Genomic DNA, 56,138 nt, shown 5'->3' with positions numbered 1-56,138 from the left:
AGTTCGAAATGGACGTCGGCGAGCACGCGGTGGTAACGCGTCGAATATTCACGGGCCAGGTCGGCGAGCAACGGCCGGACCCGCGGATCTGACTGGGCGACCCAGACGGATTCGGGCATGACGACACCTGTTCGGGGAAAAGAACGAGGAGGAAAAGCGCCTGCCCAAAACGCGGGGGCGCTTTCCGTTGACGTCGTCGACTTTAGGAACCCGGGCCGAGCCGGGTCAACGAGCCGCCGTCCGGTTCCAGATCCTGGACGGCGGCTTTCAGAAAGCGGGCTTGGCGGCTACGACGAGGTCGCGCAGGATGGCTTGGTCCACCCGGTGGGCGAACTCTTCGTAGGGCCCGCCTTCGCGGACGTCGAGGCCGGCCTTCGCCAGGATCGCGACCAGCTCTTCGCGCGGCAGGACGATGGTGTTCCACGAGATGCCGAGCGCGCCGCCGGGCTTGAGGACGCGGGTCCACACCGGGATCGCCGCGGCCAGCAGGTCGCGCGGGCTGCGTTGCAGGCCCGCGTCGCGGTGGCTGCCGTGCTGGACGCCGTACGGGGCGTCCGTGACGATCACGTCGGCGGAGTTCGCGCGCAGGACCTCGTCCGTCGTCAGCGTGTCCGCGTTGAAGTAGGCGAGCTTGCGGGTGTCGCCCGCCTTGTAGTCCTCTTTGGTGAACGCGTACTCGATGTCGAGACGGCGGCCGAGGCGGGCCTTGTTGCGGCGCAGCACGCCCGACTCGGCGGTGTGCTTCACTCGCTTGTTCCGCAGCCACGTCTTGATGAACGCCTCGTACGCCTCGAAGTCCTTGGCGTCGACGTCCAGGCCGGTGGCGTGCAGGCCGTACATGATCGCGTGGTTGAGCGTGGTGCCGCGGCCGCACAGCGGGTCGAGCAGGTACCGCGGCCTGTCCGAGGCGGGGTCCGCGGTGGCCAGCAGCGTGATGTTCAGCAGCAGCTTCGTGAACGACTCGTTGGTCTTGCCCGCGTACTTCTGGATGGTCAGCAGGTCCGAGTCGGCCTTCGCGAGCGGCGTCACCTGCACCGGGCGCAGCACGTCGCCGGCCAGCTCGAACAGGGCGTACAACGACGACAGGTTCGACAGCAGCGCGAGGTCGCGTTCGCCGAGCGGCGCGGAGCTGGTGAAGCGGACGTAGCCGACGCCGCCGAGCTCGACGTCCTCGATCCCGGACAGCTCGGCCGCCAGGGCCGTGCCGAACACCGCCAGCTCGGCGCGCAGCAGCGCGGGGGAGGAGGCGGCGTAGACCCGGTTGGCGGACGGGTGGACCAGGATCACGTACTCGGACATCCCGCAGAGCGTAGCGTGACGCACCGTGACCTCCACTTTGGCGCAGGACATCGCGGCCGCGGCCGCACTGCTCGCGACGGCCACCGACGTGACGGTGCTCGGGCACGTCCGCCCCGACGCGGACGCGCTGGGCAGCGCGCTCGCCCTCGGCCGGGCCCTGCTCCAGCGCGGCGCCCGGGTGCGCGTCTCCTTCGGCGAGCCCGACGAGGCCCCCGAGACGCTCCGCTGGCTCGACGAGGACGGCCTGCTCACCCACCCGGACGACCTGCCCGCGACCGAGGCGTTGCTGGTCTGCGTCGACACGCCGGTGCCGCAGCGGCTGGGCCGGCTCGCCGGGCGCGTCGGGGCGGCCGGGCGGGTGCTGGTGATCGACCACCACGCGACCAACACGTTCTACGGCACCCACCACGTCGTCGACGAGAGCGCCGAGGCCAGCGCGATCCTGGTGTTCCGGGTCCTCGACGCGCTGGGCGTCGAGCCGGACGAGCCGATCGCGCGCGGGCTCTACGCCGGGATCGTCACCGACACCAGCGGGTTCCGCCGGGCGAGCCCGGAGACGCACCGGATGGCGGCGCGGCTGCTGGCGGCGGGCGTCGACCCCGAGGCCGTGGTGCGGCGGATCGTCGACGAGCGGCCGTTCGCCTGGCTGCCGATGCTGTCCTCGGTGCTGGCGGCCGCCGAGCTCGAGCCGGAAGCCGCGCAGGGCAAGGGTTTCGTGCACACGATCGTCGGCGTCGACGCCGCGGCCACCGTGCGGGCCGAGGAGGTCGAGTCGGTCATCGACGTCGTCCGCTCGGTGCGCGAGGCCGCCGTCGCGGCGGTGCTCAAGCAGGACCCGGCCGACCCGCGGCAGTGGCAGATCTCGTTGCGCTCCATCGGGATCGACGTCTCCGCGGTGGCCGCCGAGTTCGGCGGCGGCGGGCACCGGCAGGCCGCGGGGTGCACGATCGCGGGCCCCGCCGAGGACGTCCTGGCCGGCCTGCGCGCCGCGCTGGAGCGGGCGCCGCTGCTCTAGGGTCGCGATTCCCGCCGGCCGGAAACTGTCGGTGCCGGCGGTTAGAGTCCGGTTCGTGGTGAACGTGGCGGAGAACGAGCGGGTCCCGGCGAAGCGGGTCCTGGGGCTGGCCGTGCCGGCGCTGGGCGTGCTGGCCGCCGAGCCGTTGTACGTGCTGGTCGACACGGCGGTCGTCGGCCACCTCGACGCGCTGTCGCTGGCCGGGCTCGCGCTCGGCGGCGTCGTGCTGTCCCAGGTGTCGAGCCAGCTGACGTTCCTGTCCTACGGCACGACCTCGCGCACCGCCCGCCTGCACGGGGCCGGGCGCCGGGCCGACGCCGTCCGCGAAGGCGTCCAGGCGACGTGGCTGGCGCTGTTCGTCGGGCTCTTCGTGCTGGTCGCCGGGCAGCTGCTGGCCTGGCCGGTCGCACGGGCGCTGTCGGGCAGCGACGAGATCACGAGCGCGGCCGTGTCGTGGCTGCGGATCGCGTTGTTCGGGGCGCCGTTGATCCTGGTCACCATGGCCGGCAACGGCTGGATGCGCGGGGTGCAGGACGCCGTCCGGCCGCTGCGGTACGTGCTGGCGGGCAACGGGATCTCGGCCGTGCTGTGCCCGGTGCTCGTCTACGGGGCCGGGCTCGGCCTGGAGGGCTCGGCGATCGCGAACGTCGTCGCGCAGGTGATCTCCGCGTCGCTGTTCTTCGCGGCCCTGGTGCGCGAGAAGGTGGCTCTGCGGCCCGACTTCCGGGTGATGCGCGCCCAGCTGGGCCTCGGCCGCGACCTGGTGCTGCGCAGCCTCGGGTTCCAGCTGTGCTTCGTCTCGGCGGCGGCCGTCGCGGCCCGGACGTCGACCGAGGCGGTCGGCGCGCACCAGGTGGTGCTGCAGCTGTGGGTGTTCCTCTCGCTGGTCCTGGACTCGGTCGCGATCGCGGCGCAGTCCCTGGTCGGGGCCGCCCTCGGCGCGGGCTCGGCCCGGCAGGCGCGCGGCGTCGCCACGCAGATCACGCGCTACGGGCTGCTGATGGGGTGCGTCCTGGGCGTGCTGTTCGCGGCCCTGTCGTGGGTGCTGCCACGCGCGTTCACGGCCGACCCGGGTGTGCTGGCCGAGGTCCCGCACGCGTGGTGGTTCTTCGTGGCGCTGCAACCGATCGCGGGCGTGGTGTTCGCCCTGGACGGCGTGCTGCTGGGCGCGGGCGACGCGGCGTTCCTCCGCAACGCGACGCTCGGCAGCGCGGCCCTGGGCTTCCTCCCGCTGATCTGGGCGTCCCTCGGCTTCGGCTGGGGCCTCACCGGCATCTGGACCGGCCTCTCGCTCTTCATGGTCCTGCGCCTGGTGGCGGTGCTGGTCCGCTGGCGCTCGGGCACCTGGGCGGTGACCGGCGCGATCCGCCCCGCCTGACCTCGTTCCGCGTGATCGAGCGGCCGACTCGCGTGATCAGAGAGTCGACTCGCGTGATTGAAGGGTCGACACGCCGGGCGCAGGCGCCCCGTGACTTCAGCGACACCGCCGCCGCGCGCAGCCGTTCGCGAGGCCGATTCCGCTGAGGTCACCGGCCACGCGCAAAACATGAATCCGATTCGGGAAAGCCGGTGAACCGTGTGGTGAACGCCACCGGGGTAACGGCTATGTTTCCTCGTTGCTCAGGGGCTACAAGTAGTGGGGACGGCAGTGAGGGCGTCCCGTACCGAAAGCCCCTAGTCACTGGAGGTTCCCGTGCCGCCCGCCACCGGCCGCGCCACCGCCCGGTCCTGGCTCATCTGGTCCGCCGCCGTCACCGTCTACCTGCTCGCGGTGTTCCACCGCACCTCCTTCGGCGTCGCCGGGCTGCAGGCGGCCGAGCGCTTCGGCGTCGGCGCGGCCGCGCTCGGCACGTTCACCGTGCTGCAGGTCGGCGTCTACGCCGCGATGCAGATCCCGACCGGCGTCCTGGTCGACCGCTACGGCCCGCGCCGCGTGCTCACCGTCGCCGTGCTGATCCTCGGGACCGGCCAGATCCTGCTCGGCGTCGCGCACTCCTACGGCCTCGGCCTGCTCGCCCGCGGCGTGCTGGGCCTCGGCGACGCGCTCACCTTCGTCAGCGTGCTGCGCCTGGTCGCGGCCCACTTCCCGGGCCGCCAGTACGCGCTGCTGACGTCGTTCACCGCGGCCGTCGGCTACATCGGCAACCTCGCGGCCACCGTCCCGCTGTCCCTCGTCCTCGACAGCGCCGGCTGGACGCCCACCTTCCTCGCGGTCGGCGCGCTGACCGTGCTCTACACCCTGGTCGTGACGCTGCGGGTGCGCGACGTCCCGCCCGGCGTCGAGGTGCCGGTCCGCGAAGCCGTCCGCCCGCGCGAGCTCGGCCACCAGGTCGCCGAGGCGTGGCGGACGCCGGGGACCCGCCTGGGGTTCTGGGTGCACTTCAGCACGATGTTCGCGCCGAACGCGCTGACGCTGCTGTGGGGCGTGCCGTGGCTGGTGCAGGGCCAGGGGCAGTCGAAGGCCGCCGCGAGCGCGCTGCTCACGGTGTTCGTCTTCGGCTCGATGGCCGGCGGTCCGCTGCTCGGCGGCCTGATCGGCCGTCGCCCGGAGCTGCGGATGCCGCTGGTCGGCGGCTACATCGGCGGCGCCGCGGTGCTGTGGACGGTGCTGCTGAGCTGGCCCGGTCAGGTCCCGGTGGGGCTGCTGGTGCCCGCGTTCGCCTTCCTCGCCCTCGGCGGCCCGGCCTCGATGATCGGCTTCGCGCTGGCCCGCGACTACAACCCGCTCAGCCGCGTCGGCACGGCGACCGGCGTGGTCAACGTCGGCGGCTTCGTGGCGACGACGATCGCCGCGCTCGCGGTCGGCGTGCTGCTGCAGTGGACCGGCGGGAACTTCCGGTGGTCGCTGCTGGCGATCGTGGTGCTCCTGGCGATCGGGACGTCCCGGATGCTCGTGTGGTGGCGGCGCACCCGCACCCACCTGTTCCTCGCCGCGGCCCGCGGCGAGGAGGTCCCGGTCCGGATCACCCGCCGCCGCTGGGACGCGGCCCTACCGGAGACGCCGATCGTGGCCGCTTGATCGGCCCGGCGGCACCTCGGCCTGCATGAGGTGCCGGGCCACGGCGAACCCGCGCCGCTCGTAGGCCGGCACGGCGCGCTTCGACGAGTGCACCGTGACGCGCTCGAGCCCGAGATCCGCGGCCAGGCGCAGGATCGCGTTGATGAGCAGGCCGCCGAGACCGCCGTCGCGCGCCTCCGGCGAGATGTAGACGCTCTGCACGTCGCCGGCGGCCCGGGTGAACGCCGTCGGCGTCGGCACGCGCGCGGTGATCGCCAGGAACGCCATCCCGATCACCTGGTCCTCGCGCACCACGACCAGGCACCGGTGGCTGGTCGTGTGGTCCCGCGCCCAGGCGGCGAACTCCCGCACGAACCCGGCGCGCGCGGCGCCGGGCAGGCCGTCCCGCTCGGCGACCCACCGCCACCGCAGCCCGGCGACGGCTTCGAACTCGGCGGCCCTCGCGGGCCGGACTTCGATCTTCGCCACGCCCCTCATCCTGGCCCTGTGCCGCGCCGCCGCTCAAGCACCCGGCTGCCCTACCGGGGACGCCGATCGCGCCGCCCGAACGCACCCGATCGGCCGACGATCAGCGGCCGCTAGGGTTTGCCGCGTGTCGAGCCCCAAACCGCCCCGCCGTCCCGCCCCGCCGCCCGGTCTCCTGATCGTCGACAAGCCCGCCGGGATGACGTCGCACGACGTCGTCGCCCGCGCCCGCCGTTTCATGGGCACCCGCAAGGTCGGGCACGCCGGCACGCTCGACCCGATGGCGACCGGCGTGCTGGTGCTCGGCATCGAGCGCGCCACCAAGCTGCTCGGCCACCTGGCGCTCGACCGCAAGACCTACCTCGCGACGCTGTCGCTGGGCAGCAGCACCACGACCGACGACGCCGAGGGCGAGATCCTCACCACCGCGGAGACCGGCGGCGTCACCGACGCGGCGATCGCCGCCGGGATCGCGAAGCTCACCGGCCCCATCCAGCAGGTGCCCAGCGCGGTCAGCGCCGTCAAGATCGACGGCAAGCGCGCCTACGCCCGGGTCCGCGCGGGGGAGGACGTCGTCATCCCGCCGCGCCCGGTCACGATCTACCGCTTCGACGTCCTGGGCATCCGCCACGAGGACGACCACGTCGAGGTCGACGCCGTCGTCGAGTGCTCGTCGGGCACCTACGTCCGCGCGCTGGCCCGCGACTTGGGCGCCGACCTCGGCGTCGGCGGTCACCTGATGGCGCTGCGGCGCACCACGGTCGGCCCGTTCTCGCTCGCGAAGGCGCGCACGCTGGACCAGCTGGAAGAGGCGCCCGAGCTGAGCCTGGACCTCGACGCCGCCGTCGCCGCCGCCTTCCCGCGGCGCGACCTCGACGCCGCGACGGCCAAGGCGGTCCGCCACGGCCAGCGCATCCCGGCGGCCGGGGTCGAGGGCACCTACGGCCTGTTCGGCCCCGACGGCAAGGTGCTGGCGCTGGCCGCCGACGAAGAAGGCGTGTCCCGAGCAGTGGTCGTGTTGCTGCCCGCCTAGGGTGGTCCGAGAAGACGGGAGTGTGACGTGCTGCGGTGGCGTGGGCTGGGGGACCTTCCCGGCGGCTGGGGACGGTGCGTGGTCACCATCGGCGTGTTCGACGGCGTGCACCGCGGGCACCAGGAGCTGATCAACCGGACCGTGGCCGCGGCCGCGGAGCGCGACGTGCCGAGCGTGGTGCTGACGTTCGACCCGCACCCGTCGGAGGTGCTGCGCCCGGGGAGCCACCCGGCGCAGCTGACCACGTTGCGGCGCAAGGCGGAGCTCGTCGAGGGCCTCGGCGTCGACGTCTTCTGCGTGCTGCCGTTCACCTTGGAGCTGTCCCGGCTGCAGCCGGAGGAGTTCGTGCACGAGGTGCTGGTCGACCGGCTGCACGCGGCCGCGGTGATCGTCGGCGACAACTTCACCTTCGGGGCCAAGGCCGCCGGCACCGTCGGGCTGCTGCGCACCCTCGGCCGCCGCTTCGGCTTCGCCGCCTACGGCGCGGAGCTGCAGGGCAAGGAACTGTCCGAAGAGGACCAGTCGGCCATCACGTTCTCGAGCACGTACGTCCGCTCCTGCATCGACGCCGGGGACGTCGTGGCCGCCGCCGAGGCGCTCGGCCGCCCGCACCGGCTCGAAGGCATCGTCGTGCGCGGTGACGGCCGGGGCCACGAGCTCGGCTACCCGACGGCGAACCTGTCGACCCCGCGGTTCGCCGCCGTCCCGGCCGACGGCGTATACAGCGCCTGGTTCACCCGCTCGGCGGACCCGTCGCGCCGGCTGCGCGCCGCGGTCTCGGTGGGCACCAACCCGACGTTCTCCGGGCGCGAGCGGACCGTCGAGGCGTTCGTCCTCGACGTCGACGAGGACTTCTACGGCCAGCACGTCGCGATCGACTTCGGCACCCGGCTGCGCGACCAGGTGCGGTTCGCGGACTCGGCCGGGCTGGTCGCCCAGATCGACGAGGACGTCGTCGAGACCAGAAAGGCCCTCCCGGACGCGGGGTAGCGCCTCGACCGGGGCGAAAAGGGGGATTTCGCGTTCACGGACGTGATCGTGATGGCAAGATGCTCACGGACAGTGTGCGTGCAGACTGAGCGGGCGAAGAAGCGGTTTAGGGGAGCGGAACTGGTGGAGGACCACAAGATCGTCCAGCGGAACATCGCGCTGCAGCGCGAGTGGTACGGGGAGCCCCTGGGCGACCGCGTGCGCCGGCTCGTCGTCGCCTTCGACGTTTCGCAGGCGTTCCTGGCCGAGGTCCTCGGCATCAGCGCCCCCATGCTCAGCCAGGTGATGAGCGGGCGGCGCGCGAAGATCGGCAACCCGGTCGTGCTGGCCAGGATGATCATGCTCGAACGCAAGATCCTGGTCCCCGAGGTCGCCGCCGGCAACCGCGACGCGATGCTGGCCGCGATGGAGGACGTCCGCGACTCCCGGCCCACCGTCGGGCGCGACAACATCCCGGTGGTCAACGAGGACCAGGCCGTCCTGGCCTACCTGCGCGACCTGGCCGAGGACGAGGACCTGGGCGAGGCCGCCAAGCGGCTCGACGACGACTTCCCGGCGATCGCCGACCTGCTCCGCCGGGCCGGTCACGGCGGCTGATGCCGGCCCTGTTCAGCGCCCTGCTCCCGCCCGGCGACGTCGTCGACGCGGTCGCCGGGGCCCTGGGCGACCCGGCCGGCGGTCTGGCCTGGGAGCCGCCGGAGAGGTGGCACGTCACGCTCGCCTACTACGGCCGGGACGACGCCGGCACCCGGGGAGCGTGGCTCGCGGACCGGCTGGCCGGCCGCCGCGCCGTCGACGTCCGGCTGGAAAAGGCCGCGACGTTCCCCGGGGTGCTGTGGTTGACTGTCGCCGGATCGGAGCTGACGCCGCTCGCGCACGCCGCGGGCGCCGGCGCCGAGGCGAGGCCGTACCGGGCCCACCTGACGCTGGCGCGGTTCCCCCGGGAAGAACCCGGGCTCGCCGAGCGTTGGACGTCGCGGCTGGCCGGTTTCACGAGCCGGAACTGGCAGGCCACGCGCGTGGCGCTGATGACCAGCGAGCGCGAACCGGGCGGAACCCGCTACCGGGTGGCCCGCGAGTTCGAGCTGGATCGCGCCTGAAGGCCCTGCTCAGAGTGGCACGTGGCCAGAATGGTAACGTCGTGATCGGGTCCGGCTGCAGTCCGTGGCGGCCGTGACCGACTTCCCGGCGTTCATTCCGCGACCGGGGCCGCACGGCACTGATCATCTCGAGGAGTAACACAAGTGGCGCTGTCCACCGAAGAGAAGAAGTCGATCCTGGCCGAGTACGGCGTGCACGACTCGGACACGGGATCCCCCGAGGCCCAGGTCGCGCTGCTGACCAAGCGGATCGTCGGCCTCACCGAGCACCTCAAGGCTCACAAGCACGACCACCACTCGCGTCGCGGGCTCCTGCTGCTGGTCGGCCGTCGCCGCCGGCTGCTGAACTACGTGATGAAGGTGGACATCGAGCGTTACCGTGCGCTGATCCAGCGCCTCGGCCTGCGCCGATAGCTTGAACCCGAGGGGGAGTGGCCGCCGGTCGCTCCCCCTCGGTTCGAGAACACAGTTCGAGAGAAGAACGGCGCGAGCGCGCACGAGGAACCGTCCGCCGGTCCTCGGTAGTGGTTCCCGGGAAGAGTCCCGGGGACTTCGATCGAAGACCGGCATCACTCCTCGAGCGTCCCCGGCGAAACGGGTCCCAGGGTGGGAGACTCGCGTCGTACGAAGGAACTAAAGAGGAGAAACACCCTATGACCGACTCCACCGGAGTCACCGTGCACGAAGCAGAAGCCGTGATCGACAACGGCCGTTTCGGCACCCGCACCGTCCGCTTCGAGACGGGCCGCCTGGCCAAGCAGGCCGCCGGCGCCGTCGTCGCGTACCTCGACGAAGAGACCATGCTGCTCTCGGCGACGACCGCGTCGAAGCACCCGAAGGACCACTTCGACTTCTTCCCCCTCACGGTGGACGTCGAGGAGCGCATGTACGCGGCCGGCCGCATCCCCGGCGCGTTCTTCCGCCGCGAGGGCCGTCCCTCGACCGACGCGATCCTGACCTGCCGCCTGATCGACCGGCCGCTGCGCCCGTCGTTCACCGACGGTCTCCGCAACGAGATCCAGGTCGTCATCACCGTCCAGAGCCTGAACCCGGACGACCCGTACGACGTGCTGGCCATCAACGCCGCGTCGGCGTCGACCCAGATCGCCGGCCTGCCGTTCTCGGGCCCGGTCGGCGGCGTGCGCGTCGCCCTGATCGAGGACCAGTGGGTCGCGTTCCCGACCTGGTCGCAGCTCGCGAAGGCCACCTTCAACATGGTCGTCGCCGGCCGCATCGTCGGTGACGACGTCGCGATCATGATGGTCGAGGCCGAGGGCACCGAGAACACGCTCGACCTGATCGCCGACGGCGGCAAGGCGCCGGACGAGGTCTCGGTCGCGCAGGGCCTCGAAGCGTCCAAGCCGTTCATCAAGGTGCTGTGCGAAGCCCAGCAGAAGCTGGCCGACGTGGCCGCCAAGCCGACCGGCGAGTTCCCGGTCTTCCTGGCCTACGAGCAGGACGCCTTCGACGCCGTCGCCGCGATCGCGACCGACGACCTGGCGAACGCGCTGCAGATCGCCGGCAAGCAGGACCGCGACGCCGCGACCGACCAGGTCAAGGCCGCCGTGCTGGAGAAGGTCGGCATCAACGAGGGCGAAGCCTTCGAGGGCCGCGAGAAGGAGATCGGCGCCGCGTTCAAGGCGCTGTCCAAGAAGGTCATGCGCAAGCGCGTCCTCACGGACAAGATCCGCATGGACGGCCGCGGCCTGACCGACATCCGGTCGCTCTCGGCCGAGGTCGCCGTGATCCCGCGGGCCCACGGTTCGGCGCTGTTCGAGCGCGGGGAAACCCAGATCCTGGGCGTCACCACGCTGAACATGCTTCGCCTGGAGCAGCAGATCGACTCGCTGTCCCCGGAGACGCACAAGCGCTACATGCACCACTACAACTTCCCGCCGTTCTCCACCGGCGAGACCGGCCGCGTCGGTTCGCCGAAGCGGCGTGAGATCGGCCACGGCATGCTCGCCGAGCGCGCCCTGGTCCCGGTGCTGCCGAAGCGCGACGAGTTCCCGTACGCGATCCGCCAGGTCTCCGAGGCGCTGGGCTCCAACGGCTCGACCTCGATGGGCTCGGTCTGCGCGTCCACCATGGGCCTGTACAACGCCGGTGTGCCGCTGAAGGCGCCGGTCGCGGGCATCGCGATGGGCCTCATCTCCGACGAGGTCGACGGCGAGACCCGCTACGTCGCGCTGACCGACATCCTCGGGGCCGAGGACGCCATGGGCGACATGGACTTCAAGGTCGCCGGCACCAAGGACATCATCACCGCCCTGCAGCTGGACACCAAGCTCGACGGCATCCCCTCCGAGGTGCTCGCCGCCGCGCTGAAGCAGGCGAAGGACGCCCGTCTCACCATCCTGGAGGTCATCGCCGAGGCGATCGACGGCCCGGACGAGATGAGCCCGTACTCGCCGCGCGTCACCAGCGTGAAGATCCCGGTGGACAAGATCGGCGAGGTCATCGGCCCGAAGGGCAAGATGATCAACTCGATCACCGAGCAGACCGGTGCCGACATCTCCATCGAGGACGACGGCACGATCTACGTGGGCGCGGCCGACGGCCCGTCGGCGGAGGCGGCGATCGACCTGATCAACGCCATCGCCAACCCGCAGCTGCCCAAGGTCGGGGAGCGTTTCCTCGGCACCGTGGTGAAGACGGCCGCGTTCGGCGCGTTCGTCTCGCTGCTGCCGGGCAAGGACGGCCTGGTGCACATCTCCAAGCTGGGCAACGGCAAGCGGATCGCCAAGGTCGAGGACGTCGTCAACGTGGGCGACAAGCTCCGCGTCGAGATCGCCGACATCGACAACCGCGGCAAGATCAGCCTGATCGTCGTCCAGGAGGAGGAGGCCCCGGCCGCCACTCCCGCCGCCGACGCCGAGAAGGCCGACGCGTAACAAGACCCGGCTCCGTCCGGTTCAAGCAGTTCCGTCGAAGGCCTCCTCGCCGATTCCGGTGAGGAGGCCTTCACGGCATCGTGAGTAAGGAACCCATGGCACGGCAGGTTTCCGGGCACGAGCAGCCCGTCGGCACCACCCGCACGCTGGAGTCCACTCCGGACGGTGCGGTCGTCAAGCGCAGCGTTCTGCCCGGTGGCCTGCGCGTGATCACCGAGCACGTGCCGGCGTCCCGCTCGGCGACGGTCGGGCTGTGGGTCGGCATCGGCTCGCGCGACGAACCGGCCGCCGTCGCCGGGGCCGCGCACTACCTCGAACACCTGCTGTTCAAGGGAACCGCGCACCGCGACGCCAAGCAGATCGCCGAGGAGATCGACGCGGTCGGCGGCGAGTTCAACGCCTTCACCGCGAAGGAGCACACCTGCTACTACGCGCAGGTGCTCGACGCGGACCTGCCGCTCGCCGTGGACCTGGTCACCGACGTCGTGTTCGACGCGCTCTGCACCGACCGCGACATGGACATGGAACGCAGCGTCGTCCTCGAAGAGATCTCGATGCGCGACGACGACCCGGAAGACCTGCTGCACGAGACGTTCGTCAGCGCGATCCTCGGCGACCACGTGCTCGGCCGCCCGGTGCTCGGCACCGAGAAGTCGATCATCGAGATGTCTCCGGCGGCGTTGCGCGGGTTCTACAAGCGCCGCTACACGCTGCCGCGGATGGTGCTGGCGGTGGCCGGGAACATCGACCACAACCAGGTGCTCCGCCTGGTGCGCAAGGCTCTTCGCGACCGGTTGGCGGGCGACGCCACGCCGGTGGCGCCGCGCGAGGGCCGCGCGCGGATCAAGACCGTGCCGAAGCTGGCCCTGCACACCGACGACACCGAGCAGGCGCACGTCATGCTCGGCCTGCGGTCGCTGTCGCGCCACGACGAACGCCGCTTCGCGCTGTCGGTGCTCAACGCGGCGCTCGGCGGCGGCATGAGCTCGCGGCTGTTCCAGGAGATCCGCGAACAGCGTGGCCTGGCCTACCAGGTGTACTCGTCCGTCGCGAGCTACTCCGACACCGGTCACATGTCCGTGTACGCGGGCTGCCAGCCGGAGAAGCTCGGTGACGTCGCGGGCGTGATCCGCGAGGTGCTCGACAAGGTCGGCGTCGACGGCCTGACCGACGCCGAGGTGGCCCGCGCCAAGGGCCAGCTGCGCGGCGGGATCGTGCTGGGCCTGGAGGACACGTCGTCGCGGATGTCGCGGATCGGCAAGAACGAGCTCAACTACGCCCACTACCTGGGCGTCGACGACACGATCGCGCGCATCGACGCCGTCACCACCGACGAGGTGTGTGCGCTCGCTCGCACTTTGTTCGCACGGCCGGGCGGGGTCACGGCGGCGGCGGTCGTCGGGCCGTACGCTCACGCCGACGACCTGCCCGATGACTTGCACGAGGTGATCGCTTCATGACCATCAACGTCGGTGTGCTCGGCGCGCGCGGCCGGATGGGCGCGACGGTGGTGAAGGCCGTCGAAGGCGCCGAAGACATGAAGGTCGTCGCCGCTTTGGACGACGGCGACGACTTCGCGGCGCTGGCCGAGGCCCAGGTCGTCGTCGACTTCACCCACCCCGACGCCGTGATGGACAACCTGAAGTACCTGGTGGCGCACGACATCCACGCGGTCGTCGGCACCACCGGCTTCAGCGAGGAGCGCCTGTCCGAGCTTCGCGGGCTCTTGGCGCCGAAGCCGTCGCTGGGTGTGCTGATCGCGCCGAACTTCGCGCTGGGCGCGGTGCTGGCGATGCGCTTCGCGGCGCAGGCGGCGAAGTTCTACGCCTCGGCCGAGATCATCGAGCTGCACCACAACCGCAAGGCCGACGCGCCCTCGGGCACCGCCGCGCACACCGCCCGGATGATCGCCGCGGCGCGCGCGGAGGCCGGCGTGACGCCGGGCCCGGACGCGACGACGTCCGAACTGGACGGTGCCCGCGGCGCCACGGTCGAGGACGTCCGCGTCCACTCGGTCCGGCTGCCCGGGCTCGTCGCGCACGAGGAGATCCTGTTCGGCGGCGAGGGGGAGACCCTGACCATCCGCCACGACTCCCTGGACCGGACGTCGTTCATGCCGGGTGTGCTGCTCGGCGTGCGCACGGTGCTCACGCGCCCCGGCCTGACGGTCGGCCTGGAGAACGTGCTCGACCTGTGAAGGCGCGCAACGTCGCGCTGCTGATGACGGCGGCGCTGGTCGTTTACCTGGTCCTGCTCGCGGACCGGGCGTTCGCGCTGTTCGCGTCGGGCACCGGCCTGGGCATCGCGCTCGGGATCGGCGTGCTGCTGCTGCCGATCCTGGGCGTCTGGATCGTCGTGGTCACCTGGCGCAACGGCCTGCAGATCCAGCGGCTGTCCCGCCGGCTGGACAGCGAGGGCGAGCTCCCGGACGTCTCCGACCTGCCCCGCCGCCCGTCGGGCCGGGTCGACCGCGACGCGGCCGACGCCTGGTTCGACCAGCGCCGCGCCGAGGTCCAGGCGGACCAGGAGAACTGGCGCGCCTGGTACAAGCTCGCGTACGCCTACGACATCGCGGGCGACCGCCGCCGGGCCCGCGAGACGATGAAGAAGGCCCTGGAGCTGGAAGCCGCCGACCACTAAGCCGCCACTTTCGCCAGGAAAGCTGCGCCGCGCCGCCCGTGAGCCGTCACTTTCCCTAGGAAAGATGCGCCGCGCCGCCCGTGAGACGTCACTTTCCCTAGGAAAGATGCATCGCCTCACACGGACTTCACTCGCGGCCGGGCCGGCGTCAGTGGTGCATCCAGCCCGCGAACACCGCGGGTGCGGCGGCGATCAGGCTGAAGCGGATCCAGCGTCCGGTCAGGCCGGCCGTCAGGAACGTCGCCAGGCGCATCCGGACCAGCCCCGCCAGGACGCTCGTCGCCATGAACGGCGGCAGGCCGACCAGGGAGCTCACGCCGTACGTGCCGGCCATCCAGTGCGGGTGGCGGTGGCAGCGCTCGCGCAGCGCGTCGACCCGCGCGCGGATCTTCTTCGTCCGCAGCTCCCAGCGCACCTTGCGCGCCGTCATCGGGCGCTCGCGGTGCAGCCGGTCGTGCAGTGGTTTCGGCAGCTTGATGGTGCCGCGCGCGGCCAGGTAGTACAGCGTCTTCCCGGCGATCTGGCCCACCGCGACGGCCGCGCCGAGCCACAGCCAGTGCAGGCCCGGGTGGCTCGCGCACAGCCCGATCAGGAACACCTCGGCGTTGATCAGCGGCACGAGGGCCGAACCGAACGCGACGCCCAGCGTCAGCAGGATCCAGCTCATCGTGTCACCTCCTGATTTGCTCCCGGTCTTCCAAGTTATCAGTTCGAAATCTCCGCGCACTGGGGTTGGCCCTACTCTTCGGCCGGTGGTCCGCACCAGAAGATCACCTGCCGGACGGTTTCCGGCCACCTCCCGCTGGAACGCTGACGGCGTGGCCGCCGAACAACCTCGTACGCCCGCTGACCGATTCGGCGCCCGGTGCCGGACCGTCGTGCGGTTTCTCCCCTGGGGTCTGTCGCGGATCGTGGCGCCGACGTTTCTCGGCTTCTGCCTGATCAACGGCTTCACCTTCGGCCTCGACCTGGGCCTGCTGACCGTTTTCCACGGGCTGCTGGGCTGGCCGGTGTGGCTCGGCATCACGCTGGCGTACGGCTGCGCGTTCGCGGTGAGCTTCGTGCTGAACCGGACGTTCAACTTCCATTCCCACGCCGCCGTCGGAATGCAGCTCGTGCTTTACATCGGGGCGATCGCCGTCAATTACGCGGTGTTCCTGCTGGGTGTGGGCGCGGGACTGAGCGCGCTCGGCGTCGAATACCACCTCGCGCGGGTGCTGGCGGGCGCCGGCGAGGGCGTCTTCATGTACGCCGTGATGCGCTGGGTGCTCTTCCGGGACTCAGACGAGGGACAGCTCGAGGGTGCCGGTGAGCCGGACCTCGCGCAGCATGCGCTCGCCGGTGTCGAGGGTGCGGACCGTGCCGTCGGGGTTCCAGCCGGCCCGGCGGTAGAAGCCGAGCGAGGCGTGGTCTCCTTGACCGACCCAGGCGATGCCGCGCATGGCGCCGTCGGCCCGCAGCCCCGCCGCGGCGGTCCCGAGTAGCCGCCCGGCGTGCCCGCGCCGTCCCCAGCGCGGCTCGACGAGCAGGTTGGCGATCAGCCCGGTGACGTCGGCGTCCGCGGGCAGGGACCCGTCGGCGGCGGCGACCTCGACGTCCGGGGCCAGGCCGGCGACGCAGAACCCGACGGTGAACTCGCCTTCGGTGGCGACGTAGACCTGGCTGTTCGGGTAGTCGATGGCCTCGGTCCAGGTGCCGACCAGGTCGGTGCCGTCCAGCTCGGCCAGGGCCTGCTTGCCCAGGAGGTCTTCGTAGGCGGCGTGCCAGGTCTCGCGCTGGATGCGGGCGATCTCCGCGGCGTCGGACAGGTCGGCGGGGCGGACGGCGGCGTCGCTCATGGACCCGAATCTATCGGGTCGCCGAAAACTGTCGGTGGTGGCTGGCACGATGACGTCATCATGCAGACGATCAGTGTCGCGACGGCCCGGAAGACGTTCCTGGCCGCGCAGGGCTTCGCCGACCCGCGTCCCTCCGGTGTGCCGTCGCGGCGGCACCTGAAACGCGTGCTTTCGCGCGTCCAGCTGCTGCAGCTGGACTCGGTGAACGTCGCGGTCCGGGCGCACTACATGCCGGTGTTCTCGCGCCTGGGTTCCTACGACCCCGCGCTGCTGGACAGCGCGGCGTGGTCGCACTCGGCGAAGCAGCCGCGGCTGCTGGTGGAGACGTGGGCGCACGAGGCGAGCCTGCTGCCGGTCGAGGACTGGCCGCTGATCCGGTCGGGCGCGAAGCGGGACGGCTGGTGGAAGCACTACGGGCCGCTGATCGAGAAGTCGCCGGGCCTGGTCGACGAGATCCTGTCGGTGGTCAAGGAGCTGGGCCCGATCGGCGCGGGCGGCATCGAGGCCCGCGTCGAGGCGGACGCGCAGCGCCGCGGCCCGGGGTCGTGGTGGGAGCGCTCGGAGGTCAAGCGCGTCTGCGAGTACCTCTTCGGCGTCGGCCAGCTGACCACGGGCACGCGCCGGTCGTTCGAGCGGCTGTACGACCTGACGGAGCGGGTGGTCCCGCCGGAGATCCTGGCCATCTCGGTGTCGGCCGACGAAGGGGCGCGCGGCCTGATCGAGCGTTCCGCGCGCGCGTTGGGCGTCGCGACGGAGACGGACCTGCGCGACTACTACCGCCTGGGCCCGGCCCCGGCGCGCCAGGCGGTGGCGGAGCTGGTCGAGTCCGGCGTGCTGGAGCCGGTGGCGGTCCGGGGCTGGAAGGCCCCGGCGTACCGCCACTTCGAGGCGCGGACCCCCCGCGCGGTCACCGGCCGGGCGCTGCTGTGCCCGTTCGACCCGCTGATCTGGGAACGCGCCCGCACGGAGCGGCTGTTCGGGTTCCGCTACCGCATCGAGATCTACGTCCCGGAGCCGAAGCGGGTGTACGGGTACTACGTGTTCCCGTTCCTGCTGGACGGCGAGCTGGCAGCCAGGGTGGACCTGAAGTCCGACCGCGCGGCGGGTGTCTTGCGCGTCCAGGGCGCCTTCGCCGAGGAGAGCGCAGACCTGGCGCGGCTGCTCCCGGAGCTGGCGGCGGAACTGAGGCACATGGCGGAGTGGCTGGGCCTGTCGGGAGTGGCGGTGGGCGCACGAGGCGACCTGGCCCCGGCACTGACGAAGCTGGTGCGCTGAGGGCCGGCCGACCTGTCCCGGTCCGGCCGGGGCCGAACCCGTGCAGCGGCGCGGCTGGGGTGGCGAGCCCGGCCGCGGTCGGAGTAGGCGTCTTGCCGGGACCGTCGTCAGCCCAGCAGGGCGTTCACCGCGTGGCGAGCCCGCGCTCCCGCCTGGGGGACCTCGTGCAGCTGGCGGAACAGGTTCAGCGCCAGCATCACGCCCACCAGGTCGTGGAGCAGCTGGTCCGTGTCCGTCCCCGCGGGCAGCTCGCCCTCGGAGATCGCGAGCTGGATGTGCAGCCGGACGTCGCGGTGCCATAGTTCCGTGAGCCCTTTGATCGCGTCGCGTACCGGGCCGCCGCGGCCGTCGAACTCGGAGGCCGCCGCTGTGAAGAAGTCGCCGCCCGGCAGGATGTCCCGCTCCAGGTACGCGATCCATGCCTCGCACACCGACCGCAGCCGGGGCAGGCCCGGGGGTGCCGGCCGGGCGCGTTCGGGGACCTCGCGGGTGAACAGCGCCGCCGCCGCGTCGACGACCGCCAGCTGCAGGCCCTCCTTCGTGCCGAAGTGCCCGAGGACGCCGGCCTTGCTCATCCCCAGCTCGGTCGCGAGCCGGCCGATCGTCAGGCCATCGAGGCCTTCCGTCGAGGCCAGCGCGACGCCGTGCTCGATGATCCGCTCGCGGGTGTGACGCGTATCGACAGCCGATCTTCGCGGACTCATGAGATAGCACTTTAACTTACGACCGATCGGTTGCTATATTCGGCGGCGCAAGGGGAGGACCGAGCCGGCCGGGGAAGCGAGGGCGGCACCGCGCTGGTGCCGGGGACTTTCCCGCCGATCGGTGCGACGACGGCGCGCATCCCACCGCCTCGGCCACGGGATGCGCGCCGTCACTTCAAAAGGGGGAGACCGTGACCGACCTCGTCTGCCTGCACGCCGCCGCCAGCGGTCCGGGCACCTGGGCGGAGCTGACACCGCGGCTGGCCGAACTCGGCTACCGCGTGCACTGCCCGACGTTGCCGGGCCATCGCGGCGCCCCTCGGCGAAGCGCCTACCCGCTGACGGCCTTCCGCGACGCCGTCCTCGCCGAGCTGGACCGGCTGGCGCTGGAGCGGGTCGTGCTCGTCGGGCACTCGCTCGGCGCCTTCACCGCGAGCATGGTCGCCGCGTCCCAGCCGGACCGGGTCACGCGGCTGGTGCTCGAAGAGCCGCCGGTGCCGAGGCGAAACCTCCAGGACGCGCCGCCGGCCCGGCAGCAGCGTGCCGGGTTCGCGATGCGCGCGCTCGCTTTCCTGGGACGCGGCCGGTTCGACCCGCGGATGCTGCGCGACGTCGTCGCCGGGCTGCGTGAACCCCAAGAGGCGTGGTGGGCCGGGCTGCCGTCGATCACCGCCCCGGCGCTGATTCTCGCCGGCGGCGAGACGAGCCACCTCGACCAGTCGCGGTACGGGCTCCTGGCCCAAGCGCTGCCGGACGCCGTCGTCACGACCCTCGACGCCGGTCACCGCATCCACCGGCGGGCGCCGGAGAAGTGGCTCGCCGAGGTCGCGGGGTTCCTCGCCTAGTACCCGCGCGCCTGCGCCGATTCCGTCGCGAAGTCGTCCGCCAGCCGCGCGATCGTCGCGCGACCCTCCACAAGGGACACCCAGTCCCACGGCAGCACGTCGTCGCCGTGCCGTGCGCCGAGCAGGTTTCCGCAGATCGACCCCGTCGAATCACTGTCCCCGGAGTGCGTGACGGCCAGCCGGAGCCGGGCGCGGAACGTCGACTCCGGGTGCGCGTCCGGCACGCTCACCGGCGCCAGCGCCGCGTAGACGGCGATCGCCAGCGCCTCTTCGGCCACCCAGCCACCGCCGAGGGACTCCACCTTCTCCGGCGTCGCGTCGCCCGCGTCGGCCAGCTCCAGGGCCCGGCGCAACGCGGCCAGCGTCTCCTCGTGCGCCGGGTAGCGCGCGAGCAGCCGCATCGACCGCAGCACCGCCGCTTCCAGGGACTCGCCTTCGAGCAGGTACGCGATCATCGCCGCGAACGCGCCCGCCGCGTGGTAGCCGGTCGGGTGGCCGTGGGTGATCCGCGCGCAGTTCGCCGCGACGACGTAGGCGTGCCGCGCGCCGCCGGCGAACCCGAACGGCGCCGAGCGCATCACCGTGCCGCAGCCCTTCGAGTCCGGGTTCACCGGACCCGGCCGGCCGTCCGGCTCGGCGAACGCGTCCGGGGTGTAGGCCGCGCGAAGACCGGAGAGACACGCCGAACCCGGCGCCCGCCGCGCGTAGAGCCACGGCTCCAGCCGCAGCTGCCCGGCCCGGTGCCGCCGGTCTTCCGCGGGTGGCGGTGCCGGGTGCTCCTGCGTGTCGAGCCAGCGCAGGTACGCGTCGTGCACCAGCTGCGCCAGCGCGCCGCCGATGCCCTTCGCCTGCGCGCGGACCCAGCCGCGGTGGAAGCCTTCGAGGCTGAACAGCGTCATCTGCGTGTCGTCGGTGATCTCCGCGACGCCCTCGGCGTTCGCCACCAGGCCGACCGGCCGCCGGATCGCCGCGAGGGCCTGGAACTCGACCGGGTTGCCCAGCGCGTCGCCGATCGCGCCGCCCAGCAGGCACCCGCGCAGCCGCGCCCGGTACACCGCGCGCTCGGTCTCCACCGTCATGCCGCCATCCTGGCACCCGGACGTGAAGAACGGGCCGTTCCCGGTACCCCCACCGGGAACGGCCCGTCACCCCCTCATTCAGCCGGCCGCGCGCGTCACCACGGCGTTGCCGGAGCCCGTGCGGGCGCGGACCTTCAGCGTCACGCCGCCCGCGGGGGCGGCGCCGGCGACGTCCAGCTCACTGGAGACGCGGCCGCCGCTGGAGGTCAGGTCGACCTCGGCGGTCGTGCCGCCGCGGATGCCGATGCGGACCTCGCCGGACCCGGTGATCAGGTCGAGCGTGCCGGCGCCGGCGTCGGCCACCGAGAGGTCGCCGCTGCCGGTGCGGGCCATCACCTCGCCGGTCACCGCGCCCAGCCAGACGTCGCCCGTGCCGGTCGCCAGCGTCGCCGAGCCGGCCAGCGACGTCGCCTCGACGTTGCCGCTGCCGCTGCGCAGCTGCAGGCCGCCGAGCGTCGGGCCGAGCTTGATGGCGCCGCTGCCGGTGCGCACGGTCGCCGCGCCGTCGGCCCGGTCGAGCTTCACCTCGCCGGAGCCGGTCAGCACGTCGACGCGCCCGGCCGAGCCGGCGACGGTGACGTCCGCCGCGCCCGCCCGCACCTCGACGTGCGAACCCGCCGGCGCGTGCACGGTCACCGACAGCGCGACGTTGCGCAGCTGCCACGCCTTCGGCGCCTGGACGACCAGGCGGTTGCCCAGCTTCTCGATCCGGCTCTGCTTCACCGCTTCGGCGGGGGAGGCCGTCGGGTCGACGCCCAGCTGGTCGCCGAAGCGCTCGCCGACCCAGGACAGCAGGTTGTTGACGCCCTCCACCCACGGCTGCTGCTCGCCCTGGTCGTGCCGCAGCTCGACGCGGGCGCCGGACTCGCGGTCCAGCACCAGTTCCACGCGCCCGATCGTCACGGCGACGTCCAGCTCGAGCGGCCCGCCGGCCTCGAACTCCTGGACGCGCACCAAGCCGTCGGCCGTGGTCTCGTCGGTGCGGGCCTCTTCAGCAGAGGCCTGTTCGGTAGGAGTCTCGTCGGCCGGAACCTCCGAGGCGGGCGGTGTTTCGTTCGGTGTCGTCTGCTCTTCGCTCATGGTCGTTTCCCCTCAGCCCTCGACCCAGCCGTGCAGGCGGGAGCCGCTCTGGTCGCTCTTGGAGTGGTGCTTGCGCCCGCCGCCCAGCCCGCCCAGGCCGCTGCCGCCGAGCCCGCCGTGGCCCAGCGCGCCCTGGACCGCCTGGGAGACGAAGGTGTTCAGCGAGACGCCCTGCGCCTGCGCGGCCCGCTCGGCCTGGCCCTTGATCTGGTCGACCAGCCGCAGCGTGATGCGCGTGATGTCACCGGTGTCGATCGGTGGTGGTGGTGTGGTGTCACGTGGTGTCGCCCGGGGTGCCGGTTCCTCCGCGGCGCCGGTGACGACCACGCGGACGTCGCGGCCGTCGAGCCGGACGTCGACGACTTGGCCGGGTAGGCTGGCGGTGACCTCGGCGGCGAGGTCCGCGAGCGCGTTCATCAGCGTCAGGCGGACCGCCGGTTCGAGCGCGGCCGACAGCAGGGCGGCCGCACGCCGGGTGTGCTCATCCCCGGCGGAGGCCGTGTTCGCGAGGTCCTCGCGGAGGTTGGCGATGTACGGCGTCAGGTCCATGACACCACTATGACGTCAATTCTGACATCGGTCAAGGCGATCGCGGTGTCAAGGCTGGTGTCATGTGTCGCCCGGGAGTGGCCGCCCTCACGCGGTTAGGCTGCGCTGGAGTCGTGGAGCAGGGCCGGGAGAAGGAGTGCGGACGTGGCCGAAACCGTGTCACCCAAGGTGCAGCTGATCGCGAAGACGGAGTTCTTCCCGCCTGAGGACGTGCCGTGGTCGACCGACGCGGACGGCGGCCAGGCGCTCGCCGAGTTCGCCGGGCGCGCCTGCTACCAGTCGTGGAAGAAGCCGAACCCGGTCACCGCGACCAACGCCGGCTACATCGAGCACATCATCGACGTCGGCCACCTTTCGGTGCTGGAGCACGGTTCCGTCAGCTTCTACATCAGCGGCATCTCGCGATCGCTGACCCACGAGCTGATCCGCCACCGCCACTTCTCGTACTCGCAGCTCTCGCAGCGGTACGTGCCCGAGCGCAACGCGGCCTTCGTCGAGCCCGAGGTGATCGCGAACGACCCGGCGCTGCACGAGAAGTTCCTCGCCGCGGCCCAGGCGAGCGTCGACGCCTACACCGAGCTGCTCGCCGGGCTCGAGGAGAAGTTCGCCGACGTGCCGAGCGCGACCCTGCGCCGCAAGCAGGCCCGCCAGGCCGCGCGCGCCGTGCTGCCGAACGCGACCGAGACCCGCATCGTCGTCACCGGGAACTACCGCGCGTGGCGCCACTTCGTCGCGATGCGCGCCACCGAGCACGCCGACGTCGAGATCCGCGAGCTGGCCGTGGAGTGCCTGCGGCAGCTGCAGAAGGCCGCGGCGAACATCTTCGCGGACTTCACCATCTCGACCCTGCCCGACGGCACCGAGATCGCCACGAGCCCGAAGGTCCTCGAAGGCTGATGAAACGCCTCGCGATCGACGTCCGGCCCGGCGAGTACGCCGTCGTCCGGCTGCCCGCGGACGCCCCGGTGCCGGCGGAGCTGCTCGCTCCCGGCGAACCCGCGTTCGTCTCGGTGACCCGGACGCCCGAAGAACTGTCGGTGATCTGCCCGGCCGGGCGCGAACCGGCCGGCAGCTCGGCCGCGGAGGACGGCTGGCGGCTGCTGTCGGTCCGCGGCCCGCTCGAGTTCACCCTCACCGGCATCATCGCCGCGCTGGCCTCGGAGCTGGCCGCGGCCGGTGTCGCGCTGTTCTCGATGTCCACGTTCGACACCGACCACATCCTGGTCCGCGCGACCGAGCTCGACCACGCCGTCAAGGCGCTGCGCGAGTCCGGCCACGAGGTCGCCCACCCCTGACTCGTTGTCCGTGAAGGCCTCCTTACCGGCTCTTATGGCCGGTAAGGAGGCCTTCACGGCTTTTCGGGGTACCCGGGGGTGACCGAGGTGGGAGCGATCACCCTTGTCAGGCAAAGTTCGGCATGCCTAAACTTCGGTTTTGGGTCCCCGACATCCGGTTCGAGAGGCAGGCGCCATGGCTGTGACCGAGGCCGCCCGGCCGAAACTGGTGTCGCGCCTGCGCACGGGCTCGGCCCTGCTCGGCCCGGCGTTCGTCGCGGCGATCGCCTACGTCGACCCCGGGAACGTCGCGGCCAACATCAGCGCCGGCGCCCGCTACGGCTACCTGCTGGTCTGGGTGATCGTCGTCGCGAACCTGATGGCCGTGCTCGTCCAGTACCTGTCCGCGAAGCTCGGCCTGGTCAGCGGGATGTCCCTGCCGGAGGCCCTGCGCGCCCGGCTGTCCCGCCCGGCCCGGATCGGGTACTGGCTGCAGGCCGAGGTCGTCGCCGTCGCCACCGACCTGGCCGAGGTCGTCGGCGGCGCCATCGCCCTCAACCTGCTGTTCGACCTGCCGCTCGTCGTGGGCGGCCTGATCACCGGCGCGGTGTCGCTGACGCTGCTGGCCGTGCAGGACCGCGGCGGCCAGCGGACGTTCGAGCGCGTCGTCACCGGCCTGCTGCTGGTCATCGCGATCGGCTTCCTGGCCAGCCTGTTCGTCGAGCCGCCGTCGGCGTCGGGCACGCTCGGCGGGCTGGTCCCGCGCTTCGAGGGCTCCGGCAGCGTGCTGATCGCCGCCGCGATGCTCGGCGCGACGGTCATGCCGCACGCCGTCTACCTGCACTCCGGCCTGGTCCGCGACCGCCACGGCCGGGCGGACGCCGGCAACCGCCGCCGGCTGCTGCGCGCCACCCGCGCCGACGTCGGCCTGGCGATGCTCCTGGCCGGCGCGGTCAACCTCGGCATGCTGCTGCTCGCGGCCACGAACCTGCAGGGCCAGGAGGGCGTCGACAGCATCGAGGGCGCGCACGGCGCCGTCGCCCAGGCCCTCGGCCCCGGCATCGCGCTGATGTTCGCGATCGGCCTGCTCGCCTCCGGCCTCGCGTCGACGTCCGTCGGGGCGTACGCGGGCGCGATGATCATGCAGGGCCTGCTCCACAAGCGGGTTCCGCTGGTCCTGCGCCGCCTGGTCACGCTCACCCCGGCTATCGTGGTGCTCGCGCTCGGTGCCGACCCGAGCGCGGCGCTGGTCGTCTCGCAGGTGGTGCTGTCGTTCGGGATCCCGTTCGCACTGGTACCGCTGATCCGCCTGACGGCCGACCGCGAGCTGATGGGCGCGGACGCCAACCATCGCCTCACAACGGTGGCGGCGTCGCTGATCGCGGCGGTCATCATCGCGTTGAACCTGGTGTTGATCTACTTGACCTTCACCGGCTGACACCCCACGAGCAGGGAGGCCGCGACCATGGCCTGGATCTTCGCCCTCAACGCCGAATGCGGGGGGCGTGAGACCCACGCCCGGGATCTCGCGCGCCACTTCGAGGGCTGGCCTTCGCGCATCTTCACCGCCAACGGCGGCTGGTGGTGCGGAGTGGCACCCGAGGGGGTGGGCGAGCGCGGCGTCGAGTCCGACGAGGACGCGACGGCCGTCACCGCGGCCGGGCGCCGGCTCTACTGGCAGCTCCGGACCGCACCGCCGGTCTACCGCTACGCCCTCGCCGGTCCGAAGACCGACGAGCTGCGCAGCTACGACCAGCTCATGGCCCAGGACCTGACGCTCGTGCCCGGTCTCGTGGTCAGCGAGGACATCTGGTTCGCGGCCGGGCGGCGGTCCGACTTCAGCGACTTCGCCCCGGGCTACCGCTGGATCCCGTACCGCGGCGAAAGGTACGCCCCGGCTCGCTGAGTCACGAATTGCGCGGAACCCGAGGCGCTCCGCGGCGGTCCGACTAGCATCTGCGCGACCGCCGCCTGAAGGAGCACCGTGACCGACGAACAGACCCGTCCGTACCCGCCGCGGGCGCCCGCCACGCCTGGTCAGCGGGTTGTCGCGGGCCGTTACGTCCTGCTCGGCGAGCTCGGGCGGGGCGGCATGGGCGTCGTGTGGCGGGCCCAGGACCAGGTGATCGGCCGCCAGGTCGCGGTCAAGGAGCTGCGGCTGCCCGACGCCGAGTCCGCCGCCGTCTTCTCCGAGCGCGCGCTGCGCGAGGTGCGCACCGGCGGCCGGCTCAACGACCCGTCGATCGTCACGGTCTACGACGTCGTCACCGACGGCGGCACCACGTTCATCGTGATGGAGCTCGTCGAGGCGCCGTCGCTGGCCGACCTCGTGCGTCAGCGCGGCCCGATGCACGCGGCGCAGGCCGCGCAGCTGGGGGAGCGGGTGCTCACCGCGCTGCAGGCCGCGCACAAGGCCGGGATCGTGCACCGCGACGTCAAGCCGGCGAACATCCTGGTCGCGCCGGACGGCCGGGTGAAGCTGACGGACTTCGGCATCGCCCACGCCATCGACGACCCGCGCCTGACCACCAGCGGGATGATCGTCGGCTCGCCCGCGTTCATGGCGCCGGAGCGCGTCGAAGGCCGGGAAGCCATGCCCGAGTCCGACCTGTGGTCCCTCGGCGCGACGCTGTTCTACGCCGTCGAGGGCACGATGCCGTTCGAGCGGGCGACCACGGCGGCGACGCTGCACGCGATCATGACCGAGATCCCGTACCTGACCCGCGGCCACGGCCCGATCGCCGCGGTGATCCTCGGGCTGCTGGTCGCCAAGCCGGAGGCCCGGCTGACCACGGCCCAGGCCCAGAACCTGCTGGCCACGGCCCAGGGCGCGCGGCCGACCCCGCCGGGCGGCACCGCGATGCTGCAGGGCGGCCCGCCGACCCGGATGGCGCCGCAGCCGCCGAAGAAGAACCTGCGCGGGCTGGGGATCGCGCTCGCCGCGGTGCTCGTGGTGGCCGCCCTGATCGGCGGGTTCTTCGCCGGCAAGGCCTTCGAGAAGCCCGCCGTCGACCCGCAGAAGCAGCCGACGATGACCTACGGCATCGGCGGCCAGATCCGCGCGGCCATCGGCAGCTACTACCGGTGCTTCAACGCCCCGGTGCAGGACGGCGCGATCATCAGCGAGGACGACAACAAGTCCGAGTGCGACAAGAGCCACTCGCTGGAGGTCTACGAGATCGGCGGCCTGCTGTCGGTCGAGAACTGGAACACCGAGGACGTCGCGGTGGCCGCCTACCCCGGCCTGGAGGCGGTGAAGGCGAGCGCCGAAGCCGCCTGCGCGACGGCGTTCCGCTCCTCGATCGTGCCGGAGGCCAAGCGCACCGGCCTCACCTACCGCGCGCTCGTGCCCACCGCGGCCGAGTGGACGGGCACGCCGGTGAAGGGCGAGGAACCCAGCCGCGACTTCTACTGCGTCCTCACCAAGGCCGACGGCGGCCCGATCACCGCGCCGATCGTGACCAAGGTCAAGTAGAAGTTCCGCGACGAGCGGCCGGACCCCGGAAATCCTCCGCACTTTCCCGCACCCGACCAGGTCGGCGCGGTTTTGTCGGGGGGAGGAGGTACCGTCTGCAGCATGTCCAACCCACCTACCGCCGCCCCCGGTCGGCCGTTCGGGCGCGTGCTCACCGCGATGGCCACCCCCTTCGACGCCGACGGCGCGCTGGACCTGAAGCGGGCGCAGGAGCTGGCCGAGCACCTCGTGGAGCTGGGCAACGACGGCCTCGTCATCAACGGCACCACCGGCGAGAGCCCGACCACGACCGACGCGGAGAAGCAGGAGCTCGTCCGCGCCGTGGTCGAGGCCGTCGGCGACCGCGCGACCGTCGTGGCCGGCGCGGGCACCAACAACACCGCGCACAGCATCGAGCAGGCCAAGCTGGCCGAAGCGGCGGGCGCACACGGGCTGCTGGTCGTCACCCCGTACTACTCGCGCCCCAGCCAGGCCGGGCTGTACGCGCACTTCACCACCGTCGCCGACAGCACCGGCCTGCCGGTGATGCTCTACGACATCCCGCCGCGCTCGGTCGTCCCGATCGAGGTCGACACGCTGCTGCGGCTGGCCGAGCACCCGCGGATCGTCGCGGTCAAGGACGCCAAGGGCGACCTGATCGCCGGCTCCGAGGTCATCGCCAACACCCACCTCGCGTACTACTCGGGTGACGACGGGCTGAACCTGCCCTGGATCTCCGTCGGCGGCACCGGCGTGGTGAGTGTGATCGGTCACGTCGTCGCGGGCCGGATCCGCGCGATGATCGACGCCTACGAGAACGGCGACACCTCCACCGCGCGCACCAACCACCGCGGCATGCTGCCGGTGCTGCGCGCGATGTCGCGGGTCGGCGGGGTCGCGTTCGGCAAGGCCGCGCTGCGGCTGCGCGGCTTCGACATCGGCGAGCCGCGGCTCCCGATCGTGGCCGCCACCCCCGAGCAAACCGCCCTGATCGCCGCCGATCTGGCCCAGGGCGGCGTGCCGCTGGGCGACACGGCGGCCCAGGACTGGCATGGTGAGCGGGTGGCACAAGCAGACTCGAGGGCCGCCTACGTGGCGCCGACCTCGCACACCAGCGTTGGGACCCTGCCTCGGTGAGCTCACTTCCCCCAGGTCCAGGCCCCACCAACGCCCCGCCCGAACTGCCCGCCGGGGCCCTGCGCGTTGTCGCGCTGGGCGGTATCGGCGAGGTCGGGCGCAACATGACCGTCTTCGAGTTCGCCGGCCGGCTGCTCATCGTCGACTGCGGGGTGCTCTTCCCCGAGGACGACCAGCCCGGCGTCGACCTGATCCTGCCCGACTTCCGCGCGATCGAGGACCGCCTCGACGACATCGAGGGACTGGTGCTCACCCACGGGCACGAGGACCACATCGGTGCCGTCCCGTTCCTCCTGCGCCTGCGGCCGGACCTGCCGATCTACGGCTCAAGGTTCACCAACGCCCTGCTCGCGGCCAAGGCCAAGGAGCACCGGCAGCGGCCGAAGCTGATCGAGGTCCGCGAGGGGGAGCGCCGCGACGTCGGCGTGTTCAACCTCGAGTTCTTCGCGGTGAACCACTCGATCCCGGACGCGCTGGCCGTCGCCATCCGCACCCCGGCGGGCGTCGTCCTGCACACCGGTGACATCAAGCTCGACCAGCTCCCGCTCGACGGGCGGCTCACCGACCTGGCCGGCTTCTCCCGGCTCGGCGACGAGGGCGTCGACCTGTTCTGCGTCGACTCGACCAACGCCGAGGTCCCCGGGTTCGTGATGCCCGAGCGCGACATCGGCCCGGTCCTCGACGACGTCGTCCGCCGCGTCGGCCAGCGGGTCATCGTGGCCTGCTTCGCCAGCCACGTGCACCGCGTCCAGCAGGTGCTCGACGCCGCGCAGCGGCACGGCCGCCGGATCGCGTTCGTCGGCCGGTCGATGGTCCGCAACATGGGCATCGCCGCCGACCTGGGCCTGCTCAACGTGCCGGACGGCCTGCTGGTCGACCTCGACCAGGCGAGCAGCCTGCCGGAGAGCAAGGTCCTGTTCGTCTCCACCGGGTCCCAGGGCGAGCCGCTCTCGGCGTTGTCGCGGATGGCGCGCGGCGAGCACCGGCAGATCTCGATCCGCGCGGGCGACACCGTCGTGCTGGCCAGCTCGATGATCCCGGGCAACGAGACCGCGGTGTTCGGCGTGGTCAACGGCCTGACCCGGCTCGGCGCGAACGTCGTGCACCAGGGCAACGCCAAGGTGCACGTCTCCGGCCACGCGTCGGCGGGCGAGCTGCTGTACCTGTACAACGCGGTCCGGCCGAGCAACGTCATGCCGGTCCACGGCGAGTGGAAGCACCTGAAGGCCAACGCCGAGCTGGCGATCCGCACCGGCGTCGCGGCGGACAACGTGGTGATCGCCGAAGACGGCGTGGTCGTCGACCTGGTCGACGGCAAGGCCTCGCGCACCGGCCGCGTCGAGGTCGGGCACGTCTACGTCGACGGCCTCTCGGTCGGCGACGTCGGCGAGTCGACCCTGTCCGACCGGCTGGTGCTGGGTGAGGGCGGGTTCATCTCGATCAGCGTCGCGATCGAATCCGCCACCGGCCGCCCGGTCAGCGCCCCGACGGTGTCCGGCCGCGGCTTCTCCGACGACCCGAAGGCGCTCGCCGCCGTCGTGCCGCTGGTGGAGATGGAGCTGGCGCGCACGGAGGCCGAGGGCATCACCGACACCCACCGCATCGCCCAGGCGGTCCGCCGCGTGGTCGGCCGCTGGGTGGCCGACACCTACCGCCGCCGCCCGATGATCGTCCCGACGGTCATCCCGGTCTAGACCCTTCGAAAGTACGCAGAACGCCTTCGCCTCCTCCGGGAGTGCGAAGGCGTTCTGCGTTTCTTAGCCCGTCCGGACCACGTGCGGCCGGTGGACTGCGGTCTAGCCTTGAGTCTCACCCGCCTCGGGAAGAGAGGCCGCGCCGATGGGACGTCATTCGCCGGACGGGCGACGACGCCGCTTGCTCGTGCCCGCCCTGGCGACCGGGCTCGTGGTCGTCCTCGGTGCCGCGGCCTGGGTGACCGTCTCGGTGGTGCGATCCGCGCCGGCCTGCGAGCACTCGGCGAAGGTCCTGGTCACCGCGTCCCCGGACATCGCGCCCGCGCTGTCGCTGGTCGTCCAGGGCCTCGACCTCGGCTGCGACGCCATCGAGGTCCAGACCCGGGAGGCGACGCTGGCCGCCGAACGGCTCGCGATGTCCGACGGCACCCCGCGACCGCAGGTCTGGGTGCCCGACTCCACCCTCGCGCTGCGCCGCGCCCACCAGCTCGGCGCCGCCGACGTCCCCGAGACCGGCGCGTCGGTGGCCAGCTCGCCAGTGGTGCTGGCGGTCGCGGAAGCGGCGGCGAAGGGCCTCGGCTGGCCGTCGCGCACCTTGAGCTGGGCCGACGTCCTCGCGCCCGACGCGGCGGGGATCGTCACCGGCATGCCCGACCCGGCACGCGACGCCGTCGGTGCGGCGGCCCTGTTCGGAATCCGGGCCACCGTGCGGTCGAACCCCGACGCCGCGGCGGCCTACATCGCCCAGCTGCGGCGGTTCTCGACGAACACGCTCGGCGAGGGGAACGACCTCATCGCGCGGCTGCCGGGGTCGAGCGACGGCGCCGGCACGGGCTCGGTGACGGCGTTCCCGGTGTCGGAGAACTCCTTGCTGCGCCACAACGTCGAGGACGCGGCGTCACCGCTGGTCGCCGTCTACTCGGCCGCGGTGCCCACGCTGGACTACCCGTTCGCCGAGCTGGGCGGGATCGCGCCGGAGCAGCGCCCGATCGTCGACAAGCTGCGCGAGGCGATGCTCAACGGCTCGGGCGGCGACGCCATCGCGAAGACGGGCCTGCGCGCCGCGGGCGGCCAGGCGCTGCGCGGGCACGCGGACGACCCGCGCGTGTCACCGACGGGCTTCCGGACGCTCGGCATGCCGGACGCCGTCGACGTCGACTACCTGCTCAACCAGTGGGCCGGCATCAACCTGAGCGCGCGGGTGCAGGTGCTGCTCGACGTCTCCGGTTCGATGAACGCGCAGGTGCCGGGCACCGGGCTGAACCGGATGCAGCTGACCACCGAGGCCACGGCGAAGGCGTTGCACCTGTTCAAGCCGACGACCCAGCTGCGGATGCTGGAGTTCTCGACCCGCCTGGACGGCGACAAGGACTACCGCGAGATCCTCCCGATGGCACCGGTCGCCCAGCACCTGGCCAGCGGCGCGCTCGACAAGCTGAACCAGCTGAAGGCCACCGCCGACGGCGGGACGGGCCTCTACGACAGCGTGCTGGAGACCTACCGCACCGCGCGTCGCGAGTGGGAGCCCGGCCGGCTGAACCTGGTGATCGTCGTGACGGACGGCCGCAACGAGGACCCGAAGGGCATCAACCGCGCGGACCTGCTGACGGAGCTGGGAAAACTGCAGGACAAGCGACGCCCGATCCCGCTGATCGGCGTGGGCGTCGGCCCGGACGCGGACAAGACGGAGCTGGACGACCTCACGAAAGCCACGGGCGGCAGCGCGTTCGTGGCCACCGACCCGATGAAGATCACGGAAGTGTTCTTCGGAGCCTTGAGCCGCATAGCCGGCGGCGGCTGACCTTTCCCGTATCCCACGTGATCAGAGCCGTATTTCGCGTGATCGAGCCCGTATCTCGCGAGTTCCGCCTTCAATCACGCGAGTTCCGGCCTCAGTCACGCGAGTTCCGGCCTCAGTCACGCGAGTTCCGTTGGGAATCACGCGTGATCCGGTGGGAATCACGCGTGATGCCCGTCCACAGTGGACGCTGTCAGGCCGTGAGGATCTCCGAATTGCGTTGCACGACGTAGGCACCGGCCAGCAGGATCGCCGCGCCGAGCAGCTGCGGCCAGGCGAGCTCCTCGCCGAGCAGCAGCCACGCCGCGACCGTCGTGATCACCGGTTCGACCAGCCCGAGCACGCTCGCCACCGACGCCGGCAGGTGCCGCAGCGACGAGATGCCGAAGACGTAGGCGAGCACCGTCGCCACCAGGACCAGCAGGGTCAGCAGCAGCCACACGGGCGGGCGCCAGGCCCCGAACTCGACATCGACGTCGAGCAGGCGCACCGGCCACGTCCACGGCGGCGCGACGACGCAGACCGCGACCGCCCCGAGCACCATGCCCCAGGTGACCAGGCCCAGCGGGTCGATGTCGGCCACCGCGCGCTCGCCGAGCAGGAAGTACCCGGCCGAGCAGAGGGCCGCGCCGACGCCGGCGAGCAGGCCGGTGACGTCCAGCGTCACGCCCTGCCAGACCTGCGCGACCATCGCGAGCCCGGCCATCGCGAGGGCGATGCCGCCCCAGACGGCCCGCGGCAGCCGGTGGCGCCGCACGAACCGGACCCACAGCGCGATGAGCACCGGCGAGATGAATTCCAGCAGGATCGCGATGCCGACCGGGATCCGGCCGGCGGCGACGAAGTACAGCAGTTGCACGCCGGCCACGCCGAGCAGGCCGTACCCGAGCAGCACCGGGAGGTGCTCCCGGCGCACCTTCAGCTTCCGCGGCGCGAACAGCGCCACGCCGGCGAGCAGCACGACCCCGGCGAGCGTGATCCGCGCGGCGGCGACCTGTTCCGGGGTGACGCCGGCGGACATCGCCGACTTGCCCAGCGTGCCCGACGTGCTGAAGAACAGCGCGGCGAGCAGGACGAGCGTGGTCCCGCGGGCGCGGGAGGTGACCCGCGGCGGCGCGACGACGGGCAGTTCGGTGGTCACCCTCGCGACTCTAGGGGCCGCGGGCGTCACCACCAAAAGAGTTTTCCCGGTTACTCCGGCTGCTTGAGGCCGGTCGCGACGTGCGTCGTGATCGTGGCCAGCCGCCGCCCCTGGACGTGCAGCGCGCCGAGCGCCAGGTCGTCCGGCGACGCCGACTTGCGCGAGACGAACGAGCCGCCGTACGGGTTGCCGGACTCCTTCAGGTGCGGATCGGTGTAGCCGAGCGGCACGACGATCGCGCCCCAGTGGTAGAAGACGTTGTTGATCGCCAGCAGCGTCGACTCGAGGCCGCCGTGCGCGGTCGACGCCGTTGTGAACGACGTCGCGACCTTGTCCGCGAGCTTTCCCTGCGCCCACAAGCCACCCGTGCTGTCCAAATAGGACTTGAGCTGGGCGGCCGGGCCGCCGAAGCGGGTCGGGCTGCCCACCGCGAGGCCGTCGGCCCACAGGAGGTCGTCGAGCGTGGCGAGGTCGTGGTGCGGGCCGGAGCCGACCCAGGCCTGCCAGCGGGGGTTGGTGGCGATCGCGGCGGGCGGCACCGTCTCCGGCACGGTCCGCACCCGCACCTCGGCCCCGGTCTCCTTCGCCCCCGCGGCGAGGGACTCGGCGAGGGCGGCGGTGTTCCCGGTCGCGCTGTAGTAGACGACGAGTATCCGTGTGCTCACGTCCGCCGACTCTAGGGGCTGGTGGTCACGTGTCCCAGAATCCGGACTGCGGTTACCGGGTTACCGGGGCTTCCACGGACTGACGGTGTCGGTCGGCCGCGTCGGGTCGTGGAAGCGCGGCCGGTCGAGCTCGCCGGTGCGCAGCGGGACCAGGCCGTCGGTGATCGCCTGCATGATCTTCGCGTGCGCCCGCACGCCGGCGCCGGGGCGTTCCGGCTCGACGTCCGCCAGGTCGACCGGGTCGCCGAAGTGCACCCGGAACTTAGGCCGGCGCAGTGGCGCGCTGAGCCCGGAGCGGGCCAGCGGGAGCAGGTCGGCCGGGCCGTTGACGGTCTCGGTGCCCCAGTAGACGGCCTCGTGCGCGCCCCACTGGCTGATCGGGATCACCGGGACGCCCGCGGCCAGCGCCAGACGGGCGGCGCCGGTCTTGCCGCGCTCCGGCCACAGGCCCGGGTCGTGGCTGATCCGGCCTTCGGGGTAGACGATGATCGGCTCGCGGGTGGTCTTCATCGCCTCGACGGCCTCGGCGAACTGTCCGACGGCGGTGCCGGCGTGCTTGCGGTCCACGCGCAGGTGCCCGCTGACCCGCAGCGCCGGCCCGATGACGGGCGCGTCGAGGATGCCGCCGGCCAGCATGAAGCGCGGGTTGATCCCGATCCGCTTGCACGCGGCCATCAGGACGAAGGCATCGAACACGCCGATGTGGTTGGCGGCCATCAGCAACGGCCGCCCCCGAAGCTGCGCCGGAACCCGGCCGGACACGGTCAGCCGCCCGACGAGGTTCACCAGCCCGCGGTCGATGTTCAGCATGGTCCGCCAGATGGCCGGGGCACGGCGGGACGAGTCGTCGGTGCGCAGCGCGAACATGCGCAGAGCATGGCAGACGCCGGATTTCACCCGGATGGCTGCTCGGCTGGGTCACGAACGGGCCGCTGGTGACGTTCTTGACGCAGATCGACCGGTCGGTCGGGCCGGTCGGCCGGCCGGCCGGCCGGCCGGCCGGTCGGTCGGGCCGGGATCTGACGGGCGGTCGGGTGGGGGCGAGCGGCCCGTTGGTGACGGTCCGGGTGCGAACGGGCCGCTCGTGCGGGTGCCGGGCTCGTGGGTTGTGCGGCGCGAACGGCCTTTTCGCGACTCAGCCGGCCAGGCGGATGCGCGAATGGTCCGTTCGCGCAGTTCGGGGAGGTGCGTGCGGCACGAACGGCCCTTTCACACCGGTTGAGGTCGGAGGCGAGCGGCGCGAATGGCCCTTTCGTGCTGCCTCGCCCTTCCGAAGTGCGGCACGAGCGGTCCGTTCGCACCGCCGAGGCCCTGACCTGCGTCACCAACGGTCCATTCGTGACACGGGGCGCGTGTTGCGAGCGGCCCGTTCGCGACCAAGAGGTCACGAACGGGCCGCTCGTGACGGATGAGCGGCGGGTGTCGTCGCGACCGGCCCGTTCGAGCGCTGCCACCCCTGGCCAAGGGCGCGAAAGGGCCGTTCGCGGCGTCGCAGGCCGGCAGGTGTGGGCACGAAAGGGCCGTTTGCGCTGCTCAACCCCCGAAATCCGGCGCGACCGGGCCGTTCGTGCCGCCCAAACCTGGGAACGCGGCGCCGAAAGGGCCGTTCGCGCCGCTCAACCCCGGAAACCTGGCGAGAGAGGGCCGCTTGCGCCGCCCAACCCTGGAGACCCGACACGAAAGGGCCGCTCGCGCCGCCCCAACCCCGGAAACCCCGCCCCACCGGCCCGCCGGCGCCGCCACCGACCCCATCCCACTCACCCGAATGGCCCCACCGCGCCCGACCGTGAGGCAGAAGTTCACGATGCGCTGAGAGTGGCGCATGTGACGAAACGGCGTCGGCGGTTACCGTTGGAGCATGGCTGGGTCGGCGACGAGGAAGCGAAGTACGGGAAGCGGCGCGAAGGGAGCAGCGGCGCGCAAGCCCCGAACTCCGGCGAAGCCGAGTTCCGGCGCTACCCGGAGCACCCGGAGCACCCGGAAGCCGGCCGCTCGCAAGCCGGCTCCTCGGCGGAAGACTCCCGGTGTCTTCGGCAAGGGTGTCCGGGGGACCTGGAACCTGCTGGCCCGGGGCATCGGGACGCTGGCCCGCACCGTCGGGCGCACCCGTGAGCTCGAGGCCGAGCACCGCCGTGACGGGCTCGCGCTCGGGCTGATCGCGCTCGCCATCATCGCCGCCGTCGGCGTCTGGTGGCGGGCCGCCGGGCCGATCGGTGCGGGTGTGGAGATCGCGACCCGGACCGTGCTGGGCGCTGGGGCCGTGACACTGCCGCTGGTGCTCGTGGTCATCGCCGTCGCCCTGATGCGGTCCGAACCGCATCCGGAGACGCGGCCGCGGATGGTCGTCGGGACCATCATGGTCGTGCTGTCCGTGCTCGGGATGCTGCACATCTTCACCGCGCTCCCGGACACCAACGACGGCCGGATGTACGCCGGCGGCATCGTCGGGGCCTTCTCCGGCGGGCTGCTCACCATGGGCGTCACCACCTGGGTCGCCGTGCCGCTGCTGATCCTCGCCCTCGTCTTCGGCATCCTCGTGTTCACCGGCACGCCCGTGCGCGAGATCCCGCACCGCCTGCGCAACTGGGGCCTCGACGAAGAAGACCTCGCCGAGGCCGACGAGGGCTCCATCTTCGCGACCGACGAAGACGACCTCACCGAGGCCGACCCGAAGGCCGCGCGGCTGCGCAAGCCGTCCCGCCGCCGTCAGGCCGCCGACGCGAACCCCGAGCAGCTCGACATCGAGGCCGCCCTCGCCGAGATGCCGACGCCGATCAAGCCGCCGAAGGCGCTGCCCAAACCGCCGGCGGCGGAGGTGCCCGAAAAGAAGCCGAAGAAGGCCCCCGAGCCCGCGATGGCGGTCACCCGGACGGTGGAAGGCGACTACAAGCTGCCGCCGCCCGATCTGCTGAAGCTCGGCGACGCGCCGAAGTCCCGCAGCAAGGCCAACGACGCCATGATCGAGGCGATCACCGGTGTCCTGGAGCAGTTCAGCATCGACGCGCAGGTCACCGGCTTCACCCGCGGCCCGACGGTCACCCGGTACGAGGTCGAGCTCGGCCCGGGCGTCAAGGTCGAGAAGATCACCGCGCTCACCAAGAACATCGCTTATGCCGTGGCCACCGACAACGTCCGGCTGCTGGCGCCGATCCCCGGCAAGTCTGCGGTCGGCATCGAGGTGCCGAACTCCGACCGCGAGATGGTCCGCCTGGGTGACGTCCTGCGCGCGCCGACCACGGTCAAGGACAACCACCCGATGGTGATCGGCCTCGGCAAGGACATCGAGGGTCACTTCGTCACCGCGAACCTGACGAAGATGCCCCACCTGCTGGTCGCCGGCTCCACCGGTTCCGGCAAGTCGAGCTTCGTCAACTCGATGCTCGTCTCGCTGCTCGCGCGGGCGACGCCGGACGAGTGCCGGATGATCCTGATCGACCCGAAGATGGTCGAGCTGACGCCGTACGAGGGCATCCCGCACCTGATCACGCCCATCATCACCCAGCCGAAGAAGGCCGCCGCCGCGCTGGCCTGGCTGGTGGAGGAGATGGAGCAGCGCTACCAGGACATGCAGGTCAACAAGGTCCGCCACATCGACGACTACAACAAGAAGGTGAAGTCCGGCGAGATCACGGCGCCGCCCGGGTCCGAGCGCGAGTACCGGCCGTACCCGTACATCATGGCGATCGTCGACGAGCTCGCCGACCTGATGATGACCGCCCCGCGCGACGTCGAGGACGCCATCGTCCGGATCACGCAGAAGGCGCGCGCCGCCGGGATCCACCTGGTCCTGGCCACGCAGCGGCCGTCGGTCGACGTCGTCACCGGCCTGATCAAGACCAACGTGCCGTCGCGGCTCGCGTTCGCGACGTCGTCGCTGACGGACTCGCGGGTCATCCTCGACCAGCCGGGCGCGGAGAAGCTGATCGGCATGGGCGACGCGCTCTACCTGCCGATGGGCGCCGGCAAGCCGGTCCGCATCCAGGGCGCGTTCGTCGGCGACGAGGAGATCTCCGCGGTCGTCAACTACGCCAAGGAGCAGGCGCAGCCGGACTACCAGGACGGCGTCACCGCGCAGAAGGCCGGCGAGAAGAAGGAGATCGACGCCGACATCGGCGACGACCTCGACGTGCTGATCCAGGCGACCGAGCTGATCGTCACCTCGCAGTTCGGCTCGACGTCGATGCTGCAGCGCAAGCTGCGGGTCGGGTTCGCCAAGGCCGGCCGCCTGATGGACCTGCTGGAGAGCCGCGGCGTGGTCGGCCCGTCGGAGGGCTCGAAGGCCCGCGACGTGCTGATCAAGCCGGAGGAGCTGGAGTCGGTCCTGTTCATGATCCGCGGCGGCGACCCGGTACCGGCCGACCCGGACGACGAGTGATGCAACCCGCGGCCGGGCCCGTTCCGTCCTGAGCACGTGGACACACAGCGATTCGCAGCCGGACTGTTCGCTTTCGCCGTCGTCGCGGTGAGCGCCGGGAGCTCGGTCGCCTCCGGGCCGGCCGTACCCGCGTCCACGCCGGCGGCGTCGGCTCCCTCGACCGTCGGGACCGCGCTCGGCCAGGATGTCACCCTGCGGCTCGGCCAGGAGGCCGCCGTGCAGGGGCGCGACCTGACCGTGCGGTACACCCGCCTGGTCTCGGATTCCCGGTGCCGCCCCGGCATGCAGTGCTTCTGGGAGGGCGAGGCCTCGCTGGCCTTCCTGCTGAGCGAGCCCGGCCGCGGCGAGAGCACCACGGCCGAGCTGCACACCGGCCCGCGCACGGGCCCGCAGGCGACGAGCTTCGCCGCGAGCCGCGTCGAGCTGGTGTCGGTGAGCCAGGACGCCGGGGAGGCGACGGTCCGGATCAGCTGAGCGGCGCGCCCCAGTGGTCCAGGTAGGCGACCTCGGCCAGCGGGACGCGCGCGGCCGGCTTGAAGTCCGGGACCGTCGTGTACGCCACCGGCAGCAGGCCGACCTGGGTGAAGCCGGCCGGGACGCCGAGGATCTCGGCGGCCGCCGCCTCGCGGGACAGGTGGTACGTCGTGAGCGTCGAGCCGAGGCCGCGGGAGCGCAGGGCCAGCTGGAAGTTCCAGACCGCCGGGAAGATGCCGCCGTAGAAGGCCGCGTCCGTCGCGTTCTCGCCGCTCGGGCGGCCCTTGAGACACGGGATGACGAACACCGGCACCCGCTCGATGACGTCGATCAGGTGCTGCCCGGACGCCAGCGCCCGCCGGGTGGCGGCGTCGCCCGCCTCGCGGTCCGCCAGGTAGGCCGAGCCGACCTCGCGGAACAGCCCGCCGAGCCGGTCCTTCACCCGCTGGTCGCGCACCACGAGCCAGCGCCACGCCTGGGCGTTGCCCGGGGTCGGCGCCTGCAGCGCGAGGTTCAGGCACTCCTTGAGGACCGCCGCCTCGACCGGGCGGTCGAGGTCGAGCTTGCGGCGGACGGCGCGGGTGGTGCTGAGCAGGTGATCGATCTCCATGCCCCCCATCCTGGCCCGGACCGCGACAGTCCGGGCCAGGAAGGCGGTCAGAACCGGCTCAGCCGCCGAACTTGCGGACGGCCTGGTAGTACGTCCAGGCCGCGCCCTTGCACACCACGTTCGACCCGCAGACGCTCTTCAGGTCGCTGTAGAGGTTGTCGTCGATCTTCAGGCGGTTCGCCGAGGTGAACCGGCCCTGCTTCTTGTAGTTGCGGTACCCGAAGTCGTGCCGGTGGCAGCCCGGCAGGAACTGGAAGCCGAACGGGGTGTCCGGCGACCAGGAGCAGCCGTCGGACGACCAGTCGAGCTGGCCGTTGTAGGGCTTCTGCGCCCGGGTGGACTCGAAGCCGGACAGCGAGGTGTGGAAGAGGTACTGGTCGGTGACCGTCGGGATGTCGACGGCCGCGGCGGTGCCGGTGCCCAGCAGGGCCCCCAAGCCGACAGTCACGGCCACCGTCGTGGTGGCCCCCAGGTTCCGGAGTGTCGTGCGCATCGTGTGCGTTCCCTTGCTGATCAAGTGGACGATTTGCCCGACCAGCTTCGAGTGCGCTTTGTCCCGCCGTCACCGCCCGAAAGGAGGATGTTCGGTGAATTTCCCTCAGAGCTGGAGCAACATGCGTGAATTGCCCAGGGTGTTGGGCTTGACATACGGCAGGTCGAGGAACTCGGCGACGCCGGTGTCGTGCGAGCGCCGCATCTCCTCGTAGACCTCGTGCGACACCGGGGTGCCGTCGATCTCCACGAAACCGTGGCCGGCGAAGAAGCCGGTCTCGAAGGTCAGCACGAACAGCCGCCGGAGACCGAGCTCACGGGCCTCGTCGACGAGCCGGGCGACCAGCAGCCGCCCGACACCCTGGCCGCGGGCGGCCTTGTCGACCACCACGGTGCGCAGCTCGGCGATGTCCTCCCAGAGGACGTGGAGGGCGGCCGCGCCGAGCACTTCGCCCGCCGCTTCGGCGATCCAGAACTCCTGGACGGCCTCGTAGAGGGTGACCAGGTCCTTCTCCAGCAGCACGCGGCCCGCGTCCGCGTCAACCAGGGCCTTGATCTTGCGGATGTCGGCGATCCGGGCACGGCGGACGGTCGGGCGGGGCGAGTCGGACGGCACGAGCGTCAACTCAACCACACGGCGCTGGAGGCGTGATCGCACGACCGGGCTACGCCGTCGTCGGACCGGCGAGGACCGGCGGCTACCCTGAACGTCGTGCCTTCTCCCACCACGGAACCTGCCGCCACCCGACGCGTCTCCCTGCTGACCCTGGGCTGCGCCCGCAACGAGGTCGACTCGGAGGAGCTGGCGGGCCGGCTGGCGGCCGGCGGCTGGGAGCTGGCGGCCGATCCGGAGGACTCCGACGTCGTGGTGGTCAACACCTGCGGCTTCGTCGAGTCGGCCAAGAAGGACTCCGTCGACACGCTGCTGGCGGCCTCCGACACGGGCAAGAAGGTCGTCGCCGTCGGCTGCATGGCCGAGCGCTACGGCCACGAGCTGGCCGACAGCCTGCCCGAGGCGGACGCCGTCCTCGGCTTCGACCACTACGCCGACCTTTCCGACCGCCTGGACGACGTCGTCGCCGGCCGCAAGGTCGCCTCGCACACCCCGGGCGACCGCCGCAAGCTGCTGCCGATCAGCCCGGTCCAGCGGCCCGCCGCGGCCGAGAACGTCGAGGTCCCGGGCCACGCGCAGCACGGCTGGGGCCCGCGGGTGCTGCGCACGCGCCTCGACGACTCCCCGGTGGCCGCGCTGAAGATCGCCTCCGGCTGTGACCGGCGCTGCTCGTTCTGCGCCATCCCGTCGTTCCGCGGCTCCTTCGTGTCGCGGCAGCCGGACGAGATCGTCGCCGAGGCCATGTGGTTGGCCGAGCACGGCGTCAAGGAACTGTTCCTGGTCAGCGAGAACTCGACGTCCTACGGCAAGGACTTCGGCCGCGACGGCGCCACCGCGCTGGAGCGGCTGCTGCCGCGCCTGGCGGAGATCGACGGCATCGAGCGCGTCCGCGTCTCCTACCTGCAGCCGGCCGAGACGCGCCCGCAGCTGGTGAAGGCCATCGCGACCACGCCGGGTGTCGCCGAGTACTTCGACCTGTCGTTCCAGCACTCCAGCGAGCAGGTGCTGCGCCGGATGCGCCGGTTCGGCTCGACCGACTCCTTCCTCGCGCTGACCGAGCAGATCCGCGAGTACGCGCCCGAGGCGGGCATCCGGACCAACGTGATCGTCGGGTTCCCCGGCGAGACCGAGCACGACCTGGCCGAGCTGGAGCGCTTCCTCACCGGCGCCCGGCTCGACGCGGTCGGCGTCTTCGGCTACTCCGACGAGGACGGCACGGAGGCCGAGGGCTTCGAGGGCAAGCTCGACCCCCAGGTGGTCACCGAGCGCGTCACGCGGATCTCGGCGCTGGTCGAGGAGCTGACCTCGCAGCGCGCGGAGGACCGGATCGGTACCTTCGTCGACGTCCTGGTCGAGCTGGACGACGACGGCGAGCTGACCGGCCGCGCCGCGCACCAGGCCCCCGAGGTCGACGGCGAGTGCGTCATCCTCGACGCCCCGGAGAAGACCCAGGTGGGTGATTTCCTCCGCTGCGAGGTCGTCGACTCGGCGGGTGTCGACCTGATCGTGCGCGCGGCACCGGACGCCGACCGGTGAGTGCGCTCCCGAGCGACGCCGCGGACGAGGGCCTGGCCCCGCCGGCCGCGGAGACGACGGCGCAGGTCCCGGAGGCGACCCCGGTCCCGACCCTGAACCTCGCGAACCTCCTGACGCTCTCGCGGCTCGTGCTGGTGCCGCTGTTCATCGCGGCGCTGTTCACCGGCGACGGCGTCGACACCACCTGGCGCGCGATCGCGACCGGGCTGTTCGCCGTCGCCTCCGCGACCGACCAGCTCGACGGCTGGGTGGCCCGCAAGTACGGCCTGATCACCGACTTCGGCAAGATCGCCGACCCGATCGCGGACAAGGCGCTCACCGGCGCCGCGCTGGTCGGGCTGAGCATCCTCGGCATGCTCGGCTGGTGGGTCACGATCGTGATCGCCGTCCGCGAGATCGGCGTCACGCTGCTGCGCTTCTGGGTGATCCGCCACGGCGTGATCCCGGCCAGCCGCGGCGGCAAGGCCAAGACGATGGCCCAGATCGCCGCGATCACGGCGTACCTGCTGCCGCTGCCGGCCGGCGCCGACCCGGTGCGCTGGGCGCTGATGGGCCTGGCGCTGGTGCTGACCGTGGTCACCGGCGTCGACTACCTGGTCCGGGCGGTGCGCCTGCGCGCGGCCGGGCGCCGGGTCACCGGGAACTGAGCGTGGACGAGAAGGCCCTGGTCGCGGCGCTGCGGGCCCGGGGCGAGACGGTCGCGGCCGCCGAGTCGCTGACCGCCGGGCTGGTCTGCGCCACCCTGGCCCGGGTGCCGGGGGCGAGCGCGGTCCTGCGCGGCGGCCTGGTCGTCTACGCCACCGAACTGAAGACCGCGCTGGCCGGGGTGGACCCCGAGCTGCTCGCCGAGCACGGCGCGGTGCACCCCGAGGTCGCGGCGCAGCTGGCCGTCGGCGCGCGGGTCCGCTGCGGGGCCACCTGGGGCCTCGGGCTCACCGGTGTGGCTGGGCCCGCCGCCCAGGACGGGGTCGCGCCGGGCACCGTGCACGTCGGGCTCGCCGGGCCGGGGACACACACAGTCCGTACCCTGGCCTTGAGCGGCGACCGGGACTTGATCAGGACCGCGTCGGTCCGCGCCGCGTTTGCCCTGCTCGGGGAACATCTGGCGTGAATCGGGCGTTCGCCCTTGGCGTACGGGCACCCAAATCCTGCGCCCGGGGCGCCGCTCTGGGTAACGTAGGGGGTACTTGTACGGAAGGGAGGCGCGTGATGACCGTGCTGTTGCGTGAGGCGATCGGTGATCGGCTCCGTCATGCCCGCACCAACCAGCGTCGTACGCTGCGCGACATCTCCCGCGCCGCCAGGGTCAGCCTCGGCTACCTCTCCGAGGTGGAACGCGGCCAGAAGGAGGCGTCGAGCGAGCTGCTCGCGTCCATCTGCCAGGCCCTGGACCTTCCGCTCGGCGAACTGCTGCATCACGTGGCAGCGGACGTTTCGGCCCTCGACAACGTCGAGGTCGCGCCGGTCGACGAGCGGATCGTGGACGGCGCGCCCCGGGAGAAGGTGCCCGACCGCGGTGCGAAGGCTTCGGCGGCCGGGATCGAAGGCGGCCGCCTGATGTCCGAGCTGATCGGCAACGACCTCGCGGACCTGCGGGTTTCGCCGGCGCCGCGGATGAACACCACCCTGCGCACGACGATCGGGCAGCCGAAGCTGGCCTCCACGATCGCCGCATAGTCACGAATCGGACACGACGACGGCCCCGGGCAACGCGCCCGGGGCCGTTCGCGTGGGATACCCGTGGGATACCGGGGTGATCAGGGGGTGAACCCTGAAATCCCCCGGGGTCGCCTGGAATGGACGTGGCCGACCTGACACGATGGAACCCAACGCCGGGGTCGGTGCGTTGCATGTGCAGGGGAGCGACGCCCCACCACCCCGAGTACTCAAGGCCCGTGGGACGCAAGAAGGCAGGCGGAGGAGATGGCCAACCCGTTCGTGAAGTTCTGGAAGTACATGATGGCGGCGTTCTCGTCGAAGATCGACGAGCACGCCGACCCGAAGGTACAGATCCAGCAGGCCATCGAGGAGGCGCAGCGCAACCACCAGGCGCTGACGCAGCAGGCCGCCTCCGTGATCGGCAACCAGCGTCAGCTGGAGATGAAGCTCAACCGGCAGCTCAGCGACGTCGAGAAGCTGCAGGCCTCGACGCGCCAGGCCCTCGTCCTCGCGGACGAGGCCCGGGGCAAGGGTGACGAGCAGAAGGCGACCGAGTTCGAGACCGCCGCGGAGAGCTTCGCGACGCAGCTCGTCACGGCCGAGCAGAACATCGAGGACCTCAAGACGCTGCACGACCAGTCGCTGCAGGCGGCGGCCCAGGCCAAGAAGGCCGTGGAGCGCAACTCGCAGATGCTGCAGCAGAAGCTGGCCGAGCGCACCAAGCTGCTCTCGCAGCTGGAGCAGGCGAAGATGCAGGAGCAGGTCTCCGCTTCGCTGAACCAGATGAGCCAGCTGGCCGCGCCGGGCAACACGCCGTCGCTGGAAGAGGTCCGCGACAAGATCGAGAAGCGCTACACCACGGCGCTGGGTCAAGCGGAACTCGCTCAGAACTCGGTCCAGGGCCGCATGATGGAGGTCCAGGCCTCCACCACGCAGTTCGCCGGGCAGTCGCGGCTCGAGCAGATCCGCGCGTCGATGCGCGGCGACTCGGTCGCCCAGGTGACCGACGGCGGCGCGGCGGCCCAGAAGCCGGCCGCCAGCTCGGCCGACATCCAGCGTGAGATCCAGGCGCGCGTGCAGGCGGAGCAGGGCAAGAACCCGGCTTGACGCCGGGGCCGGAGCCGAACCAGGGGGCGGGCATGGGACAGCAAGGCAGAGGCCGGGACTTCAGCGAGTTCGGCGCCAAGCTCGACAAGCACATCGAGAAGCTGCCCGAATACGCCCAGCGCGCCCAGGAGAAGCTCCAGAAGGTCCAGAGGTACTTCCCGCCGGCCGATCAGGCCGGCGGGAAGCCCGGAACCGCCCGGCCGCCCTACCAGCGGCCGAACCCGCTGCAGCGGCCGCGGACGTCCGGGTCGCGGATGCCGGACCTGTCGTCGTTGGCGTCCGTGGCGAACCAGGTCCCGGCCTTCGCCGAGGCCCGGACCAAGTGGAACCGGTGGAACGACCCCGCCGCGAAGCTGGAACGCCGCAAGCGCCGGACGTCACGCGCGCTGACGCTGTGGATCCTGCTGACGATCCTGTGCGGCGTCCTCGCCGTGGCCGCCGGCGTGGGCTGGGTCAGCGCCACCGGCGCCGCGATGATGCCGCAGGCGATCATGGCCTTCGCCGGGGCCGTGGTGTTCGGCACCTTCGGCGTCCGGTCCGGGCTCAAGCTCCGCGGCCTCAACCGCGTCCAGCTGCCGGCCACCCCGGCCGGCCCGCCCCCGCTGCCGCCCGCCGGGTCGGTGGCGCGCGAGCCGATGGAACGGCTGGCCGAGGGCGAGGCGTCGCTGTTCGAGCTGCTGCGCCAGCTGTCGGTGCCGTCCTCGGTGGGCACGATGCCGGTCTCCGAAGTGTCCGTCGCGGACGCCCGCCAGACGGCCGACGAAGCCGCCGCCGCCTTGCGCGGCCTGGCGGCCCGCATCCAGGCGATCGAACGCGGCCGCAACGCCGCTCCCGCCCGCGAGCGCGCGGCGCTGGACGCGGCGGTCGCCAAGCTCCGCGAGCAGCTCGACGACGGCCTCGAAGGCTACGGCGGCCTGGTCGCCGCGGCCGGCCACACGGTCGCCGCCGCGGGCGACGGCCTGATCACGTCCAAACAGGCCCTCACCGACGCCACGGACCGCCTGGCCGGCCTGGCCATGGCCCTCCGCGAACTCTCCTGACGGGACCACCACCCGCACCCACGTGATCCGCCGCGCACCTCACGTGATCAGACCCGCAACTCGCGTGACCACACCCGTAACCAGTGTGATCAGACCCGGAACTCGCGTGACCACACCCGTAACCAGTGTGATCAGACCCGGAACTCGCGTGACCAGGCCCGTGACTCGCCAGTTACGGCCTCAATCACGCGAGTTACGGGCCTAGTCACGCGAGTTACGGCCTCAATCACGCGAGTTACGGGCCTAATCACGCGAGTCCCGTCTCCAGTCACGCGAGACCCGGGTTTCAGTGCGCGAGCCGACCCTCTAGGTACGCGAGCCGACTGTCTGGTCGCGTGTCGACCGTCCACACGCGTGAGTTGACTGTCCACTCACGCGTGTTGACCCTTCCGTCACACCTGGCGGCGCGCCGATCACGCGAAAACGGCCCGCACTGAGCCGTTCAGGTGCCCCGCTCTGCCATCCGGGTGCCGTCAAGCGGCTCCGGACCCGTCCGGTCACGCGGCGTGCGTGATCGTGCGTTTCACCCCGGCGTCGCCGCCTGTTCACCCCTTGGTCCCGAAACACGCGCGTAATCGGAAACCGGTAGCGACGGAAACGTGCACGACCTAACGTTTCTGTCATGCAAGCAGTGGTGGCACCCGACGGAAGGCCCGCCGTGCTCTGAGGTTCGCCGGCGCCGACCGTACACAGTGGACTTTCTCGCTTTCCGCCGAGGAAAGGACGCCCCGTGAACACGCTCCCGCCGGAACCGGACCCCGCCCCGCCCACACCACCGAGCGCATCCCAGCGCGTGATCGCGGCCTTCGAGCGCATCTCCGAGGTCGACCGCCCCGAGCTCTGGACCACCCTGCGCGCGATCGAGGACGTCCTCGTCGACGCGAAGGCGGTCGACGAGCGCGTCAAGGCGGGGGAGAACCTGCCCCTGGCGGGCACGGTCGTCGCCGTGAAGGACGTGATCGACGTCGCCGGGCAGCCCACCACCGCGGGCTGCCCGTCGTTCGCCCGGGTCCCGGAGACCTCCGCCACCGTCGTCGCCCGGCTCACCGCGGCCGGCGCGGTCGTGCTCGGCAAGACCAATCTGGACCAGTTCGGCTACGGCCTCACCGGTACCCGCAGCCCGTACGGTGCCGTGACCTCGGCGTGGGACCGGACGAAGGTCGCCGGCGGCGCCAGCTGTGGTTCGGCCGTCGCCGTCGCGCTCGGCGTCGTCGACTTGGCCCTGGGCACCGACACCGCGGGCTCCGGCCGGATCCCGGCCGCGCTGAACGCCGTCGTCGGGCTGAAGCCGACGCTCGGCCTGCTCCCGATGACCGGCGTCCTGCCGACGTCGCGCTCCTACGACAGCGTCTCCGTGTTCGCGACCGGCCTGGCCGCCGGCCGCCACGCGCTCGCCCTGATGACCGGCCCGGACGGCGTCGATCCCGGCACGCGCCCCTGGCCCGCCGACGTCCGCCTCGGCGCCGGCGACCACCCGCGGATCGCGATCCCGGACAAAGCCGGCCTGGCCCCGCTGAGCGCCGCGGCCCGGCTCGCGTTCGAGGACACCGTGACGCGGCTGGCCGTGACGGGCGCGATCATCGAACCGATCGCCTTCGACGCCTTCCGCGAGGCCGGCGAACTGGTCTACACCGGCTCGCTCGACGCCGAGAGCTACGCCGTGATCGGGGAGTTCCTCGGCAAGGACCCGGCCGACGCCGACCCGACGGTCGCCACCCTGATCCACGCGGCCGGCGGCCACACCGCGCACGCGTTCGCCGCCGACAAACACCGGCTCGCCGAGCTGAAGGTCCGGGCCGCGCGGGCGCTCGACGGGTTCGACGCGCTCCTCGTGCCGACGGTGCCGGACCACCCGGACCTCGCCGAAGCGCTGGCCGACCCGATCGGCGTGAGCCACCGCCTGGCCACCTACAGCTCGTTCGTGAATGTGCTCGACCTGGCCGCGGTCACCGTCCCGGTGCTGCCGGGCGACCGCCGCCCGTTCGGCGTCACCTTCGTGACGCGCGCGTTCGAGGACCAGATCGCCCTCGACCTCGCCACCGTCTGCACGGACGAGCCGATGACGCACTACCCGGAGCCCGGCGAGGACCTCGTCGTGTTCGGCGCGCACCTGCGCGGCCAGCCGCTCAACTCCCGGCTCACCGAGCTCGGCGCCCGCTTCACCGGCCCGGTCCGGACCGCCGAGCGGTACCGGATGGTGCTGCTGGCCACCGAACCGCCGCAGCCGGGCGTGCTCGACGACGTCGACGGCAGTGGCCTGGACGGCGAGCGCTGGCGGCTGTCCCCGGCCGCGCTGGGCCGGTTCGCCGCCACGCTGCCGGAGCCGTTCGTGCTGGCCCGCGTCGAGCTGGAGGACGGGTCCCGCGTCCTGGCCGTCCGGTGCGAGAAGGACGCGACGACGGCAGCGCCGGGCCTGGAACGCTACGAGTCCTGGCGCGGCTACGTGCGCTTCACGTCTACCGCCGGGCCGCGAGGCCACGGCTGACGCGGCGCACCAGACCCGGCCCGTGCAGCGCGAACCCGGTGTAGAGCTGCACGAGCGACGCGCCGGCGTCCACCAGCCGGACGGCGTCGTCCGGGCCGAGGATGCCGCCGACGCCGATGATCGGCAGGCTCCCGCCGGTGTGGTCGTGCACGAAGCGCACGACCTCGGCCGCGCGGGTGGTCAGCGGCCGGCCGGACAGCCCTCCCGCCTGTCCGGCCAGGCCGCTCTCCGCGGCCGCGATGCCGTCGCGGGACAGGGTCGTGTTGGTGGCGATGATCCCGGCGACGCCGTGCTCGAGGCTGACCTCCAGCAGCTCGGCCAGCGCGTCGTCGGTCAGGTCGGGGGCGACCTTCACCAGCACCGGCGTCGGCGTGGCGCCACCGGCCAGCTCGACGGACGTCGCCCGCAGCTCGCTGAGCAGCTCGGCCAGCGCCGCGCGGTCCTGCAGCTGACGCAGCCCCGGCGTGTTCGGCGAGCTGACGTTGATCGCGAAGTAGTCGGCGTACGGGTGCAGCGCGCGCAGCGAGAACCGGTAGTCCTCGACGGCGTCTTCGAGCGGCGTGACCTTCGACTTCCCGATGCTGATCCCGAGCGGCACGCCCGGTTTGCCCTCCCGGGCGAGCTTCGCCGCGAGCGCTCCGGCGCCGTCGTTGTTGAAGCCCATGCGGTTGATGACCGCGTCGGTCTCGGGGAGGGTGAACAGCCGCGGCTTCGGGTTGCCCGGCTGCGCCAGCCGCGTCACGGTGCCGACCTCGACGAAACCGAAGCCGAGCCCGGCCCACGCGGGCAGCGCCCGGCCGTTCTTGTCCATCCCGGCGGCGAGGCCGACGCGGTTCGGGAAGCGCAGGCCCAGCGTCGTCACCGGGTCGTCGACGCGGCTGACGCGGCTCAGCACCGAGGTGGCCTTGCCGAGGCGGGAGAGGACGCCGATCGTGCGCTCGTGCACCAGCTCGGGGTCGTGGTAGGACAGCCGGTACAGCGCCGGGCGGACGATCTTGTCGAAGAACACGCCCTCATGCTGCCAAATCGCCCGGACCGCGCGACCGGAGCGTCACCTCGACGTGAACGAGCCCACTACTCGCGGTCCTTCCACTCGTCCTCGAGCATCGCGAAGACGAGCTCGTCGGTCCACTCGCCCTTGACGATCTCGTTCTCCCGCAGCCGCGCTTCCTCACGCATGCCGAGGCGCTGCATGAGCGCGGCGGAGGCGGTGTTGCGGCCGTCGCAGCGGCCGATGATCCGGTGCAGCCCCAGGTCTTCGAAGCCCAGGCGCAGCAGCTCGGTGGCGGCTTCGGCGGCCAGGCCCTTGCCGTGGTGGTCGGGGTGGAAGACGAACCCGATCTCGCCTTGGCGGTGCTCACTGCTGAGCCACTCGAGGTTCAGGTCGCCGATCAGCTGCCCGGTCTCGGCCAGCTCGACCGCGACGGCCAGGAGCTGCCCCTCGTGCGTCAACGTCGAGCTGTGCACCCGTTTCGCGAGCGCGGCGGCCGATTCGGCGCGGCTGCGCGGGCCCCAGTACAGGTAGCGGGCGACGTCGGAGCGGGACTGGAAGGAGTTCAGCGCGTCGAGGTCGTCGGGCGTGAACGGGCGCAGGAGCAGGCGTTCCGTGGTGATCGGGTAGTCGGGCCTGAGCATGGTTCCAGGCTAGCGACGGTTGACCCGTTCGGGGGACAGAACGGCGAAACCGGATCGGCGAAGACGAAGGTCGGATCGCCGGGCGGTCATCGACCGCCGATCGGCGGGATGACCTGCACAAATGAGCGGTATTGGGGTACCCCCAGGGGGTCTCTCGAACGCCGTCAAACGCTCGAGCCCGGGCCGGACCGGTGCCCGGGAACCCTGGGGGCCCGGTGACTGCCTGGTATTCGCTATCAGGCAAACACGGGAAGCAGGCGATGAGCCGAAGGTGGCTCCGTTGTATCGCTGCTCAAAGTCCCATCTCGTGCCATCCGCTAGCGGACAGTCACCTCACGAGTCCTGTTGGAATACAACTTAGGACCACCTCCTCTCTCGTGTACCGCCACGCTAAACGAAGTTCCCGCGACCCGGCAACGTCATTTGCCGGATCTCACTTTTCAGGAGAGCTTTCCGCGCGTCACCGAGGAAGGACGCGTCGACGGCGGTGACCCGGCCCGTGCGCACGTTCGACGCCGGGCGTTCGCGGAGCGCGAACACGAGGGTCTCCGCGCCGGCCCGGTCGGGGTCGGCTCAGCGCGTGGGAGCGGGGCCGGACTGGCACTTCGGGCAGAACCACGTCGGCCGCTGCCGGACGTCGTGGCCCTGCGTGCGCACCAGGGTGGGGCCGCCGCAGCGGAAGCAGCCCTGGCGGGTGCGCTCGTAGACCCAGTTCTTCCGGTTGCGGTCGAGGTGGCCGGTGGTGCTCTGGTCGAACCGCCCGGAGGCGGCGTTGGCCAGCAGCAGCTTCCGGCCCAGCGCGACCGTTTGCGCGGCGTCCACTTCGGACACCGGCGTCCACGGCGTCACGCCGAGCAGGAAGCACATCTCGCACTTGTACAGGTTCCCGACGCCCGCCATCACGCGCTGGTCGAGCAGCGCCAGCCCCAGCTCGCGGGCCGGCTCGGCGGCCAGCGCGGCCGTCGCCCGGGCCGCGTGCTCGTCCGTCCACTGTGGATCGAGCAAGTCCGGGCCGAGGTGGGCGACGAGGTCGCGTTCCTTCGACGCGGGCACGAGCCTGAGGTCGTGGACGCGGAACCCGATCACCTGGACGTCGGCCGCGGTCAGGACCACGCGGGCGTGGTGCCCGGGCCGGCGCCACTTCGCGCCGGCCGCGTAGACGTCCCACATGCCGTCCATCATCAGGTGCGAGTGCAGGGTCAGGTCGCCGGAGAAGCGCGTGAACAGGTGCTTGCCGACCGTGCCGACGCCGAGCACGTCACGCCCGGCGAGGTCCACAGTGGCCAGTTGCGGCACGCGGAACTGCCCGCGCAGCAACGTCTTCCCGGCCAGCGCGCGGTCGAAGCGCTTCCCGACGAGGTAGACGGTGTCACCCTCGGGCACGGCTCACCCCGCGGATTCGGACACCTCGGCCGGAGCCGCCTCGGTCTCCGGCGCCGGACCTTCGGGCCAGTCCGGGCCCTCGGGCTCCTCGCCGTGGACGCGGTGGCGCCCGGCGCGGTTGGAGCGCAGGATCTTCGCCAGCACCATGTTGAACGTCAGCGCGATCTCCTGCGCGCCGGGGGAGTGCCACTCGTGGATCGGGCTGCACGCGCCCTGGGCCTGCTGCACGGCCAGCCGGTCGGTGATCGCCGTCGGCATCACCAGCGGGCCGAAATTCTCGCGCAGTTCCGCGATCCGGAACTGGTGCTCGTAGGAGCGCACGCGCAGCTTGTTGACCAGCACGCCGATCGGGCGCAGGTCCGGGTTGAGCTCCTTGCGGATGTTCTCGATGGCTTCCAGGGCCCGGCGGGCGCCGGCGACGGCGTACATCGTCGGCTCGGTGACGATCAGCGCGCTGTCCGCGGCGACCAGCGCCGACTTCGTCAGCCGGCCCAGCGACGGCGGGCAGTCGAGGATCACCAGCTCGTACGGCGTCTCGCGCAGCGGCTCGCGGTGCAGCTCGTCGAGCGCGCGGGAGAAGTTCGCCAGCCGGTCGCTGCCGGCGTCCGGGTCGTTGAGCAGCTCCAGCTCCTCGGTGCCGACGAGGACGTCGACGTCCTCACTCCACACGCTCGGCGCGATCGCGCGCTCGAGTGTCGCGCGGGTGGGGTCCTCGAGCACGTCGGCGAGGGTGGCGTCGGTGTAGGGCGGGTCGAGCGAGGTCGTGGCGTTGCCCTGCGGGTCCAGGTCGACCACCAGGGTCCGCGTGCCCCTGCGCAGGGCGGCGGAGGCCACACCGAGGGCGACCGTCGTCTTGCCGACGCCCCCCTTGAGGCTGAGTACGGCGACCGTGTGCACGACGACCAGCCTACGGGTGGTGGCCAGCGGGGCCACCGGGCCAGGCGTCGTGACTCCGGTTCACCCGAAGGGACCAGCCGGGAGAAACGCCGGACCGGGCACTACTCTGTGCGACATGAAGACGGACACCGTGGCCGCCCGGGGTTCGGGCGCCGTTCGCCGGGTGCTCGAGGCCGAGATCGAGGCCGCCCGCGCCCGGGGCGCCGAGCACCCCGGCGTCGTCGACGTGGGCGGCGGCAGTGGCGGCTGGGCGGTGCCGTTCGCGGCGGCCGGTTGCCAGGTGACCGTCGTGGAGCCGAGCCCCAACGCGCTCGCGACGTTGAAGCGCCGCGCCGAGGAGGAAGGCGTCTCCGATCGCATCACGGTGATCGCCGACGACGCCGACGCGCTCGGCCGCCACATCCCGGCCGGCTCGGCCGACCTGGTGCTGGCGCACGGCCTCCTGGAGATCGTCGACGACCCGGCCGCGGTGCTGGCCGCCCTCGCGGCGGCGGTCGCCCCGGGCGGAGCGGTGTCGGTGCTGGTGGCCAACCGCCACGCGGCGGTGCTGCACCGGGCCCTGGCGGGCCGGGTGGCGGCAGCGCAGCAGCTGCTGACGAGCGCCGACGGCATCGCCCCGGGCGACACGGTCCTGCGCCGCTTCGACGGCGACGGCCTGAAGGCCCAGCTGGAAGCGGCGGGCCTCGAGGTGACCCTGCTGCAGGGCGACCGCGTGATCGCGGACCTGGTCCCGGGCGGCGTCCGCGACGAGGACCTGGCGGCGTTCGAGCAGGCGGCGGCCTCGTCCCCGGCACTGCGGAACATCGCGGGCCGCCTCCACGCGCTGGCCCGCCACCCGGCCTGACCGGACCACCTCAGGCTTCCTGATACGAGCTTTCTCTAGGAAAGATGCGTCCAGGGCGCCTCAGACGCATCTTTCTCGGCGAAAGTGACGTCTCCGGGTCGTCCAGGCGCATCTTTCTCGGCGAAAGTGACGTGTGGGGCCGCCGGGTGTTCACGTCACACGCTGGTGTGCGCATCGCCCGCCCGGAACTGTCGGTGGCAGGCGGTAGCGTCCCCCTCGTGGGGCGAAACGCTGAACTTCCCGGCGGCATGGGCCGGTTCCGGGTCCGGCCGGGGGAACCGCTGCCGGACGACGCCGGCTGCGGAATGCTGCATGTCGACATGGACGCTTTCTTCGTGTCCGTCGAGCTGCGGACGCGCCCCGAGCTGGCCGACCGGCCCGTCGTCGTGTCCGGGGGTGGCCCGCGGGCCGTCGTGGCCGCCGCGAACTACCCGGCGCGCAAGTTCGGCGTGCGCTCGGCGATGCCGTTCTCGACCGCGAAACGCCTCTGCCCGCACCTGATCAACATCCCGCCGACCGCGGGCCTCTACGGCGAGGTCTCCCGCGGCGTGATGGGCATCTTCCGCGACCTCACCCCGCTCGTCGAACCGCTCAGCCTCGACGAAGCCTTCCTGGACGTCAGCGGCGCGCTACGCCGCCTCGGCGCGACGCCGGCCCAGCTCGGCGCGCGGATCCGCGACCGTGTCGCGGCCGAACACGGCATCACGTGCTCGGTCGGCGTCGCGAAGGTCAAGTTCGTCGCGAAGCTCGCTTCGGGCATGGCGAAGCCGGACGGCATGGTCGTCGTGCCCGCTGCGGAGACCCTGGCGTTCCTGCACCCGCTGCCCGTCTCGGCGCTGTGGGGCGTCGGCGCCCGCACCGAGGAGCACCTGCGGCGGCTCGGGCTGGACACCATCGCCGACGTCGCCGCGTTCCCGCCCGACCGGCTGCGCAAGTCGCTCGGCGTCGCGGCCGGCGAGCACCTCTACCGGCTGGCCCGCGGCATCGACGAACGCGAGGTCGTCACCGAGTCGCCGGACAAGTCGATCGGCGCCGAGCACACCTTCGACGTCGACCGGCACGACCGCGCCGAGGTCGGCCTCGAGCTGCTGCGCCTGGCCGAGCGGGTCGGCGCCACGCTGCGCGGGCGGGAGGTGCGCGGCCGGACCGTCTCGATCAAGGTGCGTTTCGCGGACTTCCGGACGATCACCCGGGCCCGCACGCTCGTCTCGGCCACCGACGTCGCCCGCGAGATCCACGCCGTCGCCGTGGCGTTGCTCACGGAGCACGCGCCGACCGGCGCCGTGCGGCTGATCGGCGTCCGGGTCGAAGGGCTCGAAACCGGCGAAGCGGGCGAGCAGCTCGTGTTCGATTCACCGGCGCCGCGGTGGCGGGACGCCGAGGTCGCGGCCGACGTCGCCCGCTCGAAGTTCGGCTCCGCGGCCATCCGGCCGGCCTCACTCCTGGCGCCGCGGGAGCCCTGAACCGGTCACGATCGGCGATCGTGACGGTCCGTCAGCCCCCTTCGGCCCGGATTTACCCCAATTCGATCCCTTCTGGATGCGGGATCGGGTAGTCGTCCGGGCGCGGGCCTCGTATCCTGGACAGTGCCACCCCGCCTGGGGTTGGCTGTTGGGTCCAGAACGTTGCGCGGCCCGGCGCCCGCGACAGCTGTGCCGGAGGAGGAAAGATGCCACTCTCCGAGCATGAGCAGCGGCTGCTCGATCAGATCGAGCGCGAGCTCTATGCCGAGGACCCCAAGTTCGCATCCACGGTGCGTGGCACCCGGTTGCGTCGCCCCGCTCGCCGACGGCGTATCCAGGGCATCGCCCTGTTCGTAGTGGGCGTGGCCCTGCTGGTGCTGGGCGTGGTGGTGCCGCAGTTCCGGGTGGCCGACATCCCGCTGATCAGCGTGCTCGGGTTCCTCGTGATGTTCTTCGGGGTCATGTTGGCCGTCACATCGATCCGGCACGGCGCCGAATCGGACGGCAAGGGCGGTGGACCGGGCGCACGAGGCGGCAAGCAGCAAGGCCGCCGCAGCTCGTTCACCCAGCGGATGGAGGAGCGCTTCCGCCAGCGCTTCGAAGAGCAGTAGCGCCGCTAGACCACGAGATCCGCGTCCCGCCCGCCCGGTGGGACGCGGATCTTCTTGTGTGCTCAGCTACGTTTGAAGCCCGCCCGCACCGGCGGTGACAGTAGGTGACCACCCGGATGGGTGACCCCCGCGTGCCCCGGCCCGCGACTCGCGTGAGCAGCCCCGGATCCCGCGTGACTGGACCCGGAACTCGCGTGATCAGCCCCGTAACTCGCGTGATCCGAGGCGGATCTCGCGTGCCCGGGGTCAGTCGCGGTTGCGGAAGATCGAGCGCGGGAAGAGACGGCCCTTCCAGGACAGCGGGGCGTTGCGGTGCAGGCTTCGGCGCAGGTGGTCGAACGCCGAGGGGAGCGTCGGGTCGCTTTCGCCGTCCTGGCCGTACCAGGAGCGCTCCACGACCCCGATGACCGTGCGCAGGCCTTCGCGGCCTTCGTCGTCGAGGTGGTGCTTCTTCGCCAGCTTCTGCCCGGCCACCCGGACCGTGTCGCCCGGCGGGATGGGCAGCCCGCGGTCGGCGCACTCGGCCCGCAGCTCCGACCACGCCGCGTCCGCCGCGCCCGGCCGGTGCCCGACGATCTCCTGCAGCCGTCGCCGCCGGCCGACGTCGCGGGCCGCCGACGGGCCGAGCAACGCGGCCAGCAGCAGCACCACGATCAGGCCGAACCACCACGACAGCAGCGACGAGAGCATGCCCAGCACGGCCACCCACAGCACCGTGGTGATCAGCGGCAGCCAGTTCGTCAGCACCGCCCCGAGCCCGGTCCGGGCCGGCGCGCTCTCCGGCGTGACCCCCGGCCGTCTCCGGTAGAGGATTCCGCCGACGACCACCAGCAGGGTCGCCAGGATCGCGAAGCCGACCAGCACGTACACCAGGATCCACACCCAGGCGGGCGTGCCGTCGTCGGTCTGCTGGGTGTCCTGGGCCTGCGCGTTCTGCCCGGTGTCGCGGGGCACGCCGGTCGGCGCGGCGCTCGGCTGCACCGTGCTCGGCGCGACCTGCGTGTCGTCCGGCTGGTCGCCGTTCTCGCCGCCGGCCTGCAGGTACGGCGGGGTGATGCCGCGGCCGTCGGACAGCGGGGTCGGGTCGAACGTGACCCAGCCCTTGTCGCCGAAGTACACCTCGACCCACGCGTGCGCGTCCTGGGTGGTGATCGACAGGTAGTCGTTGACCGGGACGCCCGGGGTGAAGCCGATCGCCACCCGCGACGGGATGTTCGCCACCCGCAGCATCACGGCCATCGCCGAGGCGAACTGCTCGCAGAAGCCCCGCTTGCCCTTGAGGATGAAGTCGGCGAGGGCGTCGGCGTCGTTGGCCGGCGCGGTCTGCGTGTCGTAGACGAAGCCGTTCTGCGCGGTGAAGTACTGCCAGATCGCACTGGCCCGGTCGAAGTCGTTGGACTTGCCCGCGATCAGCTGGTCGGTCTTCGCGCGGACGCGGTCGTCGACCCGCTCGATCTGGGTGTAGCGCGGCGGGAGGTCGTCGACTTTGTCGGTGACGCGCAGCTCCTGCGCCGTCGGCTCCTTCAGCGACGCGTATTCGGTGTAGGACGGCGGGACCTCGCTGCGCGTGGTGAACACCGTGCCGCTGACCTGGTCGTAGAGGTAGCCGCTGCCCGCGCCGTCGATCGCGCGCGGCGCGCCGTAGACCGGCAGCCAGTTGTCGCGCCAGCTCGTCGGCTCGACGTCGACCCGGCGGGCGGGACCGGCGCCGTCGTCGCCCGGGGCGGGCGGCAGCTGCGGCGTGATCGGGATGCCCTGCTGCGACCGGCCGTCGTCGTGGATGCCCCAGCCCTTGTTGGGGTAGTAGGTGTCGAGCGTCATCGCGCGCAGCAGCCGCCGGTCGGTGCCGAGGCCGCGGACCTTGAACAGCTCCCGGTTCGCGCCCTGGTCGAGCATGCCGCGCAGCTCGGTGAACGGCTGGATGCC

54 protein-coding genes and 1 pseudogene (2 of these 55 running past the window's edge) are annotated in these 56,138 nt (G+C 72.0%); 35 read left to right on the top strand and 20 right to left on the bottom strand.

What is annotated here, in order from left to right:
- Positions 1-119, bottom strand: partial view of a GNAT family N-acetyltransferase gene (locus MUY22_RS46935; protein WP_247054701.1) — the 5' end (the start) only. 367 nt of this gene lie to the left of the window's left edge; only the first 119 of its 486 coding nucleotides appear in the window; it begins with the start codon at positions 117-119; its stop codon lies beyond the left edge, outside the window.
- Between the two features lie 148 nt (positions 120-267).
- A complete protein-coding gene (locus MUY22_RS46930) occupies positions 268-1,299 on the bottom strand; it encodes a TRM11 family methyltransferase (RefSeq protein WP_247054699.1) in 1,032 nt (343 codons plus the stop codon).
- Positions 1,300-1,324: 25 nt separating this feature from the next.
- Between MUY22_RS46930 and MUY22_RS46925 the strand changes: the two genes are divergently transcribed.
- The 3 genes from MUY22_RS46925 (at position 1,325) to MUY22_RS46915 (ending at position 5,333) form a co-directional block, all read left to right on the top strand.
- Positions 1,325-2,314, top strand: a complete 990-nt coding sequence (locus MUY22_RS46925) for a bifunctional oligoribonuclease/PAP phosphatase NrnA (protein ID WP_247054697.1) — start codon at positions 1,325-1,327, stop codon at positions 2,312-2,314.
- A 58-nt stretch (positions 2,315-2,372) separates the two neighbouring features.
- Positions 2,373-3,692 (top strand): MATE family efflux transporter, encoded by a 1,320-nt coding sequence (locus MUY22_RS46920; protein WP_371827715.1) that lies wholly within the window; start codon positions 2,373-2,375, stop codon positions 3,690-3,692.
- 315 nt (positions 3,693-4,007) lie between these two features.
- Positions 4,008-5,333: a nitrate/nitrite transporter gene (locus MUY22_RS46915; RefSeq protein WP_247054694.1), complete on the top strand. Its 1,326-nt coding sequence runs from the start codon at positions 4,008-4,010 to the stop codon at positions 5,331-5,333.
- Here MUY22_RS46915 and MUY22_RS46910 read toward each other — a convergent pair.
- Positions 5,304-5,810, bottom strand: a complete 507-nt coding sequence (locus MUY22_RS46910) for a GNAT family N-acetyltransferase (protein WP_371827553.1) — start codon at positions 5,808-5,810, stop codon at positions 5,304-5,306. The two genes, MUY22_RS46915 and MUY22_RS46910, sit on opposite strands and share 30 nt — an antisense overlap.
- Positions 5,811-5,925: 115 nt before the next feature.
- Between MUY22_RS46910 and truB the strand changes: the two genes are divergently transcribed.
- The 9 genes from truB (at position 5,926) to MUY22_RS46865 (ending at position 14,455) form a co-directional block, all read left to right on the top strand.
- Entirely contained in the window at positions 5,926-6,831 is a 906-nt protein-coding gene (truB, locus tag MUY22_RS46905) for a tRNA pseudouridine(55) synthase TruB (protein WP_256475192.1), read from the top strand.
- A gap of 27 nt (positions 6,832-6,858) precedes the next feature.
- Positions 6,859-7,821 carry a bifunctional riboflavin kinase/FAD synthetase gene (locus MUY22_RS46900; protein ID WP_247054689.1) on the top strand — a complete coding sequence of 321 codons (963 nt, stop codon included), beginning with the start codon at positions 6,859-6,861 and terminating at the stop codon, positions 7,819-7,821.
- 123 nt (positions 7,822-7,944) lie between these two features.
- The gene (locus tag MUY22_RS46895; protein WP_247054687.1) at positions 7,945-8,418 is read left to right on the top strand and encodes a helix-turn-helix transcriptional regulator; all 474 of its coding nucleotides are present in this window, start codon (positions 7,945-7,947) and stop codon (positions 8,416-8,418) included.
- The gene (locus MUY22_RS46890; RefSeq protein WP_247054685.1) at positions 8,418-8,921 is read left to right on the top strand and encodes a 2'-5' RNA ligase family protein; all 504 of its coding nucleotides are present in this window, start codon (positions 8,418-8,420) and stop codon (positions 8,919-8,921) included. Before MUY22_RS46895 ends, MUY22_RS46890 begins: the two co-directional genes overlap by 1 nt.
- 144 nt (positions 8,922-9,065) lie before the next feature.
- The gene (gene rpsO / locus MUY22_RS46885) at positions 9,066-9,335 is read left to right on the top strand and encodes a 30S ribosomal protein S15 (protein WP_003084034.1); all 270 of its coding nucleotides are present in this window, start codon (positions 9,066-9,068) and stop codon (positions 9,333-9,335) included.
- A gap of 239 nt (positions 9,336-9,574) precedes the next feature.
- Complete coding sequence (locus MUY22_RS46880) at positions 9,575-11,815, top strand: polyribonucleotide nucleotidyltransferase (RefSeq protein WP_247054683.1); 2,241 nt, start codon at positions 9,575-9,577, stop codon at positions 11,813-11,815.
- Between the two features lie 95 nt (positions 11,816-11,910).
- On the top strand, positions 11,911-13,275 hold the full coding sequence (locus tag MUY22_RS46875; RefSeq protein WP_247054681.1) for a pitrilysin family protein: 1,365 nt from the start codon (positions 11,911-11,913) through the stop codon (positions 13,273-13,275).
- Positions 13,272-14,012: a 4-hydroxy-tetrahydrodipicolinate reductase gene (gene dapB, locus MUY22_RS46870; protein WP_247054679.1), complete on the top strand. Its 741-nt coding sequence runs from the start codon at positions 13,272-13,274 to the stop codon at positions 14,010-14,012. Before MUY22_RS46875 ends, dapB begins: the two co-directional genes overlap by 4 nt.
- Positions 14,009-14,455: a tetratricopeptide repeat protein gene (locus MUY22_RS46865; protein WP_247054677.1), complete on the top strand. Its 447-nt coding sequence runs from the start codon at positions 14,009-14,011 to the stop codon at positions 14,453-14,455. Before dapB ends, MUY22_RS46865 begins: the two co-directional genes overlap by 4 nt.
- A gap of 148 nt (positions 14,456-14,603) precedes the next feature.
- Here the strand turns inward: MUY22_RS46865 and MUY22_RS46860 are convergent, their stop codons facing one another.
- The gene (locus MUY22_RS46860; protein ID WP_247054675.1) at positions 14,604-15,122 is read right to left on the bottom strand and encodes a hypothetical protein; all 519 of its coding nucleotides are present in this window, start codon (positions 15,120-15,122) and stop codon (positions 14,604-14,606) included.
- 1 nt (position 15,123) lies between these two features.
- Here MUY22_RS46860 and MUY22_RS49890 point away from each other — a divergent pair.
- Positions 15,124-15,669 (top strand): annotated as a pseudogene (locus MUY22_RS49890) (GtrA family protein); the annotation flags it as partial.
- A 66-nt stretch (positions 15,670-15,735) separates the two neighbouring features.
- On the opposite strand, the gene MUY22_RS46850 reads toward MUY22_RS49890, so the two are convergent.
- Positions 15,736-16,293: a GNAT family N-acetyltransferase gene (locus MUY22_RS46850; protein ID WP_247054673.1), complete on the bottom strand. Its 558-nt coding sequence runs from the start codon at positions 16,291-16,293 to the stop codon at positions 15,736-15,738.
- 60 nt (positions 16,294-16,353) lie between these two features.
- Between MUY22_RS46850 and MUY22_RS46845 the strand changes: the two genes are divergently transcribed.
- Complete coding sequence (locus MUY22_RS46845) at positions 16,354-17,568, top strand: winged helix-turn-helix domain-containing protein (RefSeq protein ID WP_247054671.1); 1,215 nt, start codon at positions 16,354-16,356, stop codon at positions 17,566-17,568.
- 107 nt (positions 17,569-17,675) lie between these two features.
- Here MUY22_RS46845 and MUY22_RS46840 read toward each other — a convergent pair whose 3' ends face one another.
- Entirely contained in the window at positions 17,676-18,272 is a 597-nt protein-coding gene (locus MUY22_RS46840) for a TetR/AcrR family transcriptional regulator (RefSeq protein WP_247054669.1), read from the bottom strand.
- Between the two features lie 191 nt (positions 18,273-18,463).
- On the opposite strand from MUY22_RS46840, the gene MUY22_RS46835 reads away from it, so the two are divergent.
- Positions 18,464-19,117 carry an alpha/beta fold hydrolase gene (locus MUY22_RS46835; protein ID WP_247054667.1) on the top strand — a complete coding sequence of 218 codons (654 nt, stop codon included), beginning with the start codon at positions 18,464-18,466 and terminating at the stop codon, positions 19,115-19,117.
- Here the strand turns inward: MUY22_RS46835 and MUY22_RS46830 are convergent.
- The 3 genes from MUY22_RS46830 to MUY22_RS46820 form a co-directional block, all read right to left on the bottom strand.
- A complete protein-coding gene (locus tag MUY22_RS46830; protein WP_247054665.1) occupies positions 19,114-20,196 on the bottom strand; it encodes an ADP-ribosylglycohydrolase family protein in 1,083 nt (360 codons plus the stop codon). The genes MUY22_RS46835 and MUY22_RS46830 overlap by 4 nt on opposite strands.
- A gap of 78 nt (positions 20,197-20,274) precedes the next feature.
- Positions 20,275-21,276 (bottom strand): DUF4097 family beta strand repeat-containing protein, encoded by a 1,002-nt coding sequence (locus MUY22_RS46825; protein WP_247054663.1) that lies wholly within the window; start codon positions 21,274-21,276, stop codon positions 20,275-20,277.
- A 12-nt stretch (positions 21,277-21,288) separates the two neighbouring features.
- Positions 21,289-21,825, bottom strand: coding sequence for a toxin-antitoxin system HicB family antitoxin (locus MUY22_RS46820; RefSeq protein ID WP_247054661.1), 537 nt, complete (start codon positions 21,823-21,825; stop codon positions 21,289-21,291).
- A gap of 144 nt (positions 21,826-21,969) precedes the next feature.
- Between MUY22_RS46820 and thyX the strand changes: the two genes are divergently transcribed.
- The 8 genes from thyX (at position 21,970) to MUY22_RS46780 (ending at position 31,185) form a co-directional block, all read left to right on the top strand.
- The gene (gene thyX, locus MUY22_RS46815) at positions 21,970-22,722 is read left to right on the top strand and encodes an FAD-dependent thymidylate synthase (protein ID WP_247054659.1); all 753 of its coding nucleotides are present in this window, start codon (positions 21,970-21,972) and stop codon (positions 22,720-22,722) included.
- Entirely contained in the window at positions 22,722-23,120 is a 399-nt protein-coding gene (locus MUY22_RS46810; RefSeq protein WP_247054657.1) for an ACT domain-containing protein, read from the top strand. The genes thyX and MUY22_RS46810 overlap by 1 nt, the downstream gene beginning before the upstream one ends.
- A gap of 175 nt (positions 23,121-23,295) precedes the next feature.
- Positions 23,296-24,537, top strand: a complete 1,242-nt coding sequence (locus MUY22_RS46805) for an Nramp family divalent metal transporter (RefSeq protein ID WP_247054655.1) — start codon at positions 23,296-23,298, stop codon at positions 24,535-24,537.
- Positions 24,538-24,564: 27 nt separating this feature from the next.
- Positions 24,565-25,005, top strand: coding sequence for a hypothetical protein (locus tag MUY22_RS46800; protein WP_247054653.1), 441 nt, complete (start codon positions 24,565-24,567; stop codon positions 25,003-25,005).
- 78 nt (positions 25,006-25,083) lie between these two features.
- Positions 25,084-26,574 carry a serine/threonine-protein kinase gene (locus MUY22_RS46795; RefSeq protein ID WP_247054651.1) on the top strand — a complete coding sequence of 497 codons (1,491 nt, stop codon included), beginning with the start codon at positions 25,084-25,086 and terminating at the stop codon, positions 26,572-26,574.
- A 102-nt stretch (positions 26,575-26,676) separates the two neighbouring features.
- Positions 26,677-27,690 (top strand): 4-hydroxy-tetrahydrodipicolinate synthase, encoded by a 1,014-nt coding sequence (gene dapA / locus MUY22_RS46790; RefSeq protein WP_247054649.1) that lies wholly within the window; start codon positions 26,677-26,679, stop codon positions 27,688-27,690.
- On the top strand, positions 27,687-29,384 hold the full coding sequence (locus MUY22_RS46785) for a ribonuclease J (RefSeq protein WP_256475188.1): 1,698 nt from the start codon (positions 27,687-27,689) through the stop codon (positions 29,382-29,384). Before dapA ends, MUY22_RS46785 begins: the two co-directional genes overlap by 4 nt.
- A gap of 145 nt (positions 29,385-29,529) precedes the next feature.
- Entirely contained in the window at positions 29,530-31,185 is a 1,656-nt protein-coding gene (locus tag MUY22_RS46780; RefSeq protein ID WP_247054647.1) for a VWA domain-containing protein, read from the top strand.
- Between the two features lie 190 nt (positions 31,186-31,375).
- Here the strand turns inward: MUY22_RS46780 and MUY22_RS46775 are convergent, their stop codons facing one another.
- Genes MUY22_RS46775 through MUY22_RS46765 form a run of 3 tightly spaced genes read right to left on the bottom strand, consistent with a single transcriptional unit; the run spans position 31,376 to position 33,855 of the window.
- The gene (locus MUY22_RS46775; RefSeq protein WP_247054645.1) at positions 31,376-32,323 is read right to left on the bottom strand and encodes a DMT family transporter; all 948 of its coding nucleotides are present in this window, start codon (positions 32,321-32,323) and stop codon (positions 31,376-31,378) included.
- 50 nt (positions 32,324-32,373) lie between these two features.
- The gene (gene wrbA, locus MUY22_RS46770; protein WP_247054643.1) at positions 32,374-32,988 is read right to left on the bottom strand and encodes an NAD(P)H:quinone oxidoreductase; all 615 of its coding nucleotides are present in this window, start codon (positions 32,986-32,988) and stop codon (positions 32,374-32,376) included.
- A gap of 60 nt (positions 32,989-33,048) precedes the next feature.
- A complete protein-coding gene (locus MUY22_RS46765; protein ID WP_247054641.1) occupies positions 33,049-33,855 on the bottom strand; it encodes a 1-acyl-sn-glycerol-3-phosphate acyltransferase in 807 nt (268 codons plus the stop codon).
- A gap of 991 nt (positions 33,856-34,846) precedes the next feature.
- Between MUY22_RS46765 and MUY22_RS46760 the strand changes: the two genes are divergently transcribed.
- Together MUY22_RS46760 and MUY22_RS46755 are read left to right on the top strand one after the other, a co-directional pair.
- The gene (locus MUY22_RS46760) at positions 34,847-37,363 is read left to right on the top strand and encodes a DNA translocase FtsK (RefSeq protein ID WP_247054639.1); all 2,517 of its coding nucleotides are present in this window, start codon (positions 34,847-34,849) and stop codon (positions 37,361-37,363) included.
- 36 nt (positions 37,364-37,399) lie between these two features.
- Positions 37,400-37,837: a hypothetical protein gene (locus MUY22_RS46755; protein WP_247054637.1), complete on the top strand. Its 438-nt coding sequence runs from the start codon at positions 37,400-37,402 to the stop codon at positions 37,835-37,837.
- Here MUY22_RS46755 and MUY22_RS46750 read toward each other — a convergent pair.
- The 3 genes from MUY22_RS46750 to MUY22_RS46740 form a co-directional block, all read right to left on the bottom strand.
- Positions 37,830-38,447 carry a nitroreductase family protein gene (locus tag MUY22_RS46750; RefSeq protein ID WP_247054635.1) on the bottom strand — a complete coding sequence of 206 codons (618 nt, stop codon included), beginning with the start codon at positions 38,445-38,447 and terminating at the stop codon, positions 37,830-37,832. The two genes, MUY22_RS46755 and MUY22_RS46750, sit on opposite strands and share 8 nt — an antisense overlap.
- A gap of 58 nt (positions 38,448-38,505) precedes the next feature.
- Positions 38,506-38,940, bottom strand: a complete 435-nt coding sequence (locus MUY22_RS46745; RefSeq protein ID WP_247054633.1) for a phospholipase — start codon at positions 38,938-38,940, stop codon at positions 38,506-38,508.
- 105 nt (positions 38,941-39,045) lie between these two features.
- Positions 39,046-39,564, bottom strand: a complete 519-nt coding sequence (locus tag MUY22_RS46740; RefSeq protein WP_371827714.1) for an amino-acid N-acetyltransferase — start codon at positions 39,562-39,564, stop codon at positions 39,046-39,048.
- Positions 39,565-39,651: 87 nt separating this feature from the next.
- On the opposite strand from MUY22_RS46740, the gene rimO reads away from it, so the two are divergent.
- The 7 genes from rimO to atzF all read left to right on the top strand — a co-directional run bounded on the left by rimO (position 39,652) and on the right by atzF (position 47,379).
- Entirely contained in the window at positions 39,652-41,088 is a 1,437-nt protein-coding gene (gene rimO / locus MUY22_RS46735) for a 30S ribosomal protein S12 methylthiotransferase RimO (protein WP_247054629.1), read from the top strand.
- Entirely contained in the window at positions 41,085-41,735 is a 651-nt protein-coding gene (gene pgsA, locus MUY22_RS46730; protein ID WP_371827552.1) for a CDP-diacylglycerol--glycerol-3-phosphate 3-phosphatidyltransferase, read from the top strand. Before rimO ends, pgsA begins: the two co-directional genes overlap by 4 nt.
- 2 nt (positions 41,736-41,737) lie before the next feature.
- Positions 41,738-42,199: a CinA family protein gene (locus MUY22_RS46725; protein WP_247054627.1), complete on the top strand. Its 462-nt coding sequence runs from the start codon at positions 41,738-41,740 to the stop codon at positions 42,197-42,199.
- 98 nt (positions 42,200-42,297) lie between these two features.
- Complete coding sequence (locus MUY22_RS46720; RefSeq protein ID WP_247054625.1) at positions 42,298-42,765, top strand: helix-turn-helix domain-containing protein; 468 nt, start codon at positions 42,298-42,300, stop codon at positions 42,763-42,765.
- A gap of 246 nt (positions 42,766-43,011) precedes the next feature.
- Positions 43,012-43,854: a PspA/IM30 family protein gene (locus tag MUY22_RS46715; RefSeq protein WP_247054623.1), complete on the top strand. Its 843-nt coding sequence runs from the start codon at positions 43,012-43,014 to the stop codon at positions 43,852-43,854.
- A 32-nt stretch (positions 43,855-43,886) separates the two neighbouring features.
- On the top strand, positions 43,887-44,894 hold the full coding sequence (locus MUY22_RS46710; protein ID WP_247054621.1) for a hypothetical protein: 1,008 nt from the start codon (positions 43,887-43,889) through the stop codon (positions 44,892-44,894).
- A 730-nt stretch (positions 44,895-45,624) separates the two neighbouring features.
- Positions 45,625-47,379, top strand: a complete 1,755-nt coding sequence (gene atzF / locus MUY22_RS46705) for an allophanate hydrolase (protein WP_247054619.1) — start codon at positions 45,625-45,627, stop codon at positions 47,377-47,379.
- Here the strand turns inward: atzF and MUY22_RS46700 are convergent.
- The 4 genes from MUY22_RS46700 to MUY22_RS46685 form a co-directional block, all read right to left on the bottom strand.
- Complete coding sequence (locus MUY22_RS46700) at positions 47,351-48,388, bottom strand: quinone-dependent dihydroorotate dehydrogenase (protein ID WP_247054617.1); 1,038 nt, start codon at positions 48,386-48,388, stop codon at positions 47,351-47,353. The two genes, atzF and MUY22_RS46700, sit on opposite strands and share 29 nt — an antisense overlap.
- A gap of 65 nt (positions 48,389-48,453) precedes the next feature.
- The gene (locus MUY22_RS46695; protein ID WP_247054615.1) at positions 48,454-49,014 is read right to left on the bottom strand and encodes a GNAT family N-acetyltransferase; all 561 of its coding nucleotides are present in this window, start codon (positions 49,012-49,014) and stop codon (positions 48,454-48,456) included.
- Between the two features lie 573 nt (positions 49,015-49,587).
- On the bottom strand, positions 49,588-50,397 hold the full coding sequence (locus tag MUY22_RS46690) for a DNA-formamidopyrimidine glycosylase family protein (protein ID WP_247054613.1): 810 nt from the start codon (positions 50,395-50,397) through the stop codon (positions 49,588-49,590).
- A gap of 3 nt (positions 50,398-50,400) precedes the next feature.
- Positions 50,401-51,294, bottom strand: coding sequence for a ParA family protein (locus MUY22_RS46685; RefSeq protein WP_247054611.1), 894 nt, complete (start codon positions 51,292-51,294; stop codon positions 50,401-50,403).
- A gap of 115 nt (positions 51,295-51,409) precedes the next feature.
- Between MUY22_RS46685 and MUY22_RS46680 the strand changes: the two genes are divergently transcribed.
- The 3 genes from MUY22_RS46680 (at position 51,410) to MUY22_RS46670 (ending at position 54,212) form a co-directional block, all read left to right on the top strand.
- Positions 51,410-52,138: a bifunctional 2-polyprenyl-6-hydroxyphenol methylase/3-demethylubiquinol 3-O-methyltransferase UbiG gene (locus tag MUY22_RS46680; RefSeq protein ID WP_247054609.1), complete on the top strand. Its 729-nt coding sequence runs from the start codon at positions 51,410-51,412 to the stop codon at positions 52,136-52,138.
- 248 nt (positions 52,139-52,386) lie between these two features.
- Positions 52,387-53,601 carry a DNA polymerase IV gene (gene dinB / locus MUY22_RS46675; protein WP_247064457.1) on the top strand — a complete coding sequence of 405 codons (1,215 nt, stop codon included), beginning with the start codon at positions 52,387-52,389 and terminating at the stop codon, positions 53,599-53,601.
- 206 nt (positions 53,602-53,807) lie between these two features.
- On the top strand, positions 53,808-54,212 hold the full coding sequence (locus MUY22_RS46670) for a DUF3040 domain-containing protein (protein ID WP_247054608.1): 405 nt from the start codon (positions 53,808-53,810) through the stop codon (positions 54,210-54,212).
- Positions 54,213-54,458: 246 nt separating this feature from the next.
- On the opposite strand, the gene MUY22_RS46665 is transcribed toward MUY22_RS46670, so the two are convergent.
- On the bottom strand, positions 54,459-56,138 hold the 3' portion of the coding sequence (locus MUY22_RS46665; protein WP_247054605.1) for a DUF3488 and transglutaminase-like domain-containing protein. 828 nt of this gene lie beyond the right edge of the window; the window shows 1,680 of its 2,508 coding nt (coding positions 829-2,508); its start codon lies off the right edge, out of view; the stop codon is at positions 54,459-54,461.

The sequence above is a fragment of the Amycolatopsis sp. WQ 127309 genome (assembly GCF_023023025.1).
Lineage (GTDB): Bacteria > Actinomycetota > Actinomycetes > Mycobacteriales > Pseudonocardiaceae > Amycolatopsis.
Note: the sequence above shows the minus strand (reverse complement) of the source record. Positions and strands in the feature narration are given on the sequence as shown.

Bases quoted from the DNA above. Each gene is read 5' to 3' on its own strand.
- MUY22_RS46845 (WP_247054671.1), top strand. From the start codon at position 16,354: ATGCAGACGATCAGTGTCGCGACGGCCCGGAAGACGTTCCTGGCCGCG.
- MUY22_RS46860 (WP_247054675.1), bottom strand. From the start codon at position 15,122: ATGAGCTGGATCCTGCTGACGCTGGGCGTCGCGTTCGGTTCGGCCCTC.
- MUY22_RS46750 (WP_247054635.1), bottom strand. From the start codon at position 38,447: ATGGAGATCGATCACCTGCTCAGCACCACCCGCGCCGTCCGCCGCAAG.
- MUY22_RS46745 (WP_247054633.1), bottom strand. From the start codon at position 38,940: ATGCGCACGACACTCCGGAACCTGGGGGCCACCACGACGGTGGCCGTG.
- MUY22_RS46890 (WP_247054685.1), top strand. From the start codon at position 8,418: ATGCCGGCCCTGTTCAGCGCCCTGCTCCCGCCCGGCGACGTCGTCGAC.
- MUY22_RS46875 (WP_247054681.1), top strand. From the start codon at position 11,911: ATGGCACGGCAGGTTTCCGGGCACGAGCAGCCCGTCGGCACCACCCGC.
- MUY22_RS46930 (WP_247054699.1), bottom strand. From the start codon at position 1,299: ATGTCCGAGTACGTGATCCTGGTCCACCCGTCCGCCAACCGGGTCTAC.
- MUY22_RS46780 (WP_247054647.1), top strand. From the start codon at position 29,530: ATGGGACGTCATTCGCCGGACGGGCGACGACGCCGCTTGCTCGTGCCC.
- MUY22_RS46880 (WP_247054683.1), top strand. From the start codon at position 9,575: ATGACCGACTCCACCGGAGTCACCGTGCACGAAGCAGAAGCCGTGATC.
- MUY22_RS46715 (WP_247054623.1), top strand. From the start codon at position 43,012: ATGGCCAACCCGTTCGTGAAGTTCTGGAAGTACATGATGGCGGCGTTC.
- MUY22_RS46800 (WP_247054653.1), top strand. From the start codon at position 24,565: ATGGCCTGGATCTTCGCCCTCAACGCCGAATGCGGGGGGCGTGAGACC.
- MUY22_RS46830 (WP_247054665.1), bottom strand. From the start codon at position 20,196: ATGACGGTGGAGACCGAGCGCGCGGTGTACCGGGCGCGGCTGCGCGGG.
- MUY22_RS46695 (WP_247054615.1), bottom strand. From the start codon at position 49,014: ATGCTCAGGCCCGACTACCCGATCACCACGGAACGCCTGCTCCTGCGC.
- MUY22_RS46760 (WP_247054639.1), top strand. From the start codon at position 34,847: ATGGCTGGGTCGGCGACGAGGAAGCGAAGTACGGGAAGCGGCGCGAAG.
- MUY22_RS46765 (WP_247054641.1), bottom strand. From the start codon at position 33,855: ATGTTCGCGCTGCGCACCGACGACTCGTCCCGCCGTGCCCCGGCCATC.
- dapA (WP_247054649.1), top strand. From the start codon at position 26,677: ATGTCCAACCCACCTACCGCCGCCCCCGGTCGGCCGTTCGGGCGCGTG.
- MUY22_RS46710 (WP_247054621.1), top strand. From the start codon at position 43,887: ATGGGACAGCAAGGCAGAGGCCGGGACTTCAGCGAGTTCGGCGCCAAG.
- MUY22_RS46850 (WP_247054673.1), bottom strand. From the start codon at position 16,293: ATGAGCGACGCCGCCGTCCGCCCCGCCGACCTGTCCGACGCCGCGGAG.
- MUY22_RS46820 (WP_247054661.1), bottom strand. From the start codon at position 21,825: ATGGACCTGACGCCGTACATCGCCAACCTCCGCGAGGACCTCGCGAAC.
- MUY22_RS46840 (WP_247054669.1), bottom strand. From the start codon at position 18,272: ATGAGTCCGCGAAGATCGGCTGTCGATACGCGTCACACCCGCGAGCGG.
- MUY22_RS46805 (WP_247054655.1), top strand. From the start codon at position 23,296: ATGGCTGTGACCGAGGCCGCCCGGCCGAAACTGGTGTCGCGCCTGCGC.
- dinB (WP_247064457.1), top strand. From the start codon at position 52,387: ATGGGCCGGTTCCGGGTCCGGCCGGGGGAACCGCTGCCGGACGACGCC.
- MUY22_RS46910 (WP_371827553.1), bottom strand. From the start codon at position 5,810: ATGAGGGGCGTGGCGAAGATCGAAGTCCGGCCCGCGAGGGCCGCCGAG.
- MUY22_RS46720 (WP_247054625.1), top strand. From the start codon at position 42,298: ATGACCGTGCTGTTGCGTGAGGCGATCGGTGATCGGCTCCGTCATGCC.
- MUY22_RS46670 (WP_247054608.1), top strand. From the start codon at position 53,808: ATGCCACTCTCCGAGCATGAGCAGCGGCTGCTCGATCAGATCGAGCGC.
- MUY22_RS46825 (WP_247054663.1), bottom strand. From the start codon at position 21,276: ATGAGCGAAGAGCAGACGACACCGAACGAAACACCGCCCGCCTCGGAG.
- MUY22_RS46810 (WP_247054657.1), top strand. From the start codon at position 22,722: ATGAAACGCCTCGCGATCGACGTCCGGCCCGGCGAGTACGCCGTCGTC.
- MUY22_RS46680 (WP_247054609.1), top strand. From the start codon at position 51,410: ATGAAGACGGACACCGTGGCCGCCCGGGGTTCGGGCGCCGTTCGCCGG.
- dapB (WP_247054679.1), top strand. From the start codon at position 13,272: ATGACCATCAACGTCGGTGTGCTCGGCGCGCGCGGCCGGATGGGCGCG.